At 67.4% G+C, this 57,671-nt stretch carries 50 protein-coding genes and 1 tRNA gene (1 of these 51 running past the window's edge); 22 read left to right on the plus strand and 29 right to left on the minus strand.

Annotation, left to right across the window (positions count from 1 at the left end):
- Positions 1-6: 6 nt before the first annotated feature.
- The 3 genes from KA383_14640 to rpmB form a co-directional block, all read right to left on the minus strand.
- Positions 7-79, minus strand: a tRNA-Met gene (locus KA383_14640).
- 490 nt (positions 80-569) lie between these two features.
- Positions 570-878: an Asp-tRNA(Asn)/Glu-tRNA(Gln) amidotransferase subunit GatC gene (gene gatC / locus KA383_14645; GenBank protein ID MBP7747353.1), complete on the minus strand. Its 309-nt coding sequence runs from the start codon at positions 876-878 to the stop codon at positions 570-572.
- A gap of 15 nt (positions 879-893) precedes the next feature.
- Positions 894-1,166 carry a 50S ribosomal protein L28 gene (gene rpmB / locus KA383_14650; GenBank protein MBP7747354.1) on the minus strand — a complete coding sequence of 91 codons (273 nt, stop codon included), beginning with the start codon at positions 1,164-1,166 and terminating at the stop codon, positions 894-896.
- 225 nt (positions 1,167-1,391) lie between these two features.
- On the opposite strand from rpmB, the gene KA383_14655 reads away from it, so the two are divergent.
- From KA383_14655 to KA383_14670, 4 genes are all read left to right on the plus strand, one after another.
- Complete coding sequence (locus KA383_14655) at positions 1,392-2,486, plus strand: aminopeptidase P family protein (protein ID MBP7747355.1); 1,095 nt, start codon at positions 1,392-1,394, stop codon at positions 2,484-2,486.
- Positions 2,487-2,542: 56 nt separating this feature from the next.
- Positions 2,543-2,986, plus strand: coding sequence for an acetyl-CoA carboxylase biotin carboxyl carrier protein (accB, locus tag KA383_14660; protein MBP7747356.1), 444 nt, complete (start codon positions 2,543-2,545; stop codon positions 2,984-2,986).
- 17 nt (positions 2,987-3,003) lie between these two features.
- Entirely contained in the window at positions 3,004-4,356 is a 1,353-nt protein-coding gene (gene accC / locus KA383_14665; GenBank protein MBP7747357.1) for an acetyl-CoA carboxylase biotin carboxylase subunit, read from the plus strand.
- 347 nt (positions 4,357-4,703) lie between these two features.
- Entirely contained in the window at positions 4,704-5,651 is a 948-nt protein-coding gene (locus KA383_14670) for a hypothetical protein (protein ID MBP7747358.1), read from the plus strand.
- A 110-nt stretch (positions 5,652-5,761) separates the two neighbouring features.
- Here KA383_14670 and KA383_14675 read toward each other — a convergent pair whose 3' ends face one another.
- The 5 genes from KA383_14675 to KA383_14695 all read right to left on the minus strand — a co-directional run bounded on the left by KA383_14675 (position 5,762) and on the right by KA383_14695 (position 12,590).
- Positions 5,762-8,962 carry a CusA/CzcA family heavy metal efflux RND transporter gene (locus KA383_14675; GenBank protein MBP7747359.1) on the minus strand — a complete coding sequence of 1,067 codons (3,201 nt, stop codon included), beginning with the start codon at positions 8,960-8,962 and terminating at the stop codon, positions 5,762-5,764.
- Between the two features lie 34 nt (positions 8,963-8,996).
- Positions 8,997-10,244, minus strand: coding sequence for an efflux RND transporter periplasmic adaptor subunit (locus tag KA383_14680; GenBank protein MBP7747360.1), 1,248 nt, complete (start codon positions 10,242-10,244; stop codon positions 8,997-8,999).
- Positions 10,241-11,746 (minus strand): TolC family protein, encoded by a 1,506-nt coding sequence (locus KA383_14685; GenBank protein MBP7747361.1) that lies wholly within the window; start codon positions 11,744-11,746, stop codon positions 10,241-10,243. The genes KA383_14680 and KA383_14685 overlap by 4 nt, the downstream gene beginning before the upstream one ends.
- A 112-nt stretch (positions 11,747-11,858) precedes the next feature.
- Complete coding sequence (locus KA383_14690; GenBank protein MBP7747362.1) at positions 11,859-12,245, minus strand: hypothetical protein; 387 nt, start codon at positions 12,243-12,245, stop codon at positions 11,859-11,861.
- A gap of 3 nt (positions 12,246-12,248) precedes the next feature.
- Positions 12,249-12,590 carry an Hpt domain-containing protein gene (locus KA383_14695; GenBank protein MBP7747363.1) on the minus strand — a complete coding sequence of 114 codons (342 nt, stop codon included), beginning with the start codon at positions 12,588-12,590 and terminating at the stop codon, positions 12,249-12,251.
- Positions 12,591-12,851: 261 nt separating this feature from the next.
- Here KA383_14695 and glmS point away from each other — a divergent pair, with 261 nt between their 5' ends.
- Positions 12,852-14,678, plus strand: a complete 1,827-nt coding sequence (glmS, locus tag KA383_14700) for a glutamine--fructose-6-phosphate transaminase (isomerizing) (protein ID MBP7747364.1) — start codon at positions 12,852-12,854, stop codon at positions 14,676-14,678.
- Between the two features lie 95 nt (positions 14,679-14,773).
- Here glmS and KA383_14705 read toward each other — a convergent pair whose 3' ends face one another.
- Complete coding sequence (locus tag KA383_14705; protein ID MBP7747365.1) at positions 14,774-15,061, minus strand: ATP-dependent Clp protease adaptor ClpS; 288 nt, start codon at positions 15,059-15,061, stop codon at positions 14,774-14,776.
- Positions 15,062-15,234: 173 nt separating this feature from the next.
- Here KA383_14705 and KA383_14710 point away from each other — a divergent pair, with 173 nt between their 5' ends.
- Positions 15,235-16,356: a hypothetical protein gene (locus KA383_14710; protein MBP7747366.1), complete on the plus strand. Its 1,122-nt coding sequence runs from the start codon at positions 15,235-15,237 to the stop codon at positions 16,354-16,356.
- Between the two features lie 61 nt (positions 16,357-16,417).
- On the opposite strand, the gene KA383_14715 is transcribed toward KA383_14710, so the two are convergent.
- Entirely contained in the window at positions 16,418-16,687 is a 270-nt protein-coding gene (locus KA383_14715; GenBank protein MBP7747367.1) for a ferredoxin family protein, read from the minus strand.
- A 135-nt stretch (positions 16,688-16,822) separates the two neighbouring features.
- Here KA383_14715 and iscX point away from each other — a divergent pair, with 135 nt between their 5' ends.
- Positions 16,823-17,041: a Fe-S cluster assembly protein IscX gene (iscX, locus tag KA383_14720; protein ID MBP7747368.1), complete on the plus strand. Its 219-nt coding sequence runs from the start codon at positions 16,823-16,825 to the stop codon at positions 17,039-17,041.
- 787 nt (positions 17,042-17,828) lie between these two features.
- The gene (locus KA383_14725; GenBank protein ID MBP7747369.1) at positions 17,829-18,371 is read left to right on the plus strand and encodes a peptidyl-prolyl cis-trans isomerase; all 543 of its coding nucleotides are present in this window, start codon (positions 17,829-17,831) and stop codon (positions 18,369-18,371) included.
- Between the two features lie 4 nt (positions 18,372-18,375).
- Here the strand turns inward: KA383_14725 and KA383_14730 are convergent, their stop codons facing one another.
- Positions 18,376-19,623 carry an ABC transporter permease gene (locus KA383_14730; GenBank protein ID MBP7747370.1) on the minus strand — a complete coding sequence of 416 codons (1,248 nt, stop codon included), beginning with the start codon at positions 19,621-19,623 and terminating at the stop codon, positions 18,376-18,378.
- Complete coding sequence (locus tag KA383_14735) at positions 19,616-20,560, minus strand: ATP-binding cassette domain-containing protein (GenBank protein MBP7747371.1); 945 nt, start codon at positions 20,558-20,560, stop codon at positions 19,616-19,618. The genes KA383_14730 and KA383_14735 overlap by 8 nt, the downstream gene beginning before the upstream one ends.
- Before the next feature lie 177 nt (positions 20,561-20,737).
- Here KA383_14735 and mtnP point away from each other — a divergent pair, with 177 nt between their 5' ends.
- The 7 genes from mtnP to KA383_14770 all read left to right on the plus strand — a co-directional run bounded on the left by mtnP (position 20,738) and on the right by KA383_14770 (position 29,756).
- Positions 20,738-21,616: an S-methyl-5'-thioadenosine phosphorylase gene (mtnP, locus tag KA383_14740; protein MBP7747372.1), complete on the plus strand. Its 879-nt coding sequence runs from the start codon at positions 20,738-20,740 to the stop codon at positions 21,614-21,616.
- 142 nt (positions 21,617-21,758) lie between these two features.
- Entirely contained in the window at positions 21,759-23,399 is a 1,641-nt protein-coding gene (gene recJ / locus KA383_14745) for a single-stranded-DNA-specific exonuclease RecJ (GenBank protein MBP7747373.1), read from the plus strand.
- 132 nt (positions 23,400-23,531) lie between these two features.
- A complete protein-coding gene (locus tag KA383_14750) occupies positions 23,532-24,830 on the plus strand; it encodes a 2-oxo acid dehydrogenase subunit E2 (GenBank protein MBP7747374.1) in 1,299 nt (432 codons plus the stop codon).
- 72 nt (positions 24,831-24,902) lie between these two features.
- Complete coding sequence (lpdA, locus tag KA383_14755) at positions 24,903-26,318, plus strand: dihydrolipoyl dehydrogenase (protein ID MBP7747375.1); 1,416 nt, start codon at positions 24,903-24,905, stop codon at positions 26,316-26,318.
- 133 nt (positions 26,319-26,451) lie between these two features.
- On the plus strand, positions 26,452-28,101 hold the full coding sequence (locus tag KA383_14760) for a hypothetical protein (protein ID MBP7747376.1): 1,650 nt from the start codon (positions 26,452-26,454) through the stop codon (positions 28,099-28,101).
- 96 nt (positions 28,102-28,197) lie between these two features.
- Positions 28,198-28,698: a UvrB/UvrC motif-containing protein gene (locus KA383_14765; protein ID MBP7747377.1), complete on the plus strand. Its 501-nt coding sequence runs from the start codon at positions 28,198-28,200 to the stop codon at positions 28,696-28,698.
- Entirely contained in the window at positions 28,695-29,756 is a 1,062-nt protein-coding gene (locus tag KA383_14770) for a protein arginine kinase (GenBank protein MBP7747378.1), read from the plus strand. Before KA383_14765 ends, KA383_14770 begins: the two co-directional genes overlap by 4 nt.
- A 68-nt stretch (positions 29,757-29,824) precedes the next feature.
- On the opposite strand, the gene KA383_14775 is transcribed toward KA383_14770, so the two are convergent.
- Positions 29,825-30,490, minus strand: coding sequence for a hypothetical protein (locus KA383_14775; protein MBP7747379.1), 666 nt, complete (start codon positions 30,488-30,490; stop codon positions 29,825-29,827).
- A 197-nt stretch (positions 30,491-30,687) separates the two neighbouring features.
- On the opposite strand from KA383_14775, the gene KA383_14780 reads away from it, so the two are divergent.
- Positions 30,688-31,605 carry an alpha/beta fold hydrolase gene (locus KA383_14780; protein ID MBP7747380.1) on the plus strand — a complete coding sequence of 306 codons (918 nt, stop codon included), beginning with the start codon at positions 30,688-30,690 and terminating at the stop codon, positions 31,603-31,605.
- Between the two features lie 73 nt (positions 31,606-31,678).
- Here KA383_14780 and KA383_14785 read toward each other — a convergent pair whose 3' ends face one another.
- Complete coding sequence (locus KA383_14785; GenBank protein ID MBP7747381.1) at positions 31,679-32,269, minus strand: peroxiredoxin; 591 nt, start codon at positions 32,267-32,269, stop codon at positions 31,679-31,681.
- Between the two features lie 243 nt (positions 32,270-32,512).
- Between KA383_14785 and KA383_14790 the strand changes: the two genes are divergently transcribed.
- A complete protein-coding gene (locus KA383_14790) occupies positions 32,513-34,453 on the plus strand; it encodes an alginate lyase family protein (protein ID MBP7747382.1) in 1,941 nt (646 codons plus the stop codon).
- Here the strand turns inward: KA383_14790 and KA383_14795 are convergent.
- The 3 genes from KA383_14795 to KA383_14805 all read right to left on the minus strand — a co-directional run bounded on the left by KA383_14795 (position 34,413) and on the right by KA383_14805 (position 40,052).
- Entirely contained in the window at positions 34,413-36,311 is a 1,899-nt protein-coding gene (locus KA383_14795; protein ID MBP7747383.1) for a S8 family serine peptidase, read from the minus strand. The genes KA383_14790 and KA383_14795 overlap by 41 nt on opposite strands.
- A 135-nt stretch (positions 36,312-36,446) precedes the next feature.
- Positions 36,447-38,324: a phenylalanine--tRNA ligase subunit beta gene (locus tag KA383_14800; protein MBP7747384.1), complete on the minus strand. Its 1,878-nt coding sequence runs from the start codon at positions 38,322-38,324 to the stop codon at positions 36,447-36,449.
- A 201-nt stretch (positions 38,325-38,525) separates the two neighbouring features.
- Entirely contained in the window at positions 38,526-40,052 is a 1,527-nt protein-coding gene (locus tag KA383_14805) for a phenylalanine--tRNA ligase subunit alpha (GenBank protein MBP7747385.1), read from the minus strand.
- Positions 40,053-40,428: 376 nt separating this feature from the next.
- Here KA383_14805 and KA383_14810 point away from each other — a divergent pair, with 376 nt between their 5' ends.
- Positions 40,429-40,716, plus strand: a complete 288-nt coding sequence (locus KA383_14810) for a transcriptional regulator (protein MBP7747386.1) — start codon at positions 40,429-40,431, stop codon at positions 40,714-40,716.
- 199 nt (positions 40,717-40,915) lie between these two features.
- On the opposite strand, the gene KA383_14815 is transcribed toward KA383_14810, so the two are convergent.
- From KA383_14815 to KA383_14845, 7 genes are all read right to left on the minus strand, one after another.
- Entirely contained in the window at positions 40,916-42,340 is a 1,425-nt protein-coding gene (locus tag KA383_14815; GenBank protein ID MBP7747387.1) for a hypothetical protein, read from the minus strand.
- Positions 42,337-42,846 (minus strand): hypothetical protein, encoded by a 510-nt coding sequence (locus tag KA383_14820; GenBank protein MBP7747388.1) that lies wholly within the window; start codon positions 42,844-42,846, stop codon positions 42,337-42,339. Before KA383_14820 ends, KA383_14815 begins: the two co-directional genes overlap by 4 nt.
- A 32-nt stretch (positions 42,847-42,878) precedes the next feature.
- Positions 42,879-43,358 carry a sigma-70 family RNA polymerase sigma factor gene (locus KA383_14825; GenBank protein ID MBP7747389.1) on the minus strand — a complete coding sequence of 160 codons (480 nt, stop codon included), beginning with the start codon at positions 43,356-43,358 and terminating at the stop codon, positions 42,879-42,881.
- A 93-nt stretch (positions 43,359-43,451) separates the two neighbouring features.
- Entirely contained in the window at positions 43,452-43,895 is a 444-nt protein-coding gene (locus KA383_14830) for a hypothetical protein (GenBank protein MBP7747390.1), read from the minus strand.
- 164 nt (positions 43,896-44,059) lie between these two features.
- A complete protein-coding gene (locus tag KA383_14835) occupies positions 44,060-45,235 on the minus strand; it encodes an ADP-ribosylglycohydrolase family protein (protein MBP7747391.1) in 1,176 nt (391 codons plus the stop codon).
- A gap of 110 nt (positions 45,236-45,345) precedes the next feature.
- On the minus strand, positions 45,346-46,305 hold the full coding sequence (locus KA383_14840; protein MBP7747392.1) for an aldo/keto reductase family protein: 960 nt from the start codon (positions 46,303-46,305) through the stop codon (positions 45,346-45,348).
- A gap of 116 nt (positions 46,306-46,421) precedes the next feature.
- The gene (locus tag KA383_14845) at positions 46,422-47,435 is read right to left on the minus strand and encodes an N-acetylmuramoyl-L-alanine amidase (protein ID MBP7747393.1); all 1,014 of its coding nucleotides are present in this window, start codon (positions 47,433-47,435) and stop codon (positions 46,422-46,424) included.
- Between the two features lie 161 nt (positions 47,436-47,596).
- Here KA383_14845 and KA383_14850 point away from each other — a divergent pair, with 161 nt between their 5' ends.
- Together KA383_14850 and KA383_14855 are read left to right on the plus strand one after the other, a co-directional pair.
- Positions 47,597-49,057: a VCBS repeat-containing protein gene (locus KA383_14850; GenBank protein ID MBP7747394.1), complete on the plus strand. Its 1,461-nt coding sequence runs from the start codon at positions 47,597-47,599 to the stop codon at positions 49,055-49,057.
- 128 nt (positions 49,058-49,185) lie between these two features.
- Positions 49,186-49,968, plus strand: a complete 783-nt coding sequence (locus tag KA383_14855; protein ID MBP7747395.1) for an alpha/beta fold hydrolase — start codon at positions 49,186-49,188, stop codon at positions 49,966-49,968.
- Positions 49,969-50,084: 116 nt separating this feature from the next.
- Here KA383_14855 and KA383_14860 read toward each other — a convergent pair whose 3' ends face one another.
- From KA383_14860 to KA383_14870, 3 genes are all read right to left on the minus strand, one after another.
- Complete coding sequence (locus KA383_14860; GenBank protein MBP7747396.1) at positions 50,085-50,834, minus strand: PEP-CTERM sorting domain-containing protein; 750 nt, start codon at positions 50,832-50,834, stop codon at positions 50,085-50,087.
- Positions 50,835-51,549: 715 nt separating this feature from the next.
- Positions 51,550-52,635 (minus strand): inositol-3-phosphate synthase, encoded by a 1,086-nt coding sequence (locus KA383_14865; GenBank protein MBP7747397.1) that lies wholly within the window; start codon positions 52,633-52,635, stop codon positions 51,550-51,552.
- Positions 52,636-52,857: 222 nt separating this feature from the next.
- The gene (locus KA383_14870; GenBank protein ID MBP7747398.1) at positions 52,858-54,048 is read right to left on the minus strand and encodes an aminotransferase class V-fold PLP-dependent enzyme; all 1,191 of its coding nucleotides are present in this window, start codon (positions 54,046-54,048) and stop codon (positions 52,858-52,860) included.
- Positions 54,049-54,416: 368 nt separating this feature from the next.
- Between KA383_14870 and KA383_14875 the strand changes: the two genes are divergently transcribed.
- Together KA383_14875 and KA383_14880 are read left to right on the plus strand one after the other, a co-directional pair.
- A complete protein-coding gene (locus tag KA383_14875) occupies positions 54,417-54,914 on the plus strand; it encodes a GNAT family N-acetyltransferase (GenBank protein ID MBP7747399.1) in 498 nt (165 codons plus the stop codon).
- Positions 54,911-55,801 carry a DUF3473 domain-containing protein gene (locus tag KA383_14880; protein MBP7747400.1) on the plus strand — a complete coding sequence of 297 codons (891 nt, stop codon included), beginning with the start codon at positions 54,911-54,913 and terminating at the stop codon, positions 55,799-55,801. Before KA383_14875 ends, KA383_14880 begins: the two co-directional genes overlap by 4 nt.
- A gap of 46 nt (positions 55,802-55,847) precedes the next feature.
- On the opposite strand, the gene KA383_14885 is transcribed toward KA383_14880, so the two are convergent.
- Complete coding sequence (locus KA383_14885) at positions 55,848-57,320, minus strand: sulfatase (protein MBP7747401.1); 1,473 nt, start codon at positions 57,318-57,320, stop codon at positions 55,848-55,850.
- Between the two features lie 112 nt (positions 57,321-57,432).
- Positions 57,433-57,671 carry the end of a glycosyltransferase family 4 protein gene (locus tag KA383_14890; GenBank protein ID MBP7747402.1) on the minus strand. 991 nt of this gene lie beyond the right edge of the window, so only the last 239 of its 1,230 coding nucleotides appear in the window; the start codon falls outside the window, past its right edge — the gene reads right to left on this strand; the stop codon is at positions 57,433-57,435.

A 57,671-nucleotide genomic window follows, 5' to 3' on the forward strand; every position in this document is an offset into this window, starting at 1 on the left:
TTCAACTAGCGGGGGCAGGACTCGAACCTGCGACCTCCGGGTTATGAGCCCGACGAGCTACCAACTGCTCTACCCCGCAATCGCAATGTAAGCCTACCGCCCATCTGGCCGCTGTCAAGCTTCGCCACCTGCATATCACGGAAATGCCGTGGCCCATGCCGCCATGTGCACGCGAAAAGCGCGCCAGACATGGTGTACGCCGTACCACACCACACACGGCAAACCGCGCAGTGAACACCGCACCGGGGAGGCACGAATCGCATGCACGGCGTAGGCCGCACCACGCGGCGCACGCGGCACCGCACAGCGCACGCCGCCACACGCGGCCACCTCCAGTAACGATCCGCCCCCCTACCTGCCCGCACTCACGGACTCCCGCCGCACTCATGCATCCCTACTCGCAATCGCGCATCCCCACCTGCGCTCGCACCGTACTACCCGCGCTCACAAGTTCCCGCCCCCACTCGCAGATCCCCGCCCGCGGTCACACATTTCCACCCGCGCTCACGCACTCCCGCCCGCGTCGCGCGCCCGTTCCGCTGGCGTGATCGCCACGCACACCGTCGCGCCTACGCCCCCGAACCCGGCTCCAGCACCGCCGGCACTTTGAAAAAGGCGTCCTCCCGCTCTGGGGCGTTCCGCAGCGCCTCACCATCCGCGTACGTCGCCCCGGGCACATCATCCGCGAGCACGTCCGTCACCGGCAGGGCGTGCACCAACGGCTCCACCCCGTCCGTGTTCACACCCTCGATCTGCTTGAAATAGGCGAGAATTTCACCCAATTGGCCGGCGAACACGCGCACTTCTTCGGTACTGAGGTTCAGCCGCGCCAACTTCGCGATGTGCCGCACCTGGGCCGCATCAATCCCGCCGGCCATCACCGTCCCTCCGCGCTACGCCTCCGGGGCCGACGGTGTCGGTGGCACCCAGTCGCGCTTCACGGGCTTCACAACCAGGCCCATCCGGATGGCCTTCGCGCTCACGCGAATACGCGTCACCCGGCCGTCCACCAGCGCCCGCACCCGCTGGATATTCGGCTTGAACTGCCGCGCGCTGATGCCGGTGGTCTTCCGCCCGACGCCGCCCAGGTACTTCGCCTTGCCACGCCGCGCGATCGACCGACCAAAGATCGTCTTCTTCCCGGTGAAATAGCATTTCCGGGCCATGACACCCTCATTTCCATGCACACGTTGCACACACGCCAAGCGCGCCGGGAGGTTCCTGACGCGAGCCCTGTAGTTTACCTGGCGCCTAACACCTGGTCAAACCGATTCCAGGCCGCGCGCTCGCGGACATCTGGCAATCCGCCGCGTCCCGCGGTAAAGTGCTCGGCTAGCGCGGACAATGGGCAAGGCCTAAGTGCAGCATCCAACCACGGAGCCCGTGCAGCCATGACCAAGACCCACAACCTGCCCCCGGAACCTTATTCTTTACGTCTCAACAACTTACGCGCGGAACTCACCCGCCGCAAGCTCGACGGCTATCTCATCCAGGAACGCATGGATCAATACTGGGCGACCGGCTTCACCGGCGAGGACGGCGCCGTCCTGTTCACCCAACGCGCTGTTGTGCTCCTTACCGATGGACGTTTCGACGAAGCTGCCAGCATCGAGGCCCCCTACGCCCGCAAAGTCCTCCGCAAGAAGCGCTCCCCCGACGAGACCATCAAGGAAGTCCGCCACTGCAAGGTCAAGCGACTCGGCTTCAATCCCGGCCACATGACCGTCAGCGAGTTCAACGCCTTGAAGAAGCTCGCGACGGGCATCAAGCTGGTCCCCGCCGAGGGCCTCGTGACGCCGTACCGTGCCTGCAAGGACAGCAGCGAGGTCATGCGCCTGCGGGCCGCGATCCATGTGGCCGAGGCCGCCTTCGAAAAGGTCCGCCGCTGGCTGCAACCCGGTCAGACGGAGCGCGAGATCGCGACCCAGCTCGTGTACGAGATGCAGAAGCTCGGCGCCCAGGGCGAAACCTTCCCGTCCATCGTCGCCGTCGGGCCCAGCTCCTCGCTGCCGCACTACGAGCCTGGCGATCGCCAGCTCGTCGAGAACGAAGTGCTCCTCATCGACTGGGGCGCGCGCGTCAACTGGTACGGCAGCGACTTGACCCGTGTGGTATGGCTCGGTAGCATCCCGCCCCAAATGCGGGCGGTGTTCGATGTCGTGCGCACAGCGCACGACCGCGCCATCGAGGCCGTGCGCCCCGGCATCAAGGCCCGCGACGTGGACCACGTGGCCCGCGCGATTATTGAGAAGGCCGGCTACGGCAAGCTGTTCAATCACGGGCTCGGGCACGGCTTGGGCGTCGTCGCCCACGAATCCCCCCGCGTGGCGAAGACCTCCGTCGATGTACTCAAGCCCGGCATGGTGATCACCATCGAGCCGGGTATTTATCTCCCCGGCGTCGGTGGTGTCCGGCTCGAGGACGACGTGCTGGTCACCGAGTCCGGTTACGAAGTGCTCTCGTCCCTGCCGGTCGAGTTCACATGAGCCAGACCAAGAAAACCGGCGAAGAAACCAACGGCGGCAGCGCCGCGAGATTGCCCATGGACATCAAGCACATCAAGAGCCTGATCGAGCTCATGGTCGAGAACGACCTGAGCCGCATGGAACTGCGCGAAGGCGAGTCGCACATCCTGCTGCGCCGCGGTCAGCCTCCCGTGGCCGTTGCGCCGCCGGTGGTTCACACCGTGGCGGCCAATCCCGGTCCGGCCGCGCTGGCCGCCCCGGCACCGGTCGCCGCCGACAACGAGATCCTGATCCGCTCGCCGATGGTCGGCACGTTCTACCTCGCGGCCGATCCGGAATCGCCTCCCTTCGTCAACATCGGCACGCTCGTCGAGCCCAACACGGTCGTGTGCCTGATCGAGGCGATGAAGGTCTTCAACGAGCTGAAGGCCGAAGTCTCCGGCCGCATCACCAAGATCCTGGCCAAGAACGCGCAGGCCATCGAGTTCGATCAACCGCTGTTCGCCGTCGCACCGGCCTAACCCGAAGCGGGGTGCGGATGTTCACCCGAATCCTGGTCGCCAACCGAGGCGAGATCGCGCTCCGCGTCATCCGCGCCTGCCGTGACATGGGCATCGAGGCCATCGCGGTGTACTCGCGCGCCGATCGCGACGCGGCGTACCTCAAGCTCGCTCACGACGCCATCTGCATCGGGCCGGAGTCGCCCGGCCAGTCGTATCTCAACGCCGCCGCGATCATCTCGGCCGCCGAGCTGGCCGACGTGCAGGCCGTCCACCCCGGCTACGGCTTCCTCGCCGAGAACTCGAAGTTCGCGCAGATGTGCCGCGACTGCAAGATCGAATTCATCGGCCCCAGCGCCGAAGCCATGCAGAAGCTCGGCGACAAGGTGGCCGCCCGCAAGCTCGCCCGCGAGGCGAAGGTCCCGCTCGTCCCCGGCAGCCACGGCACCATCGACACCGATGACGACGCCGTCGCGCTCGCCACCAAGATCGGCTATCCCGTCATGATCAAGGCCGCGGCCGGCGGGGGCGGGCGCGGCATGCGCGCCGCCCATAACGAAGCCTCACTGCGCTCCGGCTTCCGCCACGCGCGCGCTGAGGCCGAGGCGGCGTTTCGCGACGGCACGCTGTATATCGAGAAGCTGATCGAGCGACCGCGCCATGTCGAGGTCCAGCTCCTCGGCGACCGGCGCGGCAACGTCGTCCACCTCTGGGAGCGCGACTGCTCGCTGCAGCGCCGCCATCAGAAGCTGGTCGAGGAATCACCCTCGCCGCACATCAGCGCCCGCACGCGCGAGAAGCTCTGCAACGCCGCGGTCCGCCTCGCGAAGGCCGCCGGCTACTACTCCGCCGGCACCTGCGAGTTCCTCCTCGACCAGGACGAGAATTTCTACTTCATGGAAGTGAACGCCCGCGTCCAAGTCGAACACCCGGTCACCGAACTCGTCACCGGCGAGGACATCGTGCAGTGGCAGATCCGCGTCGCCGCCGGCGAGCCGCTCAAGCTCCGGCAGGAGCAGATCCAGCACAGCGGCTACGCGATCGAGTGCCGCATCAACGCCGAGAACCCGGACGATGACTTCCGGCCGTGCCCCGGCCCGGTGCAGGAGTTCATCCCCCCGGGCGGCCCCGGCGTGCGCCTCGACACGCACGTCTACGCCGGCTACACGGTCAGCCCGTACTATGACTCGCTCATCGCAAAGCTGCTGGTGCATCGGCCAACGCGCGCCGACGCGATCAACGCGATGCGCCGTGCGCTGGGCGAGTTCGTCGTGCGGCCGATCAAGACGACGATCCCCCTGCACGCGGCGATCATGGAGCAGGCGGACTTTGTCAAGGGCAACGTCGACACCAATTTCATCGAACGCACCTTCAGTCTTGCCAACCGCTGACCAGTGAGGACGACGCTCCCGTCCGGGAGGGCGATACCCCCGTCCTGGAGGGTGAAGATCCCCGTCCAGGGGGCTGAGCTCCCGCTGAGCCGCGCGAGGGCAGATCTCCAGCCCTGCCATCTGTGACACCTGCGTCCCGCCCGTGAAGTCCCCCACGCGCGTTTGCCGCCGCGCAGGAAACGCAGCGTCAAATCCGCCGGCCAGCCGTCTATTGCCTAACTGAAATCCGCGTTCGGGCCGCGGGCCGTTGAGACCGGCGTTTGCATTCAGCGCCGGGCCGTCTAGAGAACAGCACCGTGCCGTTCAGACGACGCGCATCCCGTACGCGCCCTGTTAAGGAGCATCCCATGTCGCGTTTCATTCACAGGCTGCCCATTGTGTGGGCCACCATCCTCAGCCTGCAGTTCCCACCGCTCTGTGCCGCCGCTGGGCATGATGCTTACATGCGCTTCGGCCCACCGACCAACGTGTTTCCGGCCGTCGTGACGGCCGACATCCACATTCTGAATCCCGACGGCACGTGGGGCACCATCCCCGTACCGCCGATCATCGTCCCGCCGGGGATTCCGGCCGAGGTCAAACGCGACCTCGTCATGGCGGCGCTCGAGAGCGTGACCGATCCGCGCATCGGCGCTATTACACCGCTCGTGCCGGCCGGCCTCCAGGTGCACCTCGAAACGATCCGCCCGATTCGCGTGCGGTTCAACCCCGGGGCCACCGGCGAAAGCCCCGACTATGTGCTCTGCAAGGCGATCGACCTGGGCGTCGTGGCCTACAACGGGTTCTTCGACCCGCTCGACTACGCCCAGCAGCCCGCCATCTTCACCGCCGGCATCATCACCGACGTGGGCGAACTGACGGCGCAGGTCTCGGCCACGGAGCTGAACCTCCAAACTGACGGGCCCATCATCTGCCAGGCCCTCTTCCAGCGCCTTGCGCCGCACGCGCCCCAATACGGGGCTCAGATCAACTACGCTGGCGATCGACTCGAGATCTACTTCGATCCGGCCTATTCCGTCCAAACCGGCGGCGTAATCTTCGGTACGACCTCGCCAGGACAGGGCGCCGCGGCGGAGGTCGCGCCACGCGTGCGGTTCATCACCGGCGACGTGAACTGCGACGGTGAGGTCAGCTTCCGCGACATCAACGTGTTCATCCTGGCCCTGACCAACCCGGCCGCATACGCCGCCGCTTACCCCGACTGCGACCCACTGACCGCCGACATCAACGGCGACGGTGTCGTTGACTTCCGCGACATCAACCCGTTCGTGCAACTGTTGGCCGGCGGTGGCTAGAGCCGTTTCGAAACGCCTGCGTGATCCAGGGAGGGCGAACTTCCGGCCGAGCCGAGCCTCAGCCGGAGCCTCGCCCTCCTGTTCTGCGCCGGACGGTTATCACGTCTGCCCTATCCAGTCTGCGGCGCTGCCGCCGCGCCGGTGCGGCGGTCCAGCAGCCAGCCGCACAGCGCCGGCAGCACAACGAGCGTCAGCAGCGTGCTACTGATGATGCCGCCGATGACCACGGTCGCGAGGGGCCGTTGCACCTCCGCACCCGTACCCGTCGCAATCGCCATCGGTACAAAACCCAGCGACGCGACCAGCGCCGTCATCAGCACGGGCCGCAGCCGCGTCAGGCTGCCCCGCACGATCGCCTCGTGCAGGCCCGCACCTTCCCGCCGCAACTGGTTGATGAAGCTCACCATCACCAGGCCATTGAGCACCGCGACACCGGACAGCGCGATGAACCCGATGCCGGCGGAGATCGAGAACGGTATGTCGCGCAGCCACAGGGCCAGCACGCCGCCGGTCAGCGCCAGCGGCACCCCCGTGAAGACCAGCAGCGCCTGGCGCACCGAGTTGAACGTCGCGAACAGCAGCACGAAGATCAGCCCGAGCGCAAGCGGGACCACGATCACGAGCCGCTGGCGGGCGGCGACCAGGTTTTCATACTGCCCGCCCCAACCGAGCCAGTACCCCTCCGGCAGCCGCCCAATCCGCTGCTCGATGCGCTGCTGCGCCTCGGCGACGAACCCGCCCAGGTCGCGGCCGCGGACGTTGCACTGCACCACTGCCCGCCGCTTGCCGTCCTCCCGCCGAATCGCCCGCGCCCCTTCACCGGTCTCGATGCGCGCCAGGCTGGCAAGCGGCACATACCCGGCGGAAAGACCGGCGCGCACGCCCCCGCCGTCCGCGCTGGCCAGGGCGTGGTCGCCGGCTGCGCGAGCTGGCAGCGGCACGGGCAGATCGCCGATCGCGCGGATGTCGCGGCGCAGGTCTTCCGGCATCCGCACCACGAGCGGGAACCGCCGGTCGCCCTCCATCACCTGTCCGGCCTCGACGCCGCCGAGCGCAATCTCCACCACGTCCTGAACATCGGCTACGTTCAGACCGTAGCGCGCCACCGCCGCCCGATCGATATCGATGGTGATCATCGGCATACCCGCGATCTGCTCGACTTTCACGTCCGCCGCACCGGCGATCGCGCGCAGTTCGCCGGCCACGCGGGCGGCGCACTCCAGGAGCGTGCCCAGATCGTCGCCATAAATCTTGACCGCCAGGTCGCTGCGCACGCCGGCGATCAGCTCGTTCATGCGCAGCTCGATTGGCTGGCTGAATTCATAGTTCTGCCCGGGCAGGTCGCGGACGACGCGTTCCATCGCCTCGGCGAGCTCTTCCTGCGTCCGCGCACGTTTCCACTGGTCGCGCGGCTTGAGCAGCATGTAGGTATCCGACACCTCCGGGCCGCACACGTCGGTGACCACTTCGGATGTGCCGGTGCGGGCGAAGATGGCGGCAATTTCGTCCGGGAATTCCCGCAGCAGCGTCTGCTCGACGCGCTCCTGCATCTCGAGGCTGGTGGTCAGCGCGATGCTCGGCATGCGCGTCGGCTGGAGCGCGAGCGCGCCTTCACTGAGCTGCGGGACGAACTCGCTGCCCATCCGCGTCGCGAGCAGCAGCGCCCCCGCGACGACCAGCGCCGCCCCACCGCCCACCAGCCACCGCAGCCGCACCGCCCACTCGACGACCGGACGATAGATCGCCTTCGCCCAGCGGACGAGGAACATGTCGCGCTCGGCGACCCGGCCACCCAGCACCAGCGCGATGAGCGCCGGCACGACGGTGAACGTCAGCAGCACGGCCCCGGTCAGCGCGAGCAACACCACCAGCGCCATCGGGCGAAACATCTTTCCTTCGATCCCGGTAAGCGTCACGATCGGTAAGTACACGATCATGATGATCAGCTCGGCAAACAGCGTCGGCCGGCGTACCTCGCTGGCCGCCTCGTGCACGAGCTGCAGGCGCTCCGGGCGCGTCAGTCGCCGGCCGAGCTCACGCTGGCGCAGCCCGAGCCGGCGGATGACGTTTTCCACCATGACCACGGTCCCATCAATGATGATCCCGAAGTCGATCGCTCCCAGGCTCATGAGGTTGGCGCTGATGTGGTTCTGGGCCATGCCCGTGATCGCGAACAGGAGCGAGAGCGGGATCGTGAGCGCCACGACGAGCGCCGCCCGCACGCTGCCGAGCAGCAGGAACAGCACGGCGATGACCAGCACCGCCCCCCAGGTCAGGTTGTCGCGCACCGTGTGCAGCGTCGCGTCGACCAGGTAGCTCCGGTCATAGAGCGTCGTGATTTGCACATTCTCCGGAAGCGCCTTGTTTACGTCGGCAATCTTTTGCGCGACGCGGTGTGCCACCGTCCGGCTGTTTTCGCCGTAGAGCAGAATCGCGGTGCCGACGACCGCCTCGTGCCCATTGGCCGTGCCGCTGCCGGTGCGGAGTTCCTGGCCCAGGGCCACCTCCGCCACGTCCCTGACGTAGATCGGCGTGCCATCCTGCGTGCCGAGCTTGATATTGCGGATGTCGTCCATGGTCTGGATGAGGCCGGTCGCGCGGATCGTGTACTGCTCGCCGGCATGCTCAATGTACCCCCCGCCGACGTTGGCGTTGTTCGCGGCCAGCGCCGTGAGCACGTCGCGAAAGCTGAGCCCGTAGGCCATCAGGCGCAGCGGATCCGGCGTGACGTGGTATTGCTTCTCGTAGCCGCCGATGCTGTTCACCTCGGTGAGGCCTGGCACGGAGCGCAGTTGCGGCTTGACGATCCAGTCCTGGATCGTGCGCAAGTCCGTCGGCGTATATTCCGTGCCATCCGGCTTCGGGCCGACAGCATCCACGCTCCAGAAGTAGATCTCGCCCAGCCCAGTCCAGATCGGCCCGAGCAGCGGCGTACCGACGCCGGCCGGCAGGCTCTCCTTCGCCTCGGACAGCCGCTCGCTGACGAGCTGACGCGCGCGGTAGATGTCCACGTCGTCGTCGAAGATCACGCTCACCTGTGACACGCCGTAGAACGAGACCGAGCGAATCTCCTCGACGCCGGGGATGCCCTGCATGGCCCACTCGATCGGCGCGGTAATCTGCTGCTCGATCTCGACGGGCGCCAGACCGGTGACGCCGGTGTTGATCTGCACCTGCTTGTTGGTGACGTCCGGCACGGCGTCAATCGGCAGGCGGGTGAAGTTCCAGATGCCAAGCGCGGCGACGCCGATGGCCAGCGCCACCATGAGGTAGCGCTGCTGAATGGCGAACTGCAGTAGCTGACTGATCATGATTCACACACCCGTTCCAAACCGCGCCGCCGCCCTAATGCTCGTGCACGGCTTCACGCTTGCCGAGCTCGGCCTTCAGCATGACTGCGCCCTGCGCTGCGTACCGCTCGCCGGGCCGCAGTCCGTCCACGATCTCGACGCACGTGCCGTTCTCACGCCCCATGGACACGGCGCGCGGCTCAAAACCGGCGCCCTCCGCGACAAACACCACCGGCGCGCCCTTCACCCTCTGGAGCGCGGCGCGCGGCACCAGCACCGGCACCGGCACGCGATCCAGCGAGATCGTCGCGGTCACGAACATGCCTGGCCGCCAGCGCCGGTCCGCGTTGGGCAAGTCCACGCGGGCGGACACCGTCCGACTGGTCTCGTTCGCCACGGGCGACAGATAGCTGATCGTTCCGGTGGCCGTCGCGTCGTCGCCGGCGGCCCGAAACCGCACCGGCTGGCCCACGCGGACGCGCGGCACGTCCTGCGGGTAGACGGAAATCGTGGCCCACACCGTCGAGAGGTCGGCCAGGACGAACGCATCCGTCGTGCTGTCGAGCACTTCGCCCAGCGCACAATGCTTGTCTACCACGGTGCCGGCGAACGGCGCCTGCAGCTCGTAGAGCACGAGGCTCGTCGCCTGCGTGGCCGTGTCTTGAAGCCGCAGCTCGGTGACACCCAAGGCGTGCAGCTTGTTGGCGGCCGCCTGGAATTCGATTTCGGCCTCGGCCCGCGCCTTTTCGATCGTGAGGAACTCCAGGTCCGGCATGATCTTCTTGGCGTGCAACTCTGCCGCGCTCTTCTGGTTGGCTTCTGCCAGTGCCAGGCGCTGCTGCGCCGCCAGGTACGCGGCCTTCACCTCGGCGAGTTCGCGGCTCTCCAGCACGGCCATGACCTCACCAGCTGCCACTTCGTCACCGAGGTTCTTGTCCACCCGGCGAACGATGCCCGCGACGCGCGGCACGATGTGCGCCACGCGATCGGCGTTCAGCACGATCTCGCCCGGCAGCGTCAGCGTCAGCTCGATTTCGCCGCCCGCCGCCGCGACGACCTCGATGCCGTTGTCCCGCACGGCCTGATCCGAAAGCAGCAGCGGACCGTCGGCGTGCTCGTCTTCGTGATCATGACCGTGCTCATCCGCATGCTCCTGCTCGCACTCGTCTTCGACGTGCGCGGCGGAACTATCTGTTAAATGCGAGTGCGCAGCGCTGCGCGTGAACCGCCACATGCCACCCGCGCCGAGCGCGACGCCTAGAATCAGCCCCAGCACAATCTGCCCACTACGTATGCTGTTCATGGCAAAACACCGATCCGTTCTGTCTCCGCGGCATCGCCCAGCCCCGCGCTGATCTCGCGCGCGGGCCAACCTACCGCCTGCTCCAATTCGACGATCGCCGTCGCCGCCGCAGCAAGCGACTCGGCGTAACCCTGCCGCGCGGCCAGCAGCGCCCGCTCGACCTCCAGCACGCTGAGCAGCGGCGCGCGGCCGGCCTGGTATGCGGTCCGCGCCAACTCGAGGCTCGCGGTGCGCAACGGCAGAACCTCGTCGCGGTAATAGCCGGCGGTGCCCCACGCCGAGCGCGCCCGCGCCGCGGCGCGCCGCACATCCTGGGTAGCCTGAACCGCCAGGTCGTCCAGCAGGCGCCGGCTCTGCTCATACTCGAACCGCGCCCGCGCGATGCCGCCCTGGTTCTGGTTGAAAATCGGCAGCTCCAGCCCGAGCGTCGGCCCGATGACCGTGTCCTGCCCGCCGGACGGCTCTTTCGGCGCAATGTCCACCTGCGGTTTACCCTCTGCCAGTGATGCGCGCAGGCTGTCGGCCAGGATGTTCCGCCCGGACGGCGCCCGGCGCTCGGCGCGCTCGAGGCCGACACCCACCTCCAGCGTGGGCAGCAGTTTGAGTTGCTCTTCGACGATGCGGGCCGCCGCCGCCTCGGCCACCTGCGCCGCAGCCCGCAGATCCAGCCGGTGATCGGCCGCCATGACCACGAGCGCGTCGTCGTCGAGCGTCTGTACCGCCGTTTCGGGCAACGAATCGGTCAGCGCAAGTGCTTCGGGCGCAATGGTCAGCGACAGCCGCGTCAGCAGCTCGATCCGGGCTTCGACGGCCGCCAATTCCGCACGTTGCAGCGCGAGTTCCGCGTCCTGCACTTCGGCCCGCGCGAGGTTCACATCCACTTCGCCGCCGGCGCCAGCCTGCTGGCGCGCGAGCGCGAGATCGAGAACCTGGCGCGCGACCTGCACGCTCTCCGCCGCGAGCTCGCGCTGACGGTCGGCCTGACGCGCCCGCCAGTAGGCGCCCTTCGCGTCCCGGACGGCCGTGCTGACCTGGTGCGCCACATCGAGGATGCCGCGTTCGAGGGCCCGCTCGGCCACGCGCCGCCGCGCCGGAATCTGCCACAAGTCCGCGAGATTCTGGACCAGCGCGGCCTCGAAATTCGCCAGTCCACCGGCGTCAGGGAAGCGCAGGCCGATGGACAGCGTGGGGTTGGACAGCAGACCGGCCTGCACGACGTCGGCCCGCGCCGCGCCGACCGTGAACAATGCGGCCTGCAACGCGCGGTTGTTCCAGAGGCAGACCTCCGCCGCCTCGTCCGCCGTCAGGCCGTCTTGCAGCAATTCCCCGACGCGCTGCCGCGCCACAGCTTCGTCGTCCGGCCACGGCCCCCAAACGTACCCGGTGGCGGCGGTCACGTGCTTCGCGGTGCGGTCGTAATCCGGCCGCGGCTCGACCACCGCGCACCCGGCACAGAGCGTCACCGCCAGCGCGGACACGAACCCGATACTTGTGCGTCCCAAAGGGTGGATCCTCACTGACCCTGTCGCGAAGCCATGCCGCGCAGCCCGCAGGCCGGCGCGAGTCAAAACCCGAGGGCCTGGCGCCCTCACGTCTTGAAGTGGGTCAGGGAAATCAGATCAGAAGTGGTAGCAGCGCGCCCGGCGCCGGCGGACCGGTGTGGGGCGCGCCCCACTGCGCCCCGGCGCCGCGCGGAGCGGGCTCGTAATCAGCGGACGCCGCCGGCGTCACGACCGCGAACGCCGCGGTCGTGAGACCCGGCGTGAGGGCCGGCGCAGTCAGGACCGCCGATCCGTCACAAAAACACGAGTGCTCCGCACACGGCCGCGGCGCTTCGTCGTCGTGTGGCGCCTCAAGGTCACACGGCGCGGCCTGCACACCATCCCAACAGAGCGTCGGGCACGCCAACAGCGCACAAAGCACCAGCGGAGTTGTCGCCCAGTTCCACGTCACACTTCGATGATAAGGATCGATGCGGCGGAAATCCACTCGACCTGCCACGCGTCAGGCATCCTGCAAGCCGGCGCGGGCCGCCTTGGTCAACGCGGCGAGATGGCGAAGCCGGGCCTGGAAGTCTTGCGCCTGATGGGCGCGGAAGGCCGCTTCCATTTCGGCACAGAGGCGACTGATGTCCGGATACCCATACGAACCCGACGCGCCTTTGAGGCGGTGCGCGAGCGTAGTGAGCAGTTCCCAATCCATCTCTGCGTGCGCGGCCTCGATTTCCGCCAGACGCGTCGTAAGGCCCTGCACGAATTCATCCACGATGTCACGCAGCCCGGCATCCTCTTCCAGGAGCTGCGAAACCAGCTTCTTCGGCAGCAACGAATCGGGCACGGATCGCATGCGACCCTCGGGGTTGGCCGGCGGAATGCGTTCGCCGTCCGAGTCGAACGCAGCGCCAGCCGGTAAGTCAGTGTGCGCGTTGCCGTCGGCAACGCGGAACTACCTTCTCTTCGGCGTCGATCGCGCCGATGTTTACATCGGCAGCCCGCCCCCGCGCGCTGGCGTGCCGGCCGCAAATAGACCGGAAATGCGCCTGCCGCCTCCGCTGACGGGCGGATATTATGCGCCGTGGCGGGGCGCCGGGCCCCCGGGAGAGCGTGCATGTGCGGAATCGTTGCGTATCTGGGACAACGTGAAGCGACGCCCATCCTTACTGAGGGCCTCAAACGGTTGGAATACCGGGGATACGACTCGGCCGGGATCGCCGTCATTCGCAACGGCAAGCTCCTGATCCGCCGATCCGTCGGCCGGATCTCCGCCCTCGAGCAGAAGATCAGCGGCGAGCTCGACGGCACCACCATCGGTATGGCACACACGCGCTGGGCCACGCACGGCGCCCCGACGGAGATCAACGCACATCCACACTGCGACGCCAGCGGTCGGCTGGCGCTGGTTCATAACGGCATCATCGAAAACTACCGCGTGCTGCGCACGTTCCTCGAAAGCCACGACATCCGCCTGAACAGCCAGACCGACACCGAGGTCCTCGCCAAGCTCGTCGGGTACTTCTACGACGGGAACTTGGCCGAGGCCGTCCGCCGGGCCCTGCGCGAAGTCCGCGGCACGTTCGGCATCGCCGTGCTGCACACCGACGAGCCCGACACCATCGTCGCGGCCCGCCGGGGCAGCCCGCTGATCATCGGCGTCGGCCAGGGCGAGTACGTGGTGGCCTCCGACGCGGCGGCCATTATTCAACATACGCCACAGGTGATCTACCTGTCCGATAACGAGGTGGTCGAGATCACGCGTTCCGGATTCCGCACGACCAATTTGCAGGCGGTACCGGTCACGAAAGAAGTGGAAGAGGTCGAGTTTACGCTCGAACAGCTCGAGCTCGGCGGCCACCAGCACTTCATGAGCAAGGAAATCTTCGAGCAGCCGGAAGCCCTGCGCACCACCATGCGCGGCCGGCTGGATCTCGAGGAGGGGCGGGTCGTGCTGGGCGGACTGGCCAACGTCTCCCGCGAACTCGTGCGCTGCAAACGGATCATCCTGGCTGCCTGCGGCACGGCCTGGCACGCCTGCCTGGTCGGCAAATACCTCATCGAGGAGATGGCGCGCATCCCGTGCGAGGTCGAATACGCCAGCGAGTTCCGCTACCGCAACCCGCTCATCTCGGACGGCACGGTGTTGATCGCCGTGTCACAAAGCGGCGAGACCGCCGACACGCTGGCCGCGCTGCGCGAGGCGAAAGACCGCGGTGCCATGGCGCTGGGCATCGTCAACGCGGTCGGCTCGACGATCGCACGCGAGACCGACGCCGGCGTCTACCTGCACGTCGGCCCTGAGATCGGCGTCGCGTCCACCAAGGCGTTTGTCGGCCAGTTGACCGTGCTCTCGATGCTGGCGGCGTTCCTCGGCCGGCGGCGGCACATGAGCCAGGCCGACTGCCTGCGCTATCTGCGCGCCCTGGCCGAGATTCCGACCGCGATCGAGCAGACGCTGGAACTGACCACGCAGACGCGGCAGATCACTGCCCGCTTCGTCGAGACGAACAACTGGCTCTACCTGGGCCGCGGGTTACAGTACCCAATCGCGCTCGAAGGCGCTCTCAAGCTGAAGGAAATCAGCTACATCCACGCCGAGGGCCTGCCCGCCGCCGAGATGAAGCACGGGCCGATCGCCTTGATCAACGCGGACATGCCCGTCGTCGTCATCGCCGTCCGCGACCACCTGTACGACAAGGTCGTCAGCAACATCGAGGAGGTGCGCAGTCGCGGCGGACGTGTCATCGCCATCGCCACGCAGGGCGATCAGCCGATCACGCGGCTGGCGGAGGAAGTACTGTACGTCCCCGATGTTCCCGAGATGCTGCAACCGTTCGTCACGGTGGTCCCGCTGCAACTGCTGGCCTATCACGCCGCGGTGCTGCGCGGCTGCGACGTGGACAAGCCGCGTAACCTGGCCAAGTCGGTGACGGTCGAATAGACGCAACACACCGCCAAAACACGAAGATACTGAGGGCTGGTTGAGGGCCCTCGCTTACGCCCGCTTGGTGTCTTGGTGTTTCTGTGGTGAACTCCCTACGCGTCGGGCTCGCACGTGACCGTGAGATTGCGCGACGCAAACTGCTCGACGTACAGCTCGGCCCGCTCCCGGTGCGTCACCAGCAGGATGCTGCTGCCGGTCTCGTGGGCCTCGATCGTGCGCGCCACGGCTTCCGGCTCCTTGAGCGGCGTGAGCAGCAGGATCGTGCGAATCACGTGCTCGAACGAGTTCACGTCGTCGTTGTGCAGGATCACCTGGTACGGCGGCAGACAGTCCGTCCGCTGCTCAACCACCGTGTCCGGACGCGTGTGCTGCTGTGTCAAGCCCGGCCTCCCGCCACCAACCGCCGTGTCGCCACTGGATGTTAGGCTAGCACCGGCTACGGCCGGGTCAATGAAAATCCAGCCGGCGGCCGATGGCGGCGCGCACGTGCGCCGCTAAAATGCCGCGCAGCCGGCCCCGGCGGGCCCGCGACCGCGTTGCGGAGATGCACTCGATGACCACTCCCCGAATCATCGTCTCGCTGCTCATGCTGGCGGCCCTCGCCAGCCCCCTGGGTGCCCAGGCACAGCCGGCGGACAGCATCGCCGTCCTAGGAGCCAAGTCCGACCTGAACGACGAGGACCGCGCCCAGATCCGCACCTTTGTGACTGAGCGCGTCACGAAGATCGCCGGCACCGACGCCAGCGCCGCCCGGGCGGCGACCGATGAACTGCGCTCCGCTTTCGCGGGCAGCGACGCCTTCCTTCGCAACTACGCCGCCGCCTGCCTGGAAGCGGTGAGTTCCGCGTACAAGAAGGCCGACACCGTGGCCGCGACCCGGCTGCTGGCTGTAATCGACGCCTTCAATGTCATCGAAGCGCAGGCACTGCTGCTCGATGCGCTCCAGGACGACCGGGTCGGCGTCCGGGCTGCCGGCGCGATCGGGCTGCGCACCCTGCGGCCGAAGCTGGCCGCCGCCGGCGCGGACACCGTGCAGAAGGTGCTCGGAGCGCTGCGCGAGGCGGGCAAGAAGGAGAAATCGCGCGACACGCTGAAGACGATCTACGCCGCCCTGAACTTCGCCGAGCTGCCGTCGGCACCCGAGCCGAAGGCCAACGTGGCGGCCGTGCTGGATCTGCTGGAGGCCCGCAGCCGCCAGTACGCGGCGGGGACGGTAACGGCCTTGGGGGCGGATGACACGGGCCTGCGCATCGCGCAGGCGCTGTTGCGCAACATGGACGACGCGGAGCGGCAGCGCCTCACGGTGGTCGCGGCCACGATGATGAAGTACGCGATCGAGGAATACGCCTCGCCGGCGACGAAGCTGAGCGAAGTGCGCGACAAGACCTCCAGCCGCGAGCTGATCGAGACGCGCAATGCGCTGGAGCGGCTGATCGTTGGCGGCGAAGAGCTGCTGGCCGCCCTGCTCAAGCCGGAGAAGGCGCCGACCGTGGCCGAGCAGTTGAAGAAGCTCAAGATGGCCAACATGAAGGTCGAGTGGCAGAACTGGGTGCCGCTGCTGCAGAAGGCCGTGAATCAGGACTTTGCGCTGCGCGAGCTGCCGGTCGCGGAAGAGGAAGCCGAGCCCGCGCCCGCGCCGGAGACCGAGGAATCGGCGCCGGCGGAAACCCCGTAGCGCCCCCGCCGCGGCGAAGAGTATGCCGGCGAATCTGCCGGCGCCGCGACCGCCGCGGTCTCTAGCCCGGCTTCTTCTGGAAGTACTCCGCGTTGCGCGCGATGAAGTGCTCCATCTCCTCGGGCAGATCGTCCTCGTTGAAGATCGCATTCACCGGACATTCGTCGACGCACAGGCCGCAGTCAATGCACGTCTCCGGGTCAATGAACAGCATCTCGGCGGCGGCGAATTCCGGCTCGTCCTTGCGGGGGTGGATGCAGTCGACGGGACAAACATCGACGCAACTTCCGTCCTTTCGGCCAATACACGCGTGGGTGATATAGTGCGGCAAGCGTGTGCTCCTTGCGCTGGGCGGCGCGCGAAACGGCGCGGGGATGCGCCCGAACAATGCCCGATTATAGGAGCCCCGCGCGGCCCGGCAAGCCGCGGGCCGCGGCCACGGGGCGCACGACGTGGAGGTGGATCAATGCCGTCCAAGCTGACCTGGGCAGACGTGGAGGAACTGGGGCTGCGACTGCGCGAGCAGCACCCCGATGTCGATCCGTTGAGCGTCCGTTTCACCGATCTGCATGCCTGGGTGTGCGCCTTACCGGACTTCGCGGACGATCCGCGCGCCAGCAGCGAGGGTAAGCTGGAGGCCATCCAGATGGCCTGGCTCGAGGAGTACCGCGACGCCGGGCATTAGTCGTCGCGGGGGCGCTGCGGGCCGCCTGGTTACCCCGTATAATGGGATGCGTGAGTTGCCATGGATGGCACAGTCTGTACCGGCGCCTAAGGAGGACTTCGCCGTGCTGAAATTCGTGACCTTGGCCGCGGCCATGCTTGCGCTGGCCCCCCTGGGACCGCTGGGTTGTCCCCCAATCGAAGACCCGAACGATACCGAACTGCCGGAGCGCGGCACACTGGCCGTCACCGCCACCGCACCCTCCGCCGCCACCATCGGAGAGACGGTCAGTCTGCAGGCCACCCTGAACAGTAGCGCGCAGGGCGCTGTGCAGTATGCCTGGCTGCAGTCGGCGGGCGCGGGCGTGCGCATCGCCAACCCCGACCAGGCCAGCGCGAGCTTCACGGCTCCGTCGCTGCCCGCGCGCCAGACGCTGCGCTTCATCGTGACCGCCACCGACGAGGCCGGCGCCGTCGGCCGCGCCGAAGTCGCCATCGCCGTCGCCGCCGACCCGAACTACGGGACCGACACGTCGCCCCCGGCGCGCCCCGTCGCCGACGCCGGCAACGATCAGAAGACCGTACCTGGAACCCTGATCACCCTGGACGGCTCCGCCAGCACCGGCATCAACCTGCGCTATGCCTGGCGCCAGGTCTCGGGCACGTCCGTCACCCTCAACGCCGCCGACACCGCCCAGGCCACGTTCACCGCCCCCGCATATGACCCGGACAGCACCAACATCCTGCTCTTCGAGCTCGCCGTCACTGACGCCAACGGCCACCAGGTCACCGACCGCGCGCAGGTCACGGTGCGCGACCCGAGCCTCAGTGATCGCAAGGTGCGCATCGCCACCAGCTTGGGTAACATCGACCTGGAGTTGAATCCGGAAAAGGCCCCGATCACCGTCGACAACTTCCTGCAGTACGTGGACGACAAGTTCTACGACGGCACGATCTTCCACCGCGTCATCGAGGGCTTCGTCATCCAGGGCGGCGGCTTCGAGCCCGGCCTGGTGCAGAAGGCCACCCGCGCGGCCATCGTCAACGAGGCCGACAACGGCCTGTCCAACGTCCGCGGCACCATCGCCATGGCACGCCTCAGCGCCCCCGACACGGCGACGTCCCAGTTCTTCATCAACCACAAGGACAATATCGCGGGCGGCGATGGCCAGAGCGATCTGGACCCCGGCGGCGTATCCGAGGACGGCTACGCGGTCTTCGGCGAGGTCATTGCCGGCCTGGATGTGGTCGATGCCATCGCCGCGGTCGAAACCGAGTCCCGCAGCGGCTTCTCCGACGTGCCCGTCGAAGACGTGCTGATCAACTCCATCCGCCGCCTGCCGGCGGACTAGGCGCTCACGAGTACCGGACCCAGCGGGCCAGCTCCCGCACCGACGGCGGCTTCCCGTACATCAGCACGCCCACGCGAAAAACCTTCGCGGCGGCCCACATGGTTACCAGCACGCTCAGCCACAGCAGGCCCAGCGTGCTCACGACCTGCCACGCCGGCGTGTGCGGATCGGCGCACACCCGCAGGATCATCACGAACGGCGTGATCGGCGGGATGTAGCTCGCCACGACGCTGATGATGGACTGGGGGTGCTCCGCCAGGTAATACCACATGACCATCGGCACGATCGTGATCAGCGAGAGCGGGAACACCATGCTCTGCGCGTCCTTCAGCTCGTTGCACGCCGAGCCGATCGCCGCCAGGAGCGACGAGATCAGCAGGAAGCCCGGGACGAAGTACGCCAGCGCGACCAGCAGGCGGTAGGCGGTGACCAGCTCACCCACGTTGTACTTCTGCGCACTCGCGAACCCCACCCCGCCCCAGACCGCCATCAGCAGAAAGCCCACCGCCACGGTACCGAGGATCTTACCCGCCAGCAGTTGCAGCGGGCTCACGGCCGACAACAGCACCTCGATCACGCGCGAGCCCTTCTCCTCGATCAGCGTCGTCAGCAACCCCTGGCTGATGCCGAAGGTGCCCATGAACAGCAGGAACATGAACGCGAACGGCGTCAGGAACTGGAACACCGGGTTCACGCCCACCGCCTTGCCCGTCTGAGCATCCGACCAGACGATCGGCACGCCCTGCCGCAGGCGCGCGATCTGGGCCGGGTCCAGGCCCGCGTCGCGGCAGCGCACCGCGTACACCGCCTCGTTGATCATCTGCTCCAGGCGTCGCCCGGTCTCGAGCTGATTGTCCTTCCGCGCCACCGTGCAGCCTTGCCCGTCCAGCGCGATGGCATCCGGCCGAATGAGCATGTATCCGTACAGCTCGCCGCGCTGCACCCGCGCCGCCAGGGCCTCCGTCTCCGCGGCCGCCCCGGATACCGGCTCGATCTCCAGCGGCTGGTTCGGCCGCTCGGCATTGTACGCCGCGACCTGCTGCAGGAACTCCGGCAGGACCACTCCGGTCTGATCATCGATCGCGATGCGCCGCACGGCGCGCGTCTCCTCGCGCCCGACCCGTTCCGCCCACTCGCTGCCGTAAATCGCCCCGACGATGATCCCGGGCATCAGCACCACGCTCAGCACGAACGCCTTGGTGCGCACCGTGGCCAGAAACTCCCGGCGGGCAACGGAAAAGACCTTATCCATGGACCGCCTCCTGGCGCCCGGCGGGCACCGGCATCTGTCCGTCGCTCCCCACCAGCTTCACGAAGATCTCCTGCAGGTCCGGCCGCTGGATCTCGAATCGCGAAATGCGGGCCAGTTGCATGGCCCGCGCGAGCACCGCGTTCGGGTCGGTATCGTCGGCCAGCTCCAGCCGCGCATGTCCGGCCGTGATCTGCGCCGCGGCGACGCCTGGACACCGCGCCAGGTCATCCAGCGCCCCGCGGCCGTCAACCTCCAACACCCGGGTCGCGAAGCGCTCGCGTATTTCCGTGAGCAAGCCGTCCACGACTTTGCGCCCGCGGTTGATGAGCACGATCCGATCGCACAGCCGCTCGGCCTGGTTCATCTGGTGCGTCGAGAAGACGACCGTGGCCCCCGCCCGCCGCAGTTCGGCGAGCATGCGCTCCAGGAGGTCCACATTCAGCGGGTCGAGCCCCGAGAACGGTTCGTCCAGGATAACCAGCTCCGGCCGGTGGAGAATCGCGCTGGTGAACTGGAGCTTCTGCGACATGCCTTTTGACAGGGCCTCGACACGCTTGCGGCGCCAGTCCTGCAGACCGATGCGCTCCAGGCTCTCGTTGATCCGTTCGTGGAGCGTGTGCCCGCGCAGCCCCTTGAGCCGCCCGAAGTAATTCAGCGTCTCCTCCACGGTCATCTTGCGGTACAGCCCGCGCTCCTCCGGCAGATAGCCGATTCGGTCCTTCACCTCCGACGCCCGCGAATGGCCCAACACCTCGATCTGCCCGCTGTCCGGATAGATGATGCTCATCACCATCCGCAGCGTCGTCGTCTTGCCCGCGCCATTCGGCCCCAGGAACCCCAGCACTTCGCCCGTGGGCAGACGCAGACTGAAGTCGTCCACGGCCGTGAACCGCCCGTATCGTTTCGTCACGCCTGTCAGCACCAACGCATCTGCCACGGCTCGTCACCTCACTGAGTCCTGTGTCGGTGCCCATTATGTCGCAAGAAGCCCGCCAGCCGAAAGCCGGCACCTGTCGGGTCTTGTCGGCTCGCGTCCAACCTGCGCGCCGCTTTATAATGGCCCCCGGCACGGCCCGCCGCACTGCTGCCTGGGTCGTGCCACGGAGAGCACGGCATGATTGGCATCATCGGCGGCACAGGGCTCGGCGAAACGCTTTTCGGCGTCAGCGGCGCAAAGGTCTACGAGATCGACACACCGTACGGACGCCCCAGCAACGCCATCCAGGTGGTGAAGTGGCACGGCGCCGAAGTGGCCCTGCTGGCCCGACACGGCGACGGCCACGTGTGCAGCCCCGCCCAGGTCCCCTACCGCGCCAACATCTACGCCCTGAAGTCGCTGGGCGTCACCCACGTGCTCGCCAGCGGCGCGGTCGGTTCGCTCCGCGAGCACCTCAATCCGCGTGAGCTGGTCATTCCGGACCAGGTCATCGACAAGACCAGCCGCCGCACGCCCACGTTCTTCGACGAGGGTCTCGCCGTGCATGTCGAGTTCGCGGAACCGTTCTGCCCGGACCTGCGCGCCCTGCTGCTCTCCGTCGCCAGCCAGGTCGAAACGACGGTGCACGGCCGCGGCACCTACGTCTGCATGGAAGGCCCGGCCTTCAGCAGCGTCGCCGAGTCGCAAATGCACCGCGCGTGGGGCGGCGACATCGTCGGCATGACGGCGATGCCCGAAGCCAAGCTCGCCCGCGAGGCCGAGCTGTCCTACGCCCTCGTCGCGCTCGTCACGGACTACGATTGCTGGCGGCCGCACGCGCCCGACAAGAGCCGCAACGCCGTGCTCCAGGAAATCATCGGCCACCTCAAGGCCGCGACGCTCAACGCCATGACCCTCATGCGGGCCGCGATCGAGGCCTACGCGATCAAGCCGCTCGAACCCGGCTCCATCCATACCGGCCTCGACCTGGCCGTCTGGACCGATCGCGAGAAGATCACGCCGGAAATCGCCAAGCGCTACGGCGTGCTGTTGAAACGGTACCTGGCCGCCAACTGAGCTCCGGCGGTCGGGGCCGCGCACGCATGGAGGAAGCACGATCGCCCGCGAACGCACAGCCCGTGAATGGCTGGTCGCTCCGCCACATCCGGAGCGCGACCGGCTGGCGGCCGCCGCCGGCGTCGCACCGCTCGTCGCCCAGTTGCTGCTGCTGCGCGGCGTCGAAAAGGTGAGCGACGTCCGCCCTTTCCTCGCGCCGGATTTCAAAGCGCTGCGGCCGCCAGAGGCGCTGCCCGGCGCCGTCGCGGCCGCCGAGCGGCTGACCGCCGCCGTGCGCGCCCGGCGCCGCATCGTGATCTACGGCGACTATGACGTGGATGGCATCACGGCGACGGCGATTCTCTGGCACGGGCTGAAGCTGGCCGGCGCGGATGTGAGCTTCTACATCCCCAGCCGGCTGGACGAGGGCTACGGCCTGAATGCCGACGCCCTCGCGCGCATCGCCGCCGACGGCGCCCAGCTCCTGATCACCGTCGACTGCGGCATCACCGCGGTGGCAGAGGCCCGGCGCGCCCGTGAACTCGGGCTTGAACTCATCATCACGGACCATCACGAGCGCCACCCGGAACTGCCCGCGGCCGACTGCGTGGTGCATCCGACCGCGTGCGGCGACAGCCCGAATCCCGATCTGTCCGGCGCTGGCGTGGCCCTGAAGATCGGCTGGGCGCTCGCGCAGCGCATGTCCGGCGCCGCGCGGGTGTCGTCCGCCTTCCGCGACTACCTGCTCGATGCGACCGCCTTCGCCGCGCTCGGGCTCATTGCCGACGTGGTGCCGCTCACCGGCGAAAACCGCATCATCGCCAGCTTCGGCCTGCGCCATCTCGGGCACAGCGCCAACCCCGGCCTGCGGGCGCTCATCGCCGTCGCCAACCTCACCGGCAAGAAGAGCTACGACGACTACGATGTCGGGTTCCTCCTCGCACCGCGCCTCAATGCCATCGGCCGGATGGGCCACGCCCGCCTGGCGGTTGAGCTGTTCACCCGCGCGGACGCGGCCCGCGCCCAGGAGATCGCCGCCACACTGGATGCCGAGAACCGGCGTCGCCAGGAGGTCGAGCGGCAGATCGTCAAGGAAGCCGAGGCGCTCGTCGTCGAGCGCGGCCTCAACCGCGAAAGCTGTCGCGGCATCGTCCTCGCCAGCCCGGCTTGGCACGCTGGCGTCATCGGCATCGTGGCGTCGCGCCTGGTCGAGCGCTTCCACCGGCCAACCATGCTGATCGCGCTGGAGGATGGCCTGGGCCAGGGCTCGGGGCGCAGCGTCCGCCACTTCCCCCTCCACGAGGTCCTGCAATGCTGTGCGGACCACCTGCTCAGCCACGGCGGGCACGCGATGGCCGCCGGTGTGCGCCTGCGGGCGGAGCAACTCGACGCGTTCACCGCAGCGTTCCAGGCGGAGGCCGCGAAGCGCCTGACGCCGCGTGATCTGCAGCCGCGCCTGCAACTGGACGACGCGGTCGCGCTGGCGGACTTGACCACGGACGTGGTGCAGACCATTCAGAGCATGGCCCCGTTCGGCACCGGCAATCAGCGCCCGCGGCTGGCGACGACGGAAGTTGAGCTGGTGGATCAGCCGCGCGTCGTCGGGCAGAACGGCGCGCACGTGCAGCTCACCGTCCGGCAAGGCCCGACCTACCGCAAGGCAATCGCGTTCGGGGCCGGCCCGCAGGTCGCCGAGCTGGCCGAGCAGCGCCGGTTGCGCCTGGCCTTCGAGCCGATCATCAACGAGTGGAACAACCAGCGCAAGGTCGAGCTGAAGATCATCGACTGGCAGCCGGTGTGCTGACTGAGGTCGTCGGCGCGCCGACTCGACCTCGCCCACTTGCCTGCTTACAATCCGGAGCGTGCTATTTTGCAGGGCTGGACGTGGCGGATCGGCCCCGGGCCACTCATGAGTGTCGAACGCAAGGGACGCAGCATGTTCGAGTTCAAGCTCCCCGACCTCGGCGAGGGTGTCCACGAAGGACAGGTGGTCAATGTGCTGGTCAAGGAGGGCGACACGCTCGCCGAGTACCAGCCCATGCTCGAGGTCGAGACTGACAAGGCGGCGGTCGAGATCCCGGCACCGAAAGCCGGCACTGTCGCCCGCGTCCACGTTGAGGCTGGCCAGGTCGTCAAGGTCGGCGAGGTACTGATCACGATCGACGACTCCGCCGGCAAAGGTGGCGACGGGCGGGAAAAGGCCGCCGAGGTCGCCAAGCCTGCCCCCAAAGCTGCCACCGCCAGCAAACCGGCTCCAACACCCGAGCCCGCGCCGGTTGCCGTGGCGGCCGCCGCTTCCGCCGCGCGGGTCCCGGCCGGCCCCGTTGCCGCCGCGCCAGCGGTCCGCAAGCGGGCGCGCGAGCTGAACGTGGACATCAACGCAGTCGTCGGCACCGGCCCCAGCGGTCGCGTCCTCCGCGAAGACGTCGAACGACATGCCGCCGGCGAACGCGTGGGCGGCGCGCCCGCAGCCCCGACCGGGGCACCGTCGACGGCCGTAGCCGCGGGCGACCTGCCCGACTTCAGCCAGTACGGCCCCATCCGGCGCGAGCCAGTCCCGCAGATTCGCAAGACCATCGCGCGGCAGATGGCGCGGGCGTGGCAGACGGTCCCGCGTGTCACCCATTGCGACAACGCAGACATCACCGAGCTGGAGCGCAACCGTAAGCAGTACAACGCCGGGCTGAAGGAGGGCCAGCCGAAGCTCACGATCACCGCCATCGTCGTGAAGGCGGTCGCCGCGGCGCTGCGCGAGTTCCCGATGCTGAATTGCAGCTACGACGCGGCGCGCGAGGAGATCATCTACAAGGACTACATCCACCTGGGCATCGCGGTGGACAGCCCGCGCGGGCTGGTCGTGCCGGTGCTACGCGACGCCGACCGCAAGTCACTGCCGCAGATTGCGGCCGACCTCGCGGACCTGGGCGCCCGGGCGAAGACGCTGAAGTTCGAGGTGGCCGACCTGCGAGGCGCGACGTTCAGCGTCACCAACGTGGGCGCACTCGGCGGCACCTTCGTCACCCCGATGGTGAACACGCCCGAAGTCGGCATTCTCGGCCTGGGCGCGGGCCGCTTGCAGCCCGTCGTGCGCGACAACCAGATCGTGCCGCGGCTGATCCTGCCGCTGTCGCTCTCGTTCGATCACCGGGTCGTCGACGGCGCCGATGCGGCCCGCTTCACCAGCGACGTGATTCGTTCCCTGGAAAACCCGCTCCGCCTGCTCAGCCTGGCGTAGCCGCGCGGTCCGGGCGTAATCTCCGGCCGGCGGGGTGCCGGCCGCTCCATCCCGACGTTCAGAGGCAAGACCATGGTAGTTGGCGAACTCGCGGAAGAAACCGACCTGCTCATCATCGGCGCCGGCCCCGGCGGCTACGTCGCGGCCTTCCGGGCCGCGGACCTCGGCCTGCAGACGACGCTGGTCGATACGAGTCCCCTGCTGGGCGGCGTGTGCCTGCGCGAAGGCTGCATCCCCTCGAAAGCGCTGCTGCACGTCGCGCACCTGATTGACAGTGCCGCGGAAGCGAAGAACTTCGGCGTCGAATTCGCGCCACCGAAGATCGACGTACCGCGCCTGCGGGGCTGGAAGCAGTCCGTGGTCGAGAAGCTCTGCGGCGGCATCAACACGCTCGCGAAAAAGCGCAACGTGCGGGTGCTTCAGGGCCGGGCCCGGTTCGAGGACTCCCGGACCGCGCGCGTCGACGGCGAGGGCATGACGCGCCTGAAGTTCAAGCACGCGATCATCGCCAGCGGCTCCCGGCCCAAGTCCCTGCCCGAGAAGATCCTCCCCGCCGACTGCGCCATCGACTCCAGCGGCGCCCTCGACATCCAGAGCATCCCACCAAAGCTGCTCGTGATCGGCGGTGGCTACATCGGCATCGAGCTCGGCCAGGTCTACGCGAACCTCGGCAGCCAGGTCACGGTCATCGAGATGCTCGACCGCATCCTGACCGGCTGCGACGATGACCTCGCCCGCCCGCTCGTCGCGCGGCTCAAGAAGCAGTTCCAGGCGATCTACACCGGTGCGTCGTTGAAGAGCGCCCGCAAGAACGGCGACCAGATCGAGGTGTCGTTCAGTCACGGCGGCCAGGACCAGACGCTCACGTTCGACCGCGTGCTCGTCTCCGTCGGCCGCCAGCCCAACTCGGACAATCTCGGCCTCGAGAACACGAAAGTGGTCGTAAACGACCGCGGGTTCATCGAGGTCGATGAGGCCCGCCGCACCGGTGACAAGCGCATCTACGCGATCGGCGACGTGGCCGGCAACCCCATGCTGGCGCACAAGGCCAGCCGCGAAGGCATCGTGGCGGCGGAAGCCATCGCCGGGCACCCGAGCGTGTTTGACGCCCGCGCTATTCCCGCCGTCGTTTACACGAGCCCCGAGGTCGCGTGGTGCGGCCTGACCGAGACGGAGGCAAAGGAGCGCGGCGTCGAAGTGAAGGTCGGCAAGTTCACGTGGGGCGCTTCCGGCCGCGCCATCGCCATGGGGCGCCCCGAGGGCCTGACCAAGGTCATCGCCGACGCGCAGAGCGGGCGGGTGCTGGGCGTCGGAGTCGTGGGCGAGCATGCTGGCGATCTGATCGCCGAGGCCGTGCTCGCAATCGAGATGGGCGCCGCAGCGGAAGACCTCGCGCTCACGATCCATCCGCATCCGTCCACGTCGGAAACCGTGATGGAGGCCGCTGAGAGTGTGCTCGGTACCGCAATCCACATGCTCCGCAAGTAGGCGGTCGCCCCGGCGCCACGTCGCGCCGGCGACTCTGCTTGCGACAATGCTGGTCGCCGGCTGTGCGGCACTGCAACCGAAAGCGGCTCTCGATCATTCGCCCAGCACACAGGTATCGCCAGCCCTGCAGCGCATGCGCGCCACGTACGCGGACCTCGCCTCCGGCCGCTTCATCAGCATCGTCGACTTCGAGACCCCCGGTCAGGAGACCTTGTTCCACTGCGTCGGACCCGACGGCACCGCAGGCGAGCGCCCGCAACCCGCGCCGTCGCTCGTCCGCAGCCGCGTTGAGACCGGTTCCCAGGGCCTCAAGGCCCGCTTCGCCGACGCCGGCGACCGCCTCATCTGTGACCTCCGGCGCGCCGCCGGCCCCGCGTTCGTGCGTGACTGGCGCAACTACGCGCTCCTGCTCTTCAGCCTCCACGGCCCGCCGGATGGCGCGGTCCTCGAATTCACGATCGAAAGCGGCGAACGCGACCCGCTGCACTGGTCGCGCACGATCCACGCGCGGCCCGGCTGGAATCTCCAACGCATCGATCTCGGTACGGTGGGCGAGTGGATCGATCTCGCCAATGTTCGCGCACTATCCTGGCGGGCACCCCAACTCAGTGCCCCGTTGGAAATCTACCTGGACGACCTCATCGTCGCGGACAACACCGCGCACGTGCTCGGCGAGCAGGCGGTCGAGGGCCAGATGTATGTCCTGACCCGCGGCCGGCGTATCGTCGTCGGCACGCGCGGACGCTTCGAACTGGCGTTCGCGGATGGCCAGCTCGTCACCTGGCACGCCGGCGATGAGCAGAACCTCGTCGACCCGGATGGTCTGGGCCCCTGGCCGGTCCCCCTGCCGCCGAACTGGACGGCGTCCGCGGTCGCCATCGCCTACGACGACCCACGGCACTTCGCTGAATGGGGTCCGATTGTCGCCGCTTCACAGCGCGTGGTCGAAGCAACGCCGTTTCGCGTCGTCATTGCCGGTCGCTGGCTCTTCACTCCGGCACCGCCGGACACGCCGGACGCCGCCGAGACCGAGCCCGCCGGCCCCGGCCACGCCTGGCAGTACACGATCTATCCGTCCGGGGCGATGTTCGTGAGCGTGCGCTCGGAGGCTCTGGACGCGGGCTGGCCCAGCCCAGCGGTGGGCTACGCACTCGGTCTCGATGGCCGCCGCGGCTTCAAGTACATCGCGCCCCCGGCCGCGGAGGCCCACGCAGAGCCTCCCCAGTACGCGTTGCTGGCCCGCCCCGGCAGTGGACCGGCTGACCTGCTCTGGGTCTGGCCAGCGGCGGTCGGACTTGGGCGCACGCGCAGCTTCGGCAGTGCCGACGACCGCCGCCTCGCCATCGTCACCGGCCACACAGCAGCCCGGCCGGTCGTGACCACCGCGCACCTCCTGCGTATCTGGCCGCCCGACATCGACGGCGCCCCCGAGGCCACCAGCTTCGCCGCCGACTACCGCGCCCCGGCCACGATCCAGACGACGACCGGCGCGCTCGTCACCGGCACGCCGGGCGATCTCGACGGGGACGGCTTCAACGAGTCCGAAGGCACCTACGAGCTCGCGCCGGCGGACGGCGTCCTGCGCTTCGATTTCGTACCGGGCAGACAACTGCGCTTCGATCCCGTGTTCCGCGTGCGCGACACAGCCGGCCAGCGGTGCTGGGTCTACGCGCGTGGGCGACAGGTGAAGGACGTGGGGCGCGATGCCGCCGACAACCTCCTGTTTCACCTGGCGCGCGTGGCGAGTGCCCCCGTGTCGATCGAAGTCCACACCGCCCCATAATCGCGCGCACGTCGCGTCACGCCGGCCGTTGCTTGACGGCCAAGCCCGCCGCTTCTACGATCCAACCTGCTGGATTTCGTTGCGCGGAGCAGTCTGATGGGACTCTGTGAGCGCTGCAAGAAAGCCAAGGCGACGTTTCACCTGACGAACATCGAGCGTTCGGGGGCGAAGGTCGAACGCCACCTCTGCGACCGCTGCGCCAGCGAGGAAGGGCTGCTGCAGACCGGTAAGGCCACGGTCGACCTGAACGAAATCCTCGAGAACTTCATCGCGGGCAGCAAGGCCGGCGCCGCCGATCTCAGCAACCTCGTCTGCGAGCACTGCGGCATCAGCTACATCGAATTCCGCAACCAGGGCCTGCTGGGCTGCGCGCACGACTACGAGACGTTCAAGGAGCAGATCGGCCGCCTGCTCGAACGCACCCACGACGGCGCCTCGCAGCACGTCGGCAAAACGCCCAAGTCGCTGGGCACCGTCCACAAGCCGCAACAGGACATCCGCCGGCTGAAGCGGCAGCTCGACGAGGCCGTCACCGCCGAGGACTACGAGCGCGCCGCCCGGCTCCGCGATCGTATTCGCGAACTGGAAGAGTCATGAGCGCGCCCCTCGACGAAGTCGTCCGTCATGCCGGCGAGTGGCTCTGCGGCTCCGGGCCCATGCACGAGATCGTGATCTCGACCCGCATCCGGCTGGCGCGCAACCTGCGCGGCTTTCTGTTCCTGCCCCGCGCCAGCAACGACATGAAACGCGAGATCACGGCGACGGTGACCACGGCCACGCGCCGCGCCCGCCTGCTCAAGGACCTGATCCACCTCGACGTCGACAGCCTCGACGAGCTCGACCGGCTGCTGCTGGTCGAGCGGCATCTGATCAGCCGGCAGCATGCCGACGGCACCGGGGCGCGGGCGGTCGCCTTTCAGAAGAACGAGACCGCCGCGATCATGGTCAACGAGGAGGACCACCTCCGCATCCAGGTCATGCGCAGCGGCCTGCAGGTCGCCGAGTCGTGGGAGCAGATCAACGCCATCGACGACGCCCTCGAGGAATCGCTGGATTTCGAGTTTCACCCGCAGTACGGCTACCTCACCGCCTGCCCCACCAACGTCGGCACCGGCATCCGCGTCTCGGTCATGCTGCACCTGCCGGCCTTGCGGCTCACCAACGAGCTGGAAAAGGTCGGGCAGGCCGCCCGTGACATGAAGCTGGCCGTCCGCGGCGTGCACGGCGAAGGCACCGAGGCGCTCGGCGACTTCTTCCAGATCTCCAACCAGATCACGCTGGGCCGCAGCGAGGCCGAGATCATCGACGACTTCAGCAGCGTGGTCATCCCCAAGATCGTCGAGTACGAGCACGCCGCCCGCGAAGCGCTGCTGAAAAACCGCCTCGCCGCCCTCGACGACAAGGTCTGGCGTGCGATGGGTCTGCTCAAGAGCGCGCGGCTGATGAGCTCCAGCGAAGCCATGCAGTGCCTCTCGCACGTGCGCATGGGTCTGCACACCCGGCGCCTCAGCTCCGTCGATCTTCAGACGTTGAACGAGCTGTTCCTGCAGATCCAGCCCGCGCACCTGCAGAAGCTGCACGGCGAACGCCTCAACGGCGAGCAGCGCAGCGTCGAGCGGGCCGCGTTCATCCGCGCCCGCCTCAGCAGCAACTGATGCGCAATCTTCCCCCGGGGCCCTCCCAGAAGCGGAGCGGCTTTCCCGGCGTGCGAACCCCGACCGCCCTACTGGGCTGTCACATGCCCCGGTCCAGGCGGCGGCTCAGGCAATTCGGCCGCTGGCAACGGAGGCAACGCGGCCGGCTCGTCCGCCGGCCCCTTCCACACCCACACATCCGACACCTCGACCGTCACACGCGGCTCCCCCACGATGTGGAACACCGACTGGGGCAGGCGCCGTGTCGCGCCGGGCTGCAACGGCCCGCACCAGTCGCCGACCGCCAGGGGCGTCGCGGCGACGACCGTTCGATCGATGTGCGCAGCCCCCTCGTCCTCGATCAGCACGCGCAGCGACAGCAGCGAGACCACGTCGTCCCCGTGGTTCGTCACTTCGATTTCCGCCACGCCCGCTTGCTCATCGCTGCCTTCCCGCACCAGGCGCATCGTCGTCGCCACCGTGAGCGACTTGCCGTAGGCAAAATCGCGCCGCAGGTTCAACGTGTCCGCCACGACCGGCGGCATCGTGCGCCACTCCGGCAGGCCGGCGATCAGTTCCGGCAGCCGGGCCACCGCCTCCGTCGGCACGCCGATCAGGCTGCCGGCGATATGCAGGCCATACACGCCCAGCGCGGTCGCGCACACGACCACGACCATCACCGTGCCAAACAGCCCCTTCGCGAGCGCGCTGAAAAAGCCGCCCTTGTTCACCACGACCACCGGTCCGGAACTCATTTCAATACTCCGTTATCAATATGCGCCCGCGTTTGCAGGCCTCTGAGCCTTGGCACTTGGCATCCTGGGTCGTATTCGCGGGTCAGGCAGCAATATTCATCGGCCGGGGCTGACCCTCCATGGGACTCCCAGGTCGGTTCGCGAGCGGCTAAACTAACTCTGACTGGCAGCGGTCTTATGCACAACTGGAGAGCTGGATGCGCAATTCGGCACGGAAGCTTCTGCCTGCGGCGTTCCTGAGTATCGTTATCCTGACCGGCGGCTGCAACCCGGTCGTAACCCCCCTGCCGCCGGCGGAAGAGATCATCCGGGCGTTATCCTACGCCGTCCTGATGCCGGAAACGACCTGCGAGGAGCTCCGGGCGGATTACGGCCTGACGGACCTCCCGCTGGTGGATACCCCGGACCAGATCGACATTCCGTACGAGGAGCACTACGTGACCGCGCCGGACGGGGCGGAGCTCCGCATCTGGTACCTGCCGGCCGAGTCCGCGCGCGGCATGGTGATCGTCTGCCCGGGCAACAGCGGCCCTATGGCATGTTACCTGTTCACCGCCAAGCTGCTCGTCGAGGCGAATTGGTCGTGCGTCATGTTCGACTACGAAGGCTTTGGCGGCAGTACCGGCACGCCGGACTTGCGCACACTCCGCCCGGACCTGCAGACGGTACTCGACTGGACGCTCGCCGAAACCCCCACCGACCGCGTCAGCCTGTTCGGCATCTCGTTGGGATCGATCCCGGCTGTGGCGGTTGCCATCGACAATCCCGACACCGTGAACGCCGTGGTCCTGGATTCGCCGATCGCGCTCGGGGAAGCGATTGATCGTTTCGACTTTCTGATCCAGGGGCAATCGCGGCAGGTCGTGGCGGTGCTGGAGCCTTGGCTGCTCACCGAGAATACGATCGCGGGAATGCTGCAGCCGTTGCTCGTCTACATGCATGGCGACGACGTAGTGACGCCGCCGCGGCAGGTCGCGGTGCTGCTGGAGCGTGCGATTGCCGAAACCGAGCTGGTGTATTTCTCGGGCCTGGGGCACGCCGCCGGGCAGTTCCTCCGGACCGACGAGTACCGGGCGCACCTGGTGTCGTTCCTGGCTGAGGCGTGGTGGCCGTAAGCGGCCTCGGACTTTGTCGCCGCCCCGCCCTCCCCCGGGGCAGGGGGAGGGGTTTACGACGACGGGCCGACGGCTACTTGCCCCACTCGTTGAAGTAGGCCTTCGCACCTTGCGGGTCGGGCTTCATCGACTTCGCGCCGGGCTTCCAGTTGGCCGGGCATACTTCGCCGTGCTTCTCGAAGTGCGTCAGCGCATCGACCATGCGCAGGGCCTCGTCCACGCTGCGTCCCAGCGGCAGGTCGTTGATGAGCATGTGCCGGACATTACCGGCCTTATCGATCAGGAACAGGCCGCGCAGCGCCACGCCCGCATTCTCTAGCAGCACGCCGTAGTTCTCGCTGATCTCGTGCGTAAGGTCCGAAATCATCGGGAAATCGACTCGGCCGAGTCCGCCGGCGGCCCGCGGCGTGTTCTGCCACGCGAGATGTGTGTACTGGCTGTCCACGGACACGCCGAGGACGACCGTGTTGCGTTCCGTGAACTTCGGCAGGGCCTCCTGGAACGCGACGATCTCGGTCGGGCAGACGAACGTGAAATCGAGCGGCCAGAAGAACAGGACGACGTTCTTGCCGCGGTACGACGAGAGACTGATCGGCTCGAACTGACCGTTCACAACGGCCTGGGCGGTGAAATCGGGCGCGGGCTGACCAACCTGTACCTTCATGCATGACTCCTCTTGATTGAACACAGATCCCATCTCTGAACGCGCGGCGGACGCGGCCCGCCCGCACGGCAGGTGCTTCGCAACCCGCCGCCGCAGATCGTGTCCCGCCGCCGCTGCGACAGTTTCCCAGATTGTAGACCCGTAGACGCGGATTTCCCGGGTCAGCCCGCCGGCGGTGATAGACCATCCCACTCGGCCCGGCTAGATTGCCGGCGCGGAACGCAAGCGGCGCGGAGTATGTCCATGCGGGCGGTGCGTACTGGCCGACGAATCCTGGTTGTCGCGGCGATCGTAGCACTCGCGGTCACGATCGCGTGGCACCTGCGCCCGGCCGGGCGACAGCGCGGCGTCGCGCCGTCGCCCATCCCGGTGCGGGCGCTTCAACCCGCCGACATCGCGGACGCCCCTAAGGTCGTCGCGCGCCTGCTCGCCGACCCGGCATACATGCTCGGGTACTGGCGTCAGAAACCACTGCCCGCGGAGCTCCTCGACTACCCGCTGGCACCCGTTGCCACCCCCGCCCTGCGCGCCGCCGTCGCGCAGTTGCAGGCCGGCGAGTTTCAGGCAGCCGCGCGTTTTCCGCCGTTGCAGCTCGGCATGCCCCCGCGGTGGGACGTCAACCCGCTCGACAGCAACACATGGGATTTCTTCCGCCATTCGCTGCAGTGGCTCGTGCCTGCGATTACGGTCTGGCACGCCGACGGTGATCACGCGGCCCTGGAGCTGGTGCAGGACGTCATTCGCGACTGGCACGCGCACAACGGCCTGCCGCCGGGCGCGTCCGAAGCAGCCTGGCACGACCATGCGATGGCATACCGGCTTCGCATCTTCTGCTGGCTCTGGGAGCTGTACCGCACGAGCGACGCCTGTGAAGCCGACTTCGCCCGCGAGCTGTTGACGCTCATCTACGCACACGCCCAGGCCATCGCAACCGGGGTAACCTACCAACCGCTGCTCAACCACGGCTGGGACCAGAACATGGCGCTGTTGAGCGCCGCGGTGGTCCTGCCCGAATTCGCTGCGGCCGAGACGTGGCGCACATGCGCCTACGAGCGCATGACAGCGTTCCTGCGCGACAACTTCGATCGCGTGGGCTTTCACCTCGAGCAGTCGCCCGGCTACCACTGGTATATGCTGAAGCGACTCGGGCCGTTCCGCAGTTTCGTGCAGCAGAACCGGCTGGCGCCCGTCCCGGGTCTGGAGGAAACCGCCCGCCGCGCTGCAGCCGCGTGGCCGTACCTGATTCAGCCCAATGGCCACCTGCCCGCCATCGGCGACACGAGTCCGGTGGCAGTGCCGGATTACCGTGACTTGTATGGCGATTGGTTCGGCGAATTGGTTCCGGCCGCGCCGGCCACGCTACCGAACCCGCGGGCGGACACCAGCGTGCTGTTGGTCAGCTTTGCTGTCGGCTACGCCATCTTCGCCGCGGCCCCGGTGGACGCCGCGCTGCGTGTGCCCGACACCTACCTGCTCTTCCGCTGCAACACCATCCGCGCCTGGCGGCACCACGACGACACCCTGTCGTTCGTGCTGCACGGGCTCGGACAGGACTGGCTGATCGACCCGGGCATCTACAGCTACGCATACACATCCGCCGCACGGCAGTTTGTGGTCAGTGCGCGGGCCCACAACGTGGTGCTCGTCGACAATGCGGACTTCACGCCCGCCGACATCGAGTTGCTGGACGTCGAACGCACCGCGGACCGCGATGTGGTCCGTGTCCAACACCGCTGGCCCCAGGCCACCCACACGCGCACGCTGGCGTTCGTGCCGCCCGCGCGCGTGGAGATCGATGATCACATCCTGGCCGCGGATGGCGCCGCGCACCGTTACACGCAGCTCTTCCACGTGCATCCCGATCTGTCGGTCGAGATTGTCTCGCCCACCGAGGCGCGTCTCTGCGCCACGGACGGCCGCGTCTGCGTGATCGATCAGCATGGGCCCGTCGGCGAATGGCAGGTGGTCACCGGACAGCAGGAGCCGAACTGGCAGGGCTGGTATTCGCCGGCATTCGGGCAGATTGTCCCCGCACCGGTGCTCAGCTATGCATGCACCGGGCCGGCTCCGGAGTACGAATTCCATACGCGCATTCGATTGGAGTCGCTGGGACCAACCGACACACTGCCCGGGCCGGCAGTACCTACTTCTCCGCCAGACCCGCCAGCGTCCGTTTCGGATTGATCAGCAGCATCGGCCGCTGCCCGTCGACCTTGTCCGCGCCCCGCTTGATCCGTTCGATCACCTGCGCCGGCTTCAACGTCGGATCGAGCGCCAACAGCTTCGCCGCCAGGTTCGCCACGTTGGGCGACGCCATCGACGTGCCCGAGAGCTTCATCCGCTTGCCGCCGGGAACAACGCTGTCCACCTCGAACCCGTTCGCATACACCTGCACGGTCTGGCCGAAGCTCGTGAACCCGGTCGGCTCGCCGGCCTGGTCCACCGCGCCGACGACCAGCACATTCGGCAAGTCGAACGAAGACGGTATCACATCATCAAACTCCACGTCGTTGTCGGAGTTGCCGGCGGCGCAGACGAACAGGATGTCTGGCGCGCTCTGCAGCGCATGGAACAGCCCGTCGCGCATCATCTTGAACATCTCGCGCGTCAGCTGCGCGCGCTCTTCGACCGTCGCCCCAACGCCGTTCTTCTCCAGCGCCTGCTCGATCGTCCTGCGCTCCTCGCCCCAGCTCATGTTGACCACGCGCACGCCGTGCTGCTTGAAGTAGTCCACGGTCTTCTGATACATCGCCGCGTCGGCGCGCATCAACTCGAGCGTCGGGCACTTCGGCAGCATGTGATAATCGAACGTCAGCCGCGCCACGAGCAACCGCGCCAGCGGATTGCCCTCGAGCGCGATCCCCGCCACGTGCGTGCCGTGCGCGTAGTTGCCGTACAGGCTCAGGTCCTCGATGAAGTCACGGACGGCATCGCCCTGCAGCCCGCCCAGCAGCTTCTTCACGGCGCTGGCCTCGGGGCTGTCGATCGCCGCCTGCACATCCATGAAGCCTTTCATGTGACCGGCGACTGCATCCACCTTGCTCTTCAGCGCGTCCACGGGATGCAATAGTTCCGGCGTCGGCTGGCCGTCGACGTCGAACGCGATGCCGTGCACGTCATCCACGAAGCCGTTCTGATCGTCATCTTTGCCGTTCACCTGCTCGCCGGCATTCGTCACGAGCTGCTTCTCGAACAACTTCGTGTCCACACCGGAGTCCCAGATCCCGATGACGACCGGCGTCGCCTTCTGGTCGGCGCTGAGCGTGACGGCCCGCTCGGCCCAGATATCCTTCTTCGCGACATCGTGCTCGGCCACGACGGCCGCGAACGCCGCGACCAGCTCCTCCTTCAGCGGGATCATCACCTTCAGCGCAAAACGCATGCTGACGAGTTGCTGCGCGATGTCCGCGCTGATCTCGCCTGCGGTTTTCGCGACCGCCGGATCAATCGCGCTGCTCACCATCCCCATCAGTAGGGGCTCCGTGATGATCTCCGTCTGCCCTTTGCGCTGCTTGATGTCGTCGGCGACGATGTCCCACGGCAGCGGGCGGAGCTTGGCCAGCAAGCTCTCGCGAAACACTGCCCGGAACTTGGCATCGTCCTGGCCAGCCTGCTCCCGCGCCGCGACATAGGACCCGCCAACCAGGCCGGACATCAGCTTCTTGGCTTCCTTGGTTTCGAGCTCGCGAATGCGGGCCATGCCTCTCAGCGCAGCGGCGAAATGGCCCTCGAGCACATCCAGGCTGACCAGCACGTTGTACAGGCGCTGCAGCGTCGAGGCGTCCTCGATCTGGTACTTCGCGAGGTCGGCCTCGAGGTCCGCCCGCACCGCCTTGGCCAGCGCCGCGAACTGCTCATCCGACTGCAAGAGCTCCGTCGCCGTCCCGGCCAGCTTGTACGTGTGCCGCGGTAGGTCGTCCTGGCTCTTGATCGGAGTCTTGTCCTGCGCGGCGGCCATTGTCGTGGCCAACGCGAGCAGCAACCCGGAAACCAATCCCAGCGCCATGCTACGGCGATTCACACGCTCCTGAATTGTGGTCACAGGCATTCTCCCAGTGAATGTGAGCTTCAATTGCACCTTGCCCCACGGCCTGGCTGCGCCGGGTCGTGCCACCCGTCGTTGTACCACGGACCGGCCGCAGCTCACCATGCCCCCCAAGACAAATGCGACAACTTCCTACAGTCCCACAAGCCTCGCCAGGCTCAGCTCCAGCACCGTTACCGGGTGCTTCAGCCCGTAGGCTTCGAGCACCTCGGGGTGAATTTCGCCCATCACGCCGAGCGGTGCCCCGTCGGCCGCGTGCAACGCCGCCACGCGCCCGGGAATGTAGCTGCGATGCTCCGTGGCCTTCACCGTGTACGCCGCGCCCATCTCGTGCACAAACGCATCCGCAACCGCGCGGATGTCCGCGTACCCGACGTGCGTCCCGATCATCGCCGCCGCGACGTAACGCTCCTCGCGCGCCCCCGTCTCCGCCGCCGCATCGACAAAACAACAATCACCGACCTCGAAGAGATACTGTGGCAGATCGTATTGCTTGTTGATCGCCAGCGTCTCCAGCAGCCCCGGCAGCAGCGACACGCGGCACATCGTCTGCTCCGTGCTGATCGGGTTGTCGATCTGCACGGCCCGCGCATCCGGCGGCACACGCCATTTCTCGAACGCCGCCGGCACACTCGTCAGCACGAGCGTCATCACCTGGTGGAAGCCGAGGCCGGTCAGCACACGGCGGGCCGTCACCGACTGCTCCTCGATCGCGCGTGGCGCCCCCACCGTGAATGTCGGCACCAGCCGCGGCGTCAGGTTGCCATAGCCATGCGCGATGGCCGCGTCTTCCATCAGGTCCACCGCGTGCATGACATCGTTGCGATACGCCGGCACGAACACGCGCAGCGTGTCGCCGTGCGGACCCTCCTCGACGCCATGGCCCATCGATTCGAGCAATTCCGCGAGCTGCGCCGCGTTCAAGTCCGCCCCGATCGTCTCCGCGGCCAGCTTCACATCGAGCGTCAGCTCGGTCGGCCGCAGGTCCGGCGTAATCCGCACATCCCCTTCGTGCCTCCGTGCCTCCGTGCCTCCGTGCCTCTCCGCAATCACACACTCGATCTCGATCTCCGGCATGATCTCCTTGAAGCTCGTCACGAGGATGTTCAGCGCGCGGTCCACGGTCCGTTGCGACGTGCCGGTGACGTCGATGAAGAAGCCCTTGGTGTCCATCGTCACGCGCGTGCACTCGCTGTTGATGATCGGCGGCAGCGCCATGACCGTCCCCACGCCGTCGCGCAGCAGCGGGTATTTCTTCAGCGGCCTCAGCAGGTGTGCGTACGCCACGCCGGTCTTGTGCCGCTCCAGGATTTCGCGCGGCGTCAGCGCACTGGCCGGGTCGTCCGGCGGGAATCCCAGCGGCACAAAACGCAGGCCATCGGGATCGACCGCGTCGTAGTGAAAGACGTCGCCCTTGAGCGTGTCCAAGTCAAACACGCCGATCGACGCGAGCTTGCGGTCGCGGCCCAGCGCCCAGTGCAGGTCCTCCTGGAGGTTCATGACGAGCTTGATGGTCGTGTTCGTAAGACGGACGTTGCGAATGACGGCGTAAGCGACATACGGGCGAAAGCTGTCCGGATTGGAGAGCTGCGGATCGACCTGCACGCGCAGCCGCGCCGCGTTGAGCGGATACTCGACCAGGCCGGTCTGCACGCCGAGGTAGCCGCGGATGTAGCGGGCCATGCCGCCCGGATCGAAGATGTCCGGCCGGACGGCGAGCATGTTCAGGCGGATGACCTGGCTGGTGCCGAGGTCCTTCAGCTCGTCGGGGAAGGTGCGGAAGTCGGCGCCGCAATTCGCGCACAGCAGCGGCGGCCCCTGCGCCTCAGTGCGGTCGTAGATCTTGCCGCAGACCTCGCACACGAACTCCTGCATGTCCGCGACCTCTTCGATCTCGCAGCCCAGCTTCGGCAGCATCTCCACGAGGTCGTTGACGCTCAGTCGCGTCCCATCCGCACCCGTCGCAATCCGCGCCAGCAGCGTTTCCACCGGCATATCAATGATCGGCATGGCAGCTCCTTAGCGTGCCGTGAATACATCCAAATGGCCCAGTGTACAGCGGCGCACCGCGACCGAGCCAGCCTAAGAGGCAAGTGTGCCACTGCTCTTGAGCAGTGTTTCGCGCGGATGCCATTGCTCAAGAGCAGTGGCACACGGTTCGCGGCCGATCCCCTTGGTGCCCTAGTGTCTTGGTGGTCCGTCCGGCGGACATCACGCCTTGCACAGCGGCTCCTCCCGCAGCCATGGCATCGTCGCGTAGAACAGCTCGCCGATCGAATCCACGCCGTGGACCATCATCGCCAGCCGCTCCAGGCCCAAACCCCACGCCAGCACGCGGTCCCTGATGCCCACCGGCAGCGTCACCTCCGGCCGGAACACGCCCGAGCCGCCCATCTCCACCCAGTCCTTCCGGCTCTCCAGGTACAGCAGCACCTCCGCCGACGGCTCCGTGTACGGGAAGAAGCTCGGGTTCACCTTCACCTTCGGGAAGCCCATCTTCGCGTAGAACGCCGTCAGCGTCCCGATCAGCGTCGCCAGGCTCGCCTGCGGATCGACGATGATCCCATCCACCTGGTGGAACACCGGCAGGTGCTTGTAGTCCGCCGTCTCACGCCGGAACACCGGCCCGATCACGAAGTACTTGCCCGGCCTGCCCTGCGTGTGCCGAGCCAGGGCCCGCATGGTCGCCGCAGTCGTATGTGTCCGCAGTACCGGCCTTTGCGCTAAGTCACGGCTCCAGGTGTACTGCCACCCGGTCGAGCCGGTGTCGCCGCCGTTCTCGTGCGTCGCCTTAATCCGCTCGACGAGCGCATCGTCCGGCAGCCGGCAGCGGTCCGGCCGGGCCACGTAAAAAGTGTCCTGCATGTCCCGCGCGGGATGGTCCTGCGGCTGGAACAGGGCGTCGAAATCCCAGAAGCTCGACTCCACCCACGGGCTGACGATCTCCTCGAATCCCATCTCGAGGAACACCCGCCGCACGCGATCCAGCGTCCGCTGGAACGGGTGCTCCTTGCCCGGGTAGAGCTTCTTCGCCGCCAGCGTCACATCGTACGGCTGAATGTCGACTTCGCGCCAGCCACCCTCCGCGAGCAACTCCGGCGTAAGCTGCGTCACCTTCTTCCGCCCCTTCACACCCGCCGCCAGCAGCTTCCGCCCGTTGTCCGTGATCGCCACGTGCCGCGCGGTCCGCTCCTTCAGCACCACGAATCCTTTGCGCGGCGTAAGCAGCTTCAGGGCCTCTGTGACCGGCAGCCCCTCCGCCTCCAGCTCCGCCCGCGTCGCCACGCGCCCGCCAGCCAGTGCCTTGATCAGCCGCTCGTCCGGCTCCGGCGTACTGGTGGGCCCGGCGCCGATCAGCACGAGCCGATCGCCGTCCTTCTTCGCCCACTGCCGCTGATTCAGCCAGCGCAGGCACCCACCGACCTGGCCGGCGTTCAGCCCGCAGTGATTGGGGATTTCCGTCAGCTTGCACGATCCTCCCTGCGCCGCCAGCACGCCCGCGACGACGCGTTCCGGCAGCGGCTGGCGGGCAAACACCTCGGCATCCGGACCGAGCCGCAGCTCCTCAAACGTCGTCTCCTCGACAACGACGTACCCCGCGTGCCGCAGTTCGCCGCACGCCGCGGTCACGGGCGACTGATCCAGCTCCATGGCCCGCGCCAGGTCCGTAATGGCGACCTGGCCAGCGGCGTCGCCCAGGCGCCGCAGGACCTCATATTGAACTTGTGGCAGCTCCATGCACACGTCCCTCGGACAGCACCCGTGACACCGGCCGGTCGCCGGTGCAGGGCTTGTCTGTATCCTAAGCGCAGCCCCGGCTCAAGTGCGAGCGAGCGTCCGGGCCAGAGTTTTCGGAACCAGGGCCGAAACCGACGAGCCGGGCGAAGCCGGGGCAAACCGGACGGCACCGACCGCTCATAAAAAATGCTCTCACAGCCCGGACGGGCCGGCTGGCGCCCTCCAGCCCGGTGGTCTGCTGCGCCTACAGCGCATCGTGCATCGGGCCACTCAGCACGCGGGGTATAATTCAACGCTCTTGGACGCGGACGAGACGGAATCGTCCCACCGGCTGAATTCGACCCACGGCCCGGTGATCTCCTGAGGAGGAAGAAGCATGAACGAGGCCGAATTCCAGAAGCGTTTGGCCGAGCTGGTTTCCGAGATCGACGCGCTGCCGGAGGGCGAGCGCGACCGGCTCCGCAAGCTGGCGGATGAGACGAAGGACCGTCACGAGCAGATCAAGAAGAGCGTCAGCAGCCTGCAGGAAAGCATCGATTTCCTGCGCCTCGGCATCAAGTACATGCTGTTTGACCTGGAAGCAACCCGCCGCGAGAACGGCTACCTGCGCAAGATGCTCGAGCAGGACCCCAACGGCGGAAACAACAACGGCGAAACCCAGTAACTCGGACCCCCAAGCCAGCACGCGACCCGCCGACCGATCCTCCGCGGGTCCCGTGCATTAGACCCACACCGGCCTCCCTTCGAAGGGTGGCGACCCTTCCGATGCTGCCGCGAGCCCGGCGACCGCCAACGCCGGGCTCGCGGCGCTTATGCACTCAGTGTTGCTTTGCGGGAATTGGCGCTTCCGAGGCGCCACACGTCTACTGACTAGCTGGCTGGCTCATGGGCGCGGAGTCCTTGTCCTGCAGGAATTCTGTCACAACTTCCTGCGGCCACGTCGTGCTGATGATCCGGCGCTCTACCTGCCGCGCGTCAAAATCCAGTTTCAGCAACGCGATCTCGGCACGCTGCTTCTCACCCTTCGGCCCGGGCACGACCGCGCAGCACAGTTCGTTGTTGCTCCGCCATGCGGGCACTGTGCGGAGCTGATCGACTTCCCCTTCGCCCAGCACCGCCCAGATATCCCCGGTTGCGACCGTGAAGATCGCGATGCGACCGTCGCCGCCCGGCACCGCGACATGCCGCTGATCGGGGCTAAGCTCGAACAGCATCAAGGCATCAGGCAGCGTGTCATCCGCCGCGCGCGCCGTCAGCCGCGTGACGCCCGGCTGGCGACCGGGGTCCACGGCGAACAAGCCGGCCCGCTGCGGCATGTCCGCCGACACACAGGGCATGTGCACTTCGAGCGTGGCGAACAGGACGCGGCCATCGCGCAGGCAGCGCACCCGCACCCAGTTCTGAAACACGATGCCAGCCAGTTCTTCCGGGTCCGGCAGCTCTGCCAGCGGCGTCCCACCGGCCCCGCAAACTTGCCGGCGGGCTACGACGCCCAACCGCAGGTTCTTGTCATCGTCGTCACCGGGCGTATTCGTGGCCGCGTACACGATGTAGCGGCTGTCCGCTGACCAATCCGGATACGCCGCCGCGTGGTCCGCAACGAGCTGTGGCGTCCCGCCGTCGAGCGCCACAACAAACAGCGCCGGCGGCTGGCTCCCGCTCGCGGCAGCGCTGCGATACGCTACCAGCTTCCCGCTCGGTGATACGCACAGATCCTCGTAGGCATTGATCGAGCGCACGATCACGCGCGCCGGTCCGGATGTCCCGGCGTCGTTCAGCCGGACAAGCTCCAGCATGTTGGCGTTCGCACTCATCCCCTTCAGCTCGTCCCACTTCTCACCCAGCTTCTCCGCCAAGCCATCGCCGAGCTTGTCACGCACGTAGATGAGCAACGCCGGCGTCTCGCCGTCACTCAGCCCGTGGATCGACTCCGGCTCAAAGCCGTCCCAGCCGCCCTGATGCGTCATCAACTCCTCTCTCAGCCGCGGGCCACGCGTTTCGATCGTTTTGCGCTGCTCCGGCGTAAGCAGCGGCTCGAGCGCCTCCCACGTCTTCACGAGTTCCGTCCGCGACCACACGAGTTGTTTCGAGTCGGGCAACCACGCCACCGAACGCACGCTCTCGGCCACGCGCGCCGAGAGTCTGCCGGACTCGTCGCAGAGATACAGACCGTCCGTCGGCCTCACGGTCGCCCAACGTCCATCGGGCGACCAGGTGACGCGTTTCTCAGGCAGACAGCCACAGACGCCGCCCAACAATACAACTGCCAATACAACCAACCGTTTCATGACTCGCCTCCCGGTCTCGGTACAGAGACCGCTGAATTCCAGATTAAACGCGCCGCATTGGCTGGCTTCGCCTGGCGCGCATGTTCGATCAGACGTTCGGTCGACCAGAATCCACCCGCCAACGCCACCGGCCGCGTCTCCGGCACAACCGCCACCTGCGGTTGCACACGCCCCGGCAGGCCGCCCCCGCCACGCCACAAGCCGGCACCAATACCCAAACCTAGCACCAACGCCGCCGCCAAGCCCGCGACGTTGCGTACGATCCGCAAACGCCGGCGCGCCTCCTCGAGCTTGTGCAGCCGCAACGCAGGGAATGGCGGCAGCGCCCCGCCGCCCCCCGAACGTAGCACCGCACGGGCCGCCGCGGCCGCCGCATCAAACTCGCGCGCCCGCGACGCGGCGGCAGCGTCATGCGCCAGATACGCCGTCAACAGGTCCGCCGCGTCCGGCGTCAGGCCACCCAAGGCCCGATCCATCAGCAGTCGTTCCAGTGTTTCCGTGTCCATCGCTGTTGCCTCACATCGCGCGGGCAGCCGCCTCATACATCCGCGTCCAGCACGGCGACGCGCAAGCGCCGCAGCGCGTGGTGCAGCCGCGACCGCACCGTGCCGATTGGAATCTGCAGGACATCGGCGATCTCTTCGTACGACAACTCGTCGCGCAAACGCAATTCCAGCGTCTCTCGAAACATGTCGGGCAGCTCCGCGATCGCGCGCCGCACGTGCTCGAGCCGCGCGTCGACGGGCTGCCCGCGCGTTGCCACATCCGCCGGCAACCGTTGCATCGGTCGGCGGCGGCGTTGCGCGGTCAGCGCCACGTTGCGGGCAATCGCGAAGAGCCAGGCACGCGGCGAAACCGCCTCCGCGAGCCATTCCATCCGCCGACTCGCCTGCAAAAACGTCTCCTGCAGCAGGTCCTCCGCGGCATGATGATCGCCGAAGCGCCGGCGCAGGTACGCGAGCAACCCCGGCCCCACGTCACGGTAGAGAGCTTCCAAGCGTGTGAGGGCGTCGTCCACGAATCGCGCGCTCCACCCTTCACGTCGCGCGCCGCTGACGGAAAGTTCGCGCGCGGCCGAAAATCTGCGGCGCCGACCGCGTGCGCCCCGGAACTAGCGCGCGCCCGGCGCGTGCGCCCGTTGGCGCGCACTCCACAGCCCCACCAGCGTGAGCGCGAGCAGCACGGAACTGGCTGCGGTGCATAAGCCGCTGATCAAGTCACCCGGGAAGTTCGGCAGGTCCGTCCCGCACGGCAGCACCGCCGGATCGTACAGCACGGCACCACGAATGCACCCGTCGGCGTCGCCGCAGATCGTCATGCAGTTCGTATCCAGCGTGCCAACCACGCGCACCGCGTCGCCAAAGTTGAAATCGCCCGCATCCGGGATGACGTACTGGCCGCCAGCGCCTTCGAACAGCACGCACCCCATGCCCGCCACCAGCACGCCGCATTCATCAATCTCCTGCATGGTGCTGTTGGGGTCGTCCGCGGTGGTCTGCGCGCCGGCCGCATGAGCGAGGCACAAGAGCGCTGCAATCAGCCCGAAGCGTCTCATGGGATTCTCCTATCGCACAGATTCTACACGCGGAGCGCGGCGCGGGCGGCACTTTCACCTGAACTCCTCCCCCGCTCAGGGGAAGCACAGGGAGGGGGTACGATGCCGATCGCCTCAACCCTCCCCCTGCCCCGCCTTGGGAGGGATGGGTGCGTTGGGCGCACTCAGACCGCTTTCACCGGCGGACCGGCCCATTGCTCCAGCGGGGCCGGCTTCGGCGGCTGCACCGGGATGCGGAACTCCGTCGGCGAGACCTTGCCGCCGGCCCGACGGATGATCTGCTCCGTCACCCGGCGGCACGTCGCGCGGAGTTCGCCGTAGCTGTAGCGCGTGTGCGCGAACTTGCGGTCGCCCAACTGCGGCAGCCCGGCGTGCGCCTCGGCTGGAATGCCGGCCAGGCCGTGCATGCAACCCCACACACCGGCGGCCGACGACGGATTGCAGTCCGAATCCTGCCCGCAGCGCGTCGCGATCTCGCACACCCGCCAGAAATCGTCGCCGCCGTACAGCAGCCCCATCACAATGTAAGCGCCATTGAGATGCGCATTGATGTTGAACGCCTTGCCGGGCACGCAATCGCGATCGTCGTTGTACTTCGCCTCGATCTTCCGCCAAGTAGCCCGCCAGTCGTGCGGAGTCTCGCGCCACCACGTCAGCACGTCGCGAATGCAGCCCGCGTAGCGGCTCTCGGCGGGAATGCACGCCAGCCCCGCCTCGATCACCTTCACGACGTCGCGGTTCTCGAAGTACGCGGCACAATACATGCCCTGCATGAACAGGCCACCGTACCAGCCGTCGCCATAGTTCATCATGTGCCCGAACACGTCGCCGAGCCGGTTGGCTTCCTGCGGCAGGCCGGGGCACACAATGCCGATGAGATCCGCCTCGATCTGGTAGTCGATGTCATTCGCGTGCGGGTTATGATCGGGATGCCCGCTCGCCGGCGGCTGAATCCCGCGACGGACATTCTCGCGACCGGCCTCGTTCGCGTGCCAGAGCGGATACTGCGTGGCGGCGAACGCGGCACCGGCATCCGCACACGTCACGTCCAGCCCGTGATCCTCCAGGCAGGCCAGCCACGTCATCTCGACGTACAAATCGTCCTGCTCCAGCGCGGCGACGATATACTCCGGCTGCCAAGCCCGGTACTCGCCCTCATCGATCTTCCCCACCGAGCGAAACTCGTACGGCCCGCCGTAGCAGACGCCGACCATCTGCCCGACCCACGCCCCCTCCAACTTGTCCGTGTAGACACTCACCGGCAACGAGCGCGTGGCAGCACAACCAGCGCAGAACACGAGCCCGACGACTCCCGCACACGCGCGGACCTTTCGTAGCATGGCGTTATCCCTGCATCAGCCCCGTCGTGCAGCGCCCACACGCCGCCCGGCGGACGCCGCATGGTATCCGAAACACGGCCTGCACGCGGCGCCCTCAGCGCCCGCGGCGCTTACTGCCACTCGCGCGCCGGGAAGATCTCATCCATGGCGGCGAATTCCGACTTTGCCAGCTCGATCCCCACGGCCTGGCAGTTCTCGTCAACCTGTTCCACCCGCGTCGCACCGATGATCACGCTCGTGACAGCATCCCGCTGGAGCAGCCACGCCAGCGCGAGCTGCGCCAGCGAGACGCCCACCCGCGCCGCAATCGGCCGCAGGCGATCCACCCGGTCCGCCAGGTCGCGGTCGACCGACTTCAGAAACATGCTCATCTCGCGGCTGGCGGCCCGGCTGTCGCGCGGGACCTTGCCGCCGGAGTACTTGCCGGTCAGCACGCCCTGCTTCAGCGGGCTCCAGACGACCATCCCCAGGCCGAGTTCGCTGCAAGCCGCCTGCACGCCGTTGGTCTCCACCCGTCGGGCGGCAAGGCTGTATTCGGGCTGGTTCGACACCGGCGGCGCTGCGTGCATCTGTGCCGCGATCTCACACGCCCGGCGAATCGCGTCCGCCGGCCATTCACTGACACCCCAATACAGCATCTTGCCCTGCCGGATCAGGTCGTCCATGGCCCGCACGACCTCATCCAGCTCGACGTCGGGATCGAAGCGATGGCACTGATAGAGGTCAACGTAGTCGGTCTGCAGCCGCGTCAGCGAAGCGTGCAGGCTCTCGCAGATGTGCTTCCGCGACAGGCCCCGGTCGTTGACGCCCTCGCTCATCGGGAAGAAACACTTGGTCGCGATCACGAGATCGCGCCGCGGAAGGTCGCGCAGCTCGCGCCCTAGAACCTGTTCCGCGGCGCCGCGATGATAGACGTCCGCCGTGTCGAAGAAATTGACACCCAGCTCGAACGCACGGCGGATGCACTGCCGGGCCGCATCGTCCGCGACGCCAAAACCGTACGTCAGCCAGCTTCCCAGCCCGATCTCTGACAGCTTGACTCCGGCCCGACCAAGTCTGCGATAACGCATCTGGACACCTTCCTCTCGGAAAGCCGGCCTCTCCTCTCGGCGATCTGCTTCTGGCGGACTGACCTTCGGTCGGTCAGCCCAACCCGGTTCTCATCGGTGCGCGCCGCCGGCTATGCTCAACGCAACAGGCGCCGCGTGCCGGTGAGCAGGCGCTCCCAGTCGAACGCCGGCCCGGGGTCCACTTTGCCGCTCGTAACGTGCAGATGGCCCAGCAGCCCGCTGAACGCGGCCATCTCTTCTGCCGTCAGCTCCGACGTGCGCAGGCGGCCGTTCGCGTCCCGCGGATAGTCCGGCTTGATCCGCGGCAGCACGCGGCACAGCGTCGCCGTCAGCTTGATCAGCGACTCGTACTGCGCATCGGTAAAATCATACTGATACAGCCAACCGCCGTTCACTTCGCCGACCTGGACCGCGTTCCGCGCCGGACGGGCGACGAAGTCCGGCGTGCGGATGCCACTTACCGTCATCGACTCGGGCAACGTCACGTGCACGCCCCCCAGCGCATCCCGCGCGTACCACTTGTCCAGCGTGCGCATGTCCCCATAGGCTCCGATGTTCGCGATCTCGATGCCCACGCTGCGATCATTCGCTGTGCCGGCGTGCCAGGCCCGCTCCTTCACATCGAGCGTCTGGTAGATCGTGCCGTCGAGATCGAGCATGAAATGCACGCTGAGCCCGCGCAGATCATGCAGCACCTCGAAGCAGCGCCGCGACGTGCCGCACGCGTCGTAGTGCAGCACGAACTGGTCCACGTGCTGCTGCAACAGCGGCAGGCTCCAGCCCTCCGTCCGCACGCGCTCGGCGACGTCGTCGGGCAGGTGGCGCCGGAACGTGCCGTAGCGAATCGGAGACTCGCTGACCGGCCGGCTGGGCTTTTCGCGCTCCGGCGTGAACTTGCACTCGGCGCGGTATGCGTCGTAGCCGCCGGGGTCCATCCAGAGCACCACCGGCGCCCCCGTGTGCACAAGCTGGCCGCAGACGACGATCTCATCACCCAGCCGCGGAACCGGCGTCCCCGGCCGACCATAGGGGCTCGGCGTCACGCAGCCGATCAACAGCAGAAAGACCACGCTCAGGCAGACCGCCGGGCACAACGCACGCCCGCGGAGAACACGAATCGGCTCGGACATTCCACGCGCCTCCTGTGTCGTCCAGCCGGAAGATCGTAACCGCCGGCCGCCGGGCTCGCCACGCACAATGCGCGGATAGGGCTTCGTTTGGGCCGCGGCTTTCGCTATAATGCGGTCAGTTGGCCGGCGTGGCAGCGCCACGCGCTCTTGGAGGGCAGAACATGCGGCACCGGATCACGATCACACTCGTCATCGTCTCAGTCGCTTGGCTACCCAGTGCCACTCTGGCCCAGGAAACGCGGTTGGAGATCTCCGATGACGGGCAGGAAGTGGTGCTGCTACGTCCCGACCCGACGGACGGGACCGTCACCATGCGCGGCGACGACGTGTACTACGGCACCGCGCCCGACTGGCAGAATACCATTCGGCGGCAGGTCGGCGGATTGCAGGTCGCCGACGTGAACAACGACGGCTGGCCGGACGTCATCGTTGGCTGTTACATCTCGAACAGCTACCCGCCGTACACGGACTGGGAAAACCTGATCTACTACAACACCGGCGGCCAGCTCGAGGCCAACGCGTCCTGGGTCTCCACGGACGAAGTCTCCACCGGCGACGTCCAGGTGGGCGACATCAACGGCGACGGCTACCCCGACATCTTCTCGGCCAACGGCGGCTCTTCGATGTCGCCGTCCGTGATCTACTGGGGCAGCGCGACAGGTCCCAGCACGTCACCCGGCTGGAGCAGCCAGGAACCCGGTGCCGCGTGGAACAACTACGCAATCCTGTTTGATTTCGACCACGACAACGACCTTGACGTCTTCACAGCCAACCAGGGCAACAACCCGAGCGACCCGTACCGCCCGATGTACGGCTTCATCAACAACAACGGCACCCTGCCGACGGTGCCCGGCTGGCAGTCCGCCGAGACGTCGATTCAGAATTTCCTCGCCTTCGCGGACTACAACGGTGATGGCTGGGAAGATCTGGCCGTCTCGAAATGGGCGAATTTCCAGAGCGGCATCTACAAGAACCTGAACGGCGTGCTGCAGACGACGCCCGGCTGGACCACGGGCAACACCGACACCGACAAAGGCGTGGCCTGGGCCGACGTGGACAAGAACGGCTGGCCGGACCTGGCCCTCGGACACAGCCCGACGCTGCTCTACGGCAACACGGCCGGCAGCCTGACGCCGGTGTGGAATTCGACGGCGGCGTACTTCGGCCACAGCGACCTGCGCTTCTGCGACGTCAATCGCGACGGCGACCCCGACCTGGCCGAGGTGCATTTCTCCAACGGCATGACGAACATCTACCTGAACCGCAACGGCGCGTTGGATAGCGCCCCCACGTGGTCGTACGACGCCAGCCCCGTCGGCACCGCCCTCGCGTTCGGCGACATCAACGGCGACCGCTGGCCTGATCTGGTCATCGGCTATTCCGGCCAGCCCTGTGTGGTCGTGTTCTACGCGCAGCCGCCAATCACGCTCGGCGACCTGAACTGCGACGGCGTAGTGAACTTCGGCGACATCAACCCGTTCGTTCTGGCGCTCGCCAACCCGGAGACATACGCCACGCTGTACCCGGACTGTAATATCCTGAACGCCGATATCAACGGCGACGGGGTTGTCAGCTTCCGCGACATCAACCCGTTCGTCGCGCTACTGACGAGCGCGCCGTAGCAAGCCAGGGTGTCACGGGCGTGGGTGGTGTGGGCCTCCCGCCCGTGGATGTGGCATGGGCGTCCCGCCGCTCATCCACCTGGGTGGTACGGGCGTCTGGCCCGTCCGGCCGCGAGCATCACAGCGCCATGCAGTTTGTGATCGGTGATGGTGTTCTGCACTGCCAAGTCCTCGGCGATGGCCCGCCGATTCTGTTCATCCACGGCTTTCCACTGTCGCACGAAATGTGGCTGCCCGTGGCGGACCAACTGCGCGACCGCTGGCGGTGCATCCTGCCCGACCTCCGCGGTCACGGCCGCAGTGCCGTCTCGCCGGAAGTAACCATCACGCAGTTTGCGGACGACCTGGCAGCGTTATTGGATGCCATCAGCGAGACTCGACCGGTCGTGCCCGTCGGCCTCTCCATGGGCGGGGTCATCGCGCTGGAGTTCTTCCGGCAACAGCGCGCCCGCCTGCGTGCCCTCGTGCTCGCGAATTGCCGAGCGAACGCTGAGACCCCGGAAGGCATCGCGCGCCGCGCGGCGCTGGCACAGTCCGTGCTCCGCGACGGCAGCCAGGTCGCGGCCGACGCCATGATCGGCGATCTTTTCGCCCCTGCAGCCCCGGCCGGATTGCGCTCCGAGTGGCGCGCCCGCATCGCCCGTACGCCACCGGCGGGAGTCGCGGCCGCCAGCCGCGCCCTCGCCGGCCGCCGCGAGTCGTTCAGTACGTTGCCGCAGATCGACTGCCCGACACTCGTCATCGCGGGCGCCGCCGACACGATCACCCCACCGGACGGCATGCAGGCCATGCACGCCATGATTCCAGGCTCCCGTTACGTCGTCATCCCGGGTGCGGGACACTTGACGCCCATCGAGCAGCCCGCCACCTTCGCCACCGCCCTGCGCGAATTCGTATCTGAACTGCCGTAGCGTTCGGGCGGCACGGTCTGGCGCAACCAAGCCGTGGATCAGCGCTCCGCTCGATGAAGCTATGCTCCCATTGAGCCCCAGCTCGCTGACGGAGCCCCTGCGTACGCCGAGCTGAATCACCGCCGCCGAATCACAAGCCCCGCCAGCACCAGCAACATCAGGCTCGTCGGCTCGGGCACGAAGCGCCAGAAGACGCCCCCCGAAACTTCGGGCGCCTCCCCGCTCGCGTACGAGATCTCCGTGATGAGGATCTCATACTTGATCATCGCGGGCAGGTCATACACGCTACCGAGCAACGTGACCCCCGAATAATAGGGCCCGTCGGTCTGGTGATCGAACAGCATGTGCGCGTCATCGCCGCTGTTCACGATGCCATACGCGCGCGTACACGCCAGGGTCTGCGGGTTGTTGTGCCATTCCGGATAACTTGGCGGCGTCGCGGCCCCGTCCCATCGCTTGCGAAAGCCACCGTTGAGCACATACCAGCACGTCGCAATATCCGCGGCCGGCTCGGACTGGCCGACTTCGCGGATCGTGATCTGCAAGCCGTTGATTTTGCTGGACTTGGGCTCGCCCCGGAACTGGAGCCAGACGTAGCCGAAGTCTCCGTCCACCAACCTGATCGGGTCTGCGGTCGTGCCGGACGGCGCGTCCACCGGCGGATAGCTGTGGCACGCGTAATAGTAAAAATCGTACGCATTGATGTCCTCACCGCTCGGCAGCACGGTGCTGAGTGTCGGCGTGAAGGCAAGAGTCGGATCGGTGAGCCCGTGACCGGCCTGTGCGGGGGTCACAAAGATTCGCACGTCCGCCAGGGCGAAAGTCGCCAGCGACAGACTGCCCGCGATGATCAGAGCAGTTCTCATGGCGGCGATCCTCCAAGCCCCCAGCGTGCAGATGGAACTGCGCACAACACCCGGGCCCTGCGACGCGCGAGACGCATCTCTAACCAGAAGTATGCCTCAGAATGCGGCCAATGCAACCGCGCGCGTGGCGCAGCGACCGGCGGACGCCCCCCTGTCGCTGAAGGTGCCTACAAAAATGCGACGGACCGCACAGCCGATCGGGCGGTGGTCCGTCGCGTGGTCGGAGCCAACCTCCGCTGTTGCCGGTGGAAGAGGTTTGCTTGAACCCTTGGTCAAGGTGGGTGGCCCGCGCTGCCCCGACCCAACGCTCAAGGCGCCTCCGTCGGGGGGAAGTCGTCATGGCCTCCCAGGGTTCAGCTTAACGGTTCGAGCAAACGGTTTCTTCCTTATCGCACAACGCAGGGGCTGATCCGTTGAGCCCTGTCACACACTAAGTATACCCAACAGATCGGCGATTCCGGCGCGCGAAATTCAACTTTCGCGCGGCCCCGCGGCGCGCACGGGCGCAACCGACATTCCGGGGCGGAGTTACCGCTGCCTCGCGCGCCGCAATCGCCACGACCCGGCACGGGCTGTTGGCCCCTTGGACAGTTGTCGGGTGAAGATGATCCGGCCACGCAGGTTTGAACGCATGGGCCAACCCGCGGCCCCCCCCGGCAAGCTCGGGCGCCCGCCGTGCTGGTCGCGAGGCCTACTACGCACCACCGGGCATGCCCTACTGCCCGGCGATCCACCGCTCCAGCGCCAGGCGCGCCTCGGAATCGCGGAACTGCTGCGGCGGGTGCTTCATCGTGAACGCCGAAATCTCCAGCAGCGGGCCACCGACGCCGCGGTCCAGGGCCAGCTTCGCGCAGCGGATGCAGTCAATCGCCATGCCCGCGCTGTTGGGCGAGTCCTCGACGCTCAGGCGCAGCTCGATATTCGCCGGCACGTCGCCGAAGCCGCGATACTCCAGCCGCATGAAACAGACCTTGTTGTCCCGCTGCCAGGGCACGAAGTCGGACGGCCCGATGTGGATGTTGGCGTCGGCCAGTGGCACGTCCAGTTGCGACTGGACGGACTCGGTCTTCGAGATGCGCTTCGAGCGCAGCCGCGACTGGTCCAGCATGTTCAGAAAATCGGTATTGCCGCCCGTGTTGAGCTGATACGTGCGGTCCAGCCGGACGCCGCGGTCACCCATCAGGCGGGCCAGCATGCGATGGACGATCGTGGCCCCGAACTGGCTCTTGATGTCGTCGCCGATCACCGGCAGGTTGCGCGCCCGGAACTGGGCCGCCCACTCCGGGTGCGAGGCAATGAACACGGGCTCGCAGTTCACCATCGCCACGCCCGCATCCAGGCACGCCTGCGCGTAGTGCCGGACCGCGTCCTCCGAGCCGACCGGCATGTAGCACACCAGCACCTGCGCCCCGGAATCGCGGAGCACCTCGGCCACGTCACACGGGGCCGCGTCGGCCGCCCTAAACGCCATGTCCTCCGGATACTCGCGCATGTGGTCGGCCACCCCGTCCAGCACCGGCCCCATCTGGACCCGCACGCCATACGATGGCAACTCACGCTGAAAGACCTTGGTGCAGTTGGGCGGCGCGAAGATTGCCTCCTCCAGTGGGCGGCCGACCTTCCGCCGGTCGATATCAAACGCGGCCACGACCTGGATATCGTTCAGCCGGTACCCGCCCAGCTCCGGATGCACCAGCCCCGCCGTCTCGGTGAGGTCCCGGGACTTGTAGTACTCGAGCCCTTGCAGGAGCGAACTCGCACAGTTTCCGACTCCGGCTATGGCAAGCCTGATCTGTGCCAAGGCACGCCTCCCTTCCTGAATGACGCTCGCGCGCAGCGGCATGTCTCTCTCACGAACGTACTATAAGGCCGCGCCACGGCCGATCGCCACCATGACGATACATATATGCGCCACGGCGGCGGCTTTGTCCACCGCGGCGCCCGGCGATTCCCGCGCGCCGGCGCGGGGTCCGGAGCCGGGCTGCCCGCGCCATTTCGGCAGGACACGCACGCCGACTGGGCGTTAGCCAAACGCCGCGGCCGGCGCGCTGGCGCCGGTGCGGTGCGCGATGGCAGCGAGCGCCGCCGCCGCCGCATCCACGTCCGCCGGCGTCAGCAGCGGCCCCAGCGAAAGCCGGGTCGTACCGCCGTCCGCGAGCGTACCGATGGTCCGGTGCGCCCACGGAGCACAATGCAGCCCACTGCGGGTCAGTATGCCGAAGTGCTCTTCCAGTGTGGCCGACAGCTCCACCGGGGCCAGCCCCGCCAGTCGCACGCTGAATACGCCCACCCGTTGCTCGACCGCCCGCGGCCCAAACCACCGCAGCCCTGGAATGCCATCCAGCCGCTCTGCCAGCCGGCGACTCAGCGCCAATTCATGCTCCCGCAACGCACTGAGGCCACGCCCTTCAATCCACCGCACGGCCGCCAACAGGCCCGCCAGACCGGGTGCGTTGTGGCTGCCCGCCTCGAACCGATCGGGCAACACGGCGGGCTGCACTGGCAGCTCGCTTTCCGACCCCGTCCCGCCTTCGCGGACAGTGCTCATCTGGTCCGCCACGCCCGCGCGGATCAGCAGCACGCCCGTCCCGAGCGGGCCGAGCAGGCCCTTGTGTCCGGGGCAGGCCAGGAGATCCAGCCCGAGGCGTTCGAAATCGATCGGCACGTGCCCAGCCGACTGGGCGGCATCCACCAGCAGCAGCACCCTCCGCGCCCGACACACGGCCGCGATGTCTTCGAGGGGCTGCAGTACGCCGGTGACGTTGCTGGCGTGATTGACGACGACGAGCCGGGTGTCGTCGTGTAGGGCGCTGGCCAACCGCGCGGGGTCGAGGCGGGTCGTGTCCGGATCGACCGCGACCGCCGTCCAGCGGACCCCAAGCTGTGTTTCGAGCGCGCTCAGCGGCCGCAGGACGGAATTGTGGTCCAGGCAGGTGGTGACCACGTGATCTCCCGGCCGGACGATGCCCCGCAGCGCGAGGTGCAGCGCATCCGTCCCATTGAGCGCGAAGATCACCTGATCGGCGGGTCGGGCGTGAAACAGTGTCCGGAGCGCCGTGCGGCAGTCGTCCAGCATTCGGCGGGACTCGAGCGCCTCGCGATAGGCTCCGCGCCCCGCGCTGGCGTGGACGCGCTCAAGGTAGTCCAGCACCGCCGCGGTCACCTCCGGCGGCTTCGGATAGCTGGTCGCCGCGTTGTCGAAGTACCGTCGCATAGTGCTCCCCTGACATCCGCTTGGGAGCCCATCCTACTACCGTCGGCCGGGTGCGAGTAGCCGCGCCAAGGCGGGCCACGCCGTTTCGTACCGTAGCCCGGCCGATACAACGGATTATAAGGAATCGTCGTGGCCGGCGCCGGCGTGGTGATCCCCCCCGCGCGCAACTATAATCGGGCGCGCTATGGCACAGCAGGTGGCGCGGCATGCCTGAGTTGCGCAGCCCACAATCCGATCCGTCTCACGCGCCGGCAGCACCGTGCGCGGCCTACACCGTGCGACGAATGCAGCCCGCGGAGGCCGAGGCCGTCGCAACTTACCACGCGGAGTGCATTCCGTACGGCGTGCTCCCCGAGTTGGGGCCTCGGGTGCTGGCCCGCGTCTATGCGGCCCTGAACGCAAGTGAGGACGCGTTTATTTTCGTCGGCGTGGACGCGCGCGGGTGCGTCGCCGGCTTCGTGTCCGGCGTGATCGACGTCCGACGGATGTATCGGCGCATCCTGCGCCGTCACTGGCTCGCCTTCGGCGTCGCCAGCCTGCGACACCTCTTCAGCATCCGGATGCTGCGGCGAATCCTGCACACGCTGCGTTATCCCGCCAGAGTCGAGGGCAAATACCCGCAGGCGGAGCTGCTGTCGATCGTCGTCGCGGCCGAAGCGCGCGGCAGCGGCCTCGCGACCGCCCTGCTGGACGCCCTCCGCGCGGAATTCCGCGCCCGCGGCGTCGCGCGCTTCAAGGTGATGGTCGGCGCGCACCTCGAACGCGCGAACGCCTACTACCGCAAGCATGGCTTCGTCCTGGCCGGCGAGATCACCAGCCACGGCCGCCCTTCCAACATCTACGTGGCGGACGTCGACGCGTCATGACCCGCGCAAGCGCAGACAGCCTCGACACACGTGTGCTCAACGCCGTCACGGTCGATGTCGAGGACTGGCCGCAATCCGTGATGGACCCGACGCTTCCACTGACCGATTGCTTCCGGGCCAACACGCGGAAGCTGCTGGCGGCGTTCGCCGCGCGGTCTGTCCGCGGCACGTTCTTCGTCCTGGGGCTGGCAGCCGACAAGGCCCCCGACCTGGTGCGCGAGATCCAGGCCGCCGGGCACGAGATCCAGAGCCACGGCTGGGGGCACGAGCTCGTTCATACCCAGACCCCGGCGCAGTTCCGGCAGTCGGTCGAACGGTCCAAGAAGTTGCTCGAAGACATCACCGGGGCCGCAGTGTATGGCTACCGCGCGCCGGCCTTCACGATCACCCGCCGGACGCTCTGGGCCCTCGACGTGCTCGTCGAGGCGGGCTACCGCTACGATTCATCCATCTTCCCCAAACAGATGCCACGCTACGGCATTGACGGCGCGCCGCGCTACCCGCACCAGCTCCACACGCCGGCGGGACACACGCTCTACGAATTCCCGGTCGCCGTCTACGAATTCGCCGGCCGTCGCGTCCCGGTCGGCGGCGGCGGCTACTTCCGCCTGTTCCCTTACTGGTTCCTGCGGCGCGGCGTCGTGCAGCTCAACGCCCGACGGCAACCGGCCACGATCTACATGCATCCGTACGAGTACGCGCCGCACGAACTGAGCCACTTGGGCTACCCGGTTTCGTGGAAACTCTGGCTGCACCAGCGGCCCGGGCGCCACCGCTTCCCGGGGCGCGTCGATCGGATGCTGCGGGAGTTTCGCTTCGGCGCTCTCGCGGATGTGATTGCCGCCACCCGCGACTGGCCGCAACACACGCACCGGCCGGAACCATAGGTGGCTCACAGCCCCGGTGCGGTCCGCCCCGCCCTCGCCATGGCCATCACGGCGCCGTCGTCGGCTGGCTCGTCGCCTCCTCCGTATCGCCATATTGCTTCTGCAGCCGCGCCAGCTCCGCCTTCAGCTCCTGCACGGTCGACGCGTAGGCCGGCTCGGCATAGACGTTATGCAGCTCGTGCGGGTCCTTCTCCAGATCGTAAAGCTCCCACGCATCCAGGCCGCCCAGGAAGTGAATGAGTTTGTGACGCCGGGTGCGCACGCCGTAATGCGGCAACACCTGGTGCTCGCCGTGGCCATTCTCGTAGTAGCGGTAGTACATCGACGTGCGCCAGTCCGCCGGCCGCTGCCCGCTCAGCAGCGGCTGGAACGAGACGCCCTGCATTTCCGCCGGCGGCTTGACCCCCGCGCAATCCAGAAACGTCGGCGCGAAGTCGATGTTCAGCACGAGGTCCTCGTTCACGCTTCCGGGCTTGATCGCCCGTGGATAGCGCACCAGCAGCGGCATCCGCAGCGCCTCCTCGTACATGAAGCGCTTGTCATACCAGCCATGGTCACCGAGGAAGAAGCCCTGGTCCGACGTGTAGATGACGATCGTATTCTCTGTGAGGTCGTTCTTGTCGAGATAGTCCAACAGCCGCCCGATGTTGTCGTCCACCGACGCCACGCAGCGCAGGTAGTCCTTGATATAGCGCTGATAGTACCAGCTCTTCCGCGCCGCCCTGGTGAGCCCGTCAGGCGGCGCGCCCTTGACGTCCTTCTCCTTCAAATGGCGTTCGATCGTCATCGCCTGCTGCCGGGCCGCGTCGCACCGCGTCGCGTAGTCGTCGTTGAATGTCACCGGCTCGGGAATGTCCACGCCCTCGTAAAGCCGCGCATGCTTCGCGTCCGGCTCCCACGGCCGGTGCGGCGCCTTGTGCTGGCACAGCAGCGCAAACGGCCGCTCCCGCCCGCGCCCCGCCAGCCACTGCACGCACTTGTCCGTCGTGATGTCCGTCGCGTAGCCGCTGTGCTTCTTTCGCCCTTCCGGCGAAATGAAATCCGGATCGTGGTAGATGCCCTGCCCCGGCAGAATGTCCCAGTAATCGAACCCCGTCGGATCGGTCTTCAGGTGCCATTTCCCGATCAGCGCCGTCTCGTACCCGGCCTGCTGCAGCAGTTTCGGAAACGTTGTCTGCCCACCGTCGAACTCCTGCCGATTATCGAGGATGCCATTGCGGTGGCTGTACTTGCCCGTCAGGATTGTCGCCCGGCTGGGCGCGCAAATCCCGTTCGTGCAGAAGCAGTTCGCGAACCGCATCCCCTCGCGCGCGATCCGGTCCATGTGCGGCGTCTGGTTGATGCGGCTGCCATAGCAGCTCAGCGCGTGCGCCGCATGATCATCTGTCATGATGTACAGGATGTTCGGCCGGCGACGCTCGGGCTGGTCCGCCCACGCCCACGCCGGCAGCGCCAGCGCCAGGCCGCCGGCACCCGCCGCCCGTAGCACGTCGCGTCGCGTCAGTTCCGTCTGGCTCATGATTCGACGCCCTCACAACGGCAGACCGTCCGGCTCAACGACGCGCCGTCAACGCCGTCTCCGCGCCCATCTTGCAGCCGCCGACGGTCCGCCGCAAGCTTGGCCGGCGCCGCTATCCGCGACTCCACACCCCGCCCGCACGAACCCGCCCGCGCTGCGTTGCCGCGTGCAGCCGCCGATATTCTTCGGCATACGCGCGCCACACACGCTCCTGGTCAAAATGCTGTACGACCCAATCCCGGCCACCCACCCCCAGCCGGCGCCGCAACTCGCCGTCCATCGCCAGCCGCTCGATGGCCGCCGCCAATCGCTCCGCATCGCCGACGGGGACCTGGATGCCGGTCTCGCCAT

It is taken from the genome of Phycisphaerae bacterium, from assembly GCA_017999985.1.
Classification (GTDB): Bacteria; Planctomycetota; Phycisphaerae; order UBA1845; family Fen-1342; genus JAGNKU01.

Coding starts and splice junctions, on each gene's coding strand:
- gatC (MBP7747353.1), bottom strand. CDS start 878: ATGGCCGGCGGGATTGATGCGGCCCAGGTGCGGCACATCGCGAAGTTG.
- rpmB (MBP7747354.1), bottom strand. CDS start 1,166: ATGGCCCGGAAATGCTATTTCACCGGGAAGAAGACGATCTTTGGTCGG.
- KA383_14655 (MBP7747355.1), top strand. CDS start 1,392: ATGACCAAGACCCACAACCTGCCCCCGGAACCTTATTCTTTACGTCTC.
- accB (MBP7747356.1), top strand. CDS start 2,543: ATGGACATCAAGCACATCAAGAGCCTGATCGAGCTCATGGTCGAGAAC.
- accC (MBP7747357.1), top strand. CDS start 3,004: ATGTTCACCCGAATCCTGGTCGCCAACCGAGGCGAGATCGCGCTCCGC.
- KA383_14670 (MBP7747358.1), top strand. CDS start 4,704: ATGTCGCGTTTCATTCACAGGCTGCCCATTGTGTGGGCCACCATCCTC.
- KA383_14675 (MBP7747359.1), bottom strand. CDS start 8,962: ATGATCAGTCAGCTACTGCAGTTCGCCATTCAGCAGCGCTACCTCATG.
- KA383_14680 (MBP7747360.1), bottom strand. CDS start 10,244: ATGAACAGCATACGTAGTGGGCAGATTGTGCTGGGGCTGATTCTAGGC.
- KA383_14695 (MBP7747363.1), bottom strand. CDS start 12,590: ATGCGATCCGTGCCCGATTCGTTGCTGCCGAAGAAGCTGGTTTCGCAG.
- glmS (MBP7747364.1), top strand. CDS start 12,852: ATGTGCGGAATCGTTGCGTATCTGGGACAACGTGAAGCGACGCCCATC.
- KA383_14710 (MBP7747366.1), top strand. CDS start 15,235: ATGACCACTCCCCGAATCATCGTCTCGCTGCTCATGCTGGCGGCCCTC.
- iscX (MBP7747368.1), top strand. CDS start 16,823: ATGCCGTCCAAGCTGACCTGGGCAGACGTGGAGGAACTGGGGCTGCGA.
- KA383_14730 (MBP7747370.1), bottom strand. CDS start 19,623: ATGGATAAGGTCTTTTCCGTTGCCCGCCGGGAGTTTCTGGCCACGGTG.
- mtnP (MBP7747372.1), top strand. CDS start 20,738: ATGATTGGCATCATCGGCGGCACAGGGCTCGGCGAAACGCTTTTCGGC.
- KA383_14750 (MBP7747374.1), top strand. CDS start 23,532: ATGTTCGAGTTCAAGCTCCCCGACCTCGGCGAGGGTGTCCACGAAGGA.
- lpdA (MBP7747375.1), top strand. CDS start 24,903: ATGGTAGTTGGCGAACTCGCGGAAGAAACCGACCTGCTCATCATCGGC.
- KA383_14760 (MBP7747376.1), top strand. CDS start 26,452: ATGCGCGCCACGTACGCGGACCTCGCCTCCGGCCGCTTCATCAGCATC.
- KA383_14765 (MBP7747377.1), top strand. CDS start 28,198: ATGGGACTCTGTGAGCGCTGCAAGAAAGCCAAGGCGACGTTTCACCTG.
- KA383_14770 (MBP7747378.1), top strand. CDS start 28,695: ATGAGCGCGCCCCTCGACGAAGTCGTCCGTCATGCCGGCGAGTGGCTC.
- KA383_14775 (MBP7747379.1), bottom strand. CDS start 30,490: ATGAGTTCCGGACCGGTGGTCGTGGTGAACAAGGGCGGCTTTTTCAGC.
- KA383_14780 (MBP7747380.1), top strand. CDS start 30,688: ATGCGCAATTCGGCACGGAAGCTTCTGCCTGCGGCGTTCCTGAGTATC.
- KA383_14785 (MBP7747381.1), bottom strand. CDS start 32,269: ATGAAGGTACAGGTTGGTCAGCCCGCGCCCGATTTCACCGCCCAGGCC.
- KA383_14790 (MBP7747382.1), top strand. CDS start 32,513: ATGCGGGCGGTGCGTACTGGCCGACGAATCCTGGTTGTCGCGGCGATC.
- KA383_14800 (MBP7747384.1), bottom strand. CDS start 38,324: ATGCCGATCATTGATATGCCGGTGGAAACGCTGCTGGCGCGGATTGCG.
- KA383_14805 (MBP7747385.1), bottom strand. CDS start 40,052: ATGGAGCTGCCACAAGTTCAATATGAGGTCCTGCGGCGCCTGGGCGAC.
- KA383_14810 (MBP7747386.1), top strand. CDS start 40,429: ATGAACGAGGCCGAATTCCAGAAGCGTTTGGCCGAGCTGGTTTCCGAG.
- KA383_14815 (MBP7747387.1), bottom strand. CDS start 42,340: ATGAAACGGTTGGTTGTATTGGCAGTTGTATTGTTGGGCGGCGTCTGT.
- KA383_14820 (MBP7747388.1), bottom strand. CDS start 42,846: ATGGACACGGAAACACTGGAACGACTGCTGATGGATCGGGCCTTGGGT.
- KA383_14830 (MBP7747390.1), bottom strand. CDS start 43,895: ATGAGACGCTTCGGGCTGATTGCAGCGCTCTTGTGCCTCGCTCATGCG.
- KA383_14835 (MBP7747391.1), bottom strand. CDS start 45,235: ATGCTACGAAAGGTCCGCGCGTGTGCGGGAGTCGTCGGGCTCGTGTTC.
- KA383_14840 (MBP7747392.1), bottom strand. CDS start 46,305: ATGCGTTATCGCAGACTTGGTCGGGCCGGAGTCAAGCTGTCAGAGATC.
- KA383_14845 (MBP7747393.1), bottom strand. CDS start 47,435: ATGTCCGAGCCGATTCGTGTTCTCCGCGGGCGTGCGTTGTGCCCGGCG.
- KA383_14850 (MBP7747394.1), top strand. CDS start 47,597: ATGCGGCACCGGATCACGATCACACTCGTCATCGTCTCAGTCGCTTGG.
- KA383_14855 (MBP7747395.1), top strand. CDS start 49,186: ATGCAGTTTGTGATCGGTGATGGTGTTCTGCACTGCCAAGTCCTCGGC.
- KA383_14860 (MBP7747396.1), bottom strand. CDS start 50,834: ATGAGAACTGCTCTGATCATCGCGGGCAGTCTGTCGCTGGCGACTTTC.
- KA383_14870 (MBP7747398.1), bottom strand. CDS start 54,048: ATGCGACGGTACTTCGACAACGCGGCGACCAGCTATCCGAAGCCGCCG.
- KA383_14880 (MBP7747400.1), top strand. CDS start 54,911: ATGACCCGCGCAAGCGCAGACAGCCTCGACACACGTGTGCTCAACGCC.
- KA383_14885 (MBP7747401.1), bottom strand. CDS start 57,320: ATGAGCCAGACGGAACTGACGCGACGCGACGTGCTACGGGCGGCGGGT.